Here is a 57671-nt window from a genome sequence, read left to right on the forward strand (position 1 = left end):
ATACTACCTGGTATTTGAATCTTTGGAATGCCAGGTTTTTATTTCTATAGATTAGATCATGCTGATAATGAAGTAATTGGCTTGCTTATTATGTATGAAATAATACTTAGGAATTTAAGTAACCATAGCATAGAAAGTGTTGAGAACTGGGTAATAAATAACGAAATATGTTTTTGGATAACTACGTATTATTGAGTGCTGAGGGTGAAAAGTATGTCGATAGTTCTGAGGAGTTTCTAAACCATAAGAAAATAATAAATTTATTTACGGGGGATATGTAAATAAAAATATGATACGATGATTGTCTTTAGGGGTTATAATTTAACATTAGCATACTATTAACAAAAGGAAAGGATAAGCATACTTTTTAAATTTGAAGCCTTCGCTAATGATATGAATTCAAAAATCTTCGTGCTGCCTTTGTTTTTGAACAGTTCCTTTGTAAAAATTATAATAGCTTTGACTGTTTAGGTCTGATACTATTTCCTAGCACATAGATTAATAAAATCTCACGTTTATAAAAACGAGAGAGAAAGTAGTATCATGGGATTAATTGAGTCTATAATTAAAATATTGTTAGTGAACTTGATTCTAAGTGGTGATAATGCTGTTGTAATAACGTTGGCAAGCAGACGTCTTTCCGATCATTTAAAAAAGGTTGCCGTGATATGGGAGATTTTAAGAGCAATTGTCCGAATGCTCTTTGTTTTTATCGTTCTATATCTCTTAAAATTACCTTTCATTCATTTGATTGGTGGCATTCTTTTACTCATAGTAGCCTATAAGCTACTAGAGGACAAACAGGGGGAGTAAATTATAAGAATAGAAAGTTCCATGTGGGAATCTATTGTACTTATAATTGTTGCTGATTTAATCATGAGCTTAGATAATGTATTGGCAATTGTAGCTATTTCTAATATGGTGATATATTTCTTATCATGATTGGCATCATTGTCAGTAATTCCACTCATTATTATAGCCAGTCAATGTAGGATGGAATTAATGGAGGCGGTTACCAATCATTATGTATGGGAGAGCGGCTCTATTTACATATACAGCAGGAGAATGCTCCAGAGAGAGACTCTTGTGCAAAACATTTTGAAAGCGTTATCTTTATCGGAAGCGTACTTACGCTTAATTATTATTTTAATTGTTCTTAGTATAGGAGAGTACCGAAGAAGTAAGTAAAAAAGAGTTAGTGTTTTAGGAGGTGTCTCCAAAGACAAAACATGAAGGGTGAACTATAAAATTATCCTCCCAGATAAATTAACTGTAGTTGGCTATCATAAAGAATTAAAAAACATCATCCATTAGTAATGAGTCAATGGGCGATAAATGCTTTTGTTCCGAATATGCGCAGATGCACATACTCCGTCCTCAGTGAAGTTACCTAAATCAGGTGAGTGGCCAGTCTTCAATGCAGATGGTGAATTATTTAATTAGCTGGTTTATGAATTTAGCAAATAGTATTTTAGTGGATGCATATCTTTTGAGCAGAAATTAATTATGGACTGAATGGATTAAGAAGGTTGTAGCTTGAAAGGGAGTTGCTTTTCTTGCATACATAGAAAATTAAACATAGTAGATAATCATAGCCGTAAGACAAATAGCAACTTTGGCAAGAAACCTCATTTGGATCCCTCCATACATGTATTATCTATAGCTTTAATTCAAGTATAAAGCAGCATTTTTAAGTATGTATGAAATGATGGTAAACAATGTGTAAAAAATGGATGAAAAATACACGTATTCATGAACATTTATCCCACATATAACTGGCAGTAAAACCCTCACTGATTGAATTTTCACTTTCATTCATAATTTTTTCTGAGCTTGTATAAATATATCCTTAAGGAGAGGTTGTGAATGAAATTAGTAGTCATCGTAGGTGTTCTTGTTTTTATTGGTCTTTTATTTGGAGGTTTCTTAGCATCGATTATGAAAATTATTTTTAACAAACAGACTGCAAATCTCTATCTGTTTGCTTCTGGTATACTTATAGGAATTGTAGTTTTCATGTTAGTTCCTGAGGCTATGGGTCATTATAATCGTTTAGGATTAATAATTGGAATTCTAGGTGGCGTATCCTTTATGTTATTTCTTGAAACCAATGTATTAAAATCTGTTAATAGTGACCAGCTGAGACCACGGATGATTTTAAGTTCGTTTTTTTTAATCATAGGAATTGTATTTCATAATCTGCCAGTTGGACTGATGGTAGGTATGGAATTAGATAGTGCTACCTGGTTGTTAGATGGAACACTATTAGGGCCATTTGTGATTCACCAGATACCTGAAGGAATGGCTTTATTTGTGTCTTTTTTAGCTTGGACAGATACGCTTTCTCCCTTTCTGATTACTGCGTTTTCGTTAGCATTTTTTATGATTTTATTTATAGCAATAGGACATTTTGTAATGGATTTTACATTCAAAACAAAATCTGTTTGCATGGGAATCGCGATAGGCACACTAGGATATGCTAGCATTCATGGTATTCATTATCGCAGGGGCAGTTTTTCAACATCTTATATTCATCTCCTATTAGGGGTACTGTTTATTCTCATTTATACCGTTTTGATTAAAAGTCATTAATGGACATTGGAAAATAAACATACTATTAAATCAATATAGTAGTTTCTACCCGAAAGTTTGGTAATTGTCCCTAGATCATCCAAATTTCTGTTTCTTGTTAATTACTGATAGAAAAGGTTGTTTGCCTATTTAGTAACCGCAGTGTAAGATGGATCTAGCAGAAATGACACACAGTATGTCCCGAGTTGGTAAGTGCATTGATAACGGACCAATGGAATTGTTTTGGAGAACTCAGAAATGTGAGAAGTATTATCTACATAGGTAAGGAACGTTTAAAGAGCTTTCAAAAGCAATTGATGATTATATCGAATGATAGATATCAAGTAAATGAAACGGCCTTAGTCCCTGTTGATAGAGCTAAAGCCGCTTAAATCCATTTTTATTATTAATTATTTCCACTGTTTACTTGACAGGGCGCAGTTCAGATATTGCCCACTAATCTTCGTATGTGTTGAAAGAAACAATCAACAACCAAGGTTAAGCTTATACAAGCCCTAAACCTCTAACGATTTGTGCAATTGTAAACGTTACTGTAATAGCAATTGCGGTTGGCAGCGCAAAAGCAGCAAATGTCCATTTAGGACTTTTAGTTTCTTTCCATATATTTAACATTGTTGTACCACAAGGATAATGTAAAAGGGAAAATAGCATCATGTTTAATGCGGTTAACCAAGTCCATCCATGATCAAGGAAAATTTGCTTTAGATCATTAAGATTATCTACTTCAATCATAGAACCTGTTGAAAGGTATCCCATCAATAAAATTGGTAGGACAATTTCATTTGCAGGAAATCCGAGTATAAAAGCCATTAAAATAAATCCATCTAAACCAATGGCTTGTGCGAATGGATCGAAAAAGCCAGCAACATGCTCAAGTATACTTAAATCACCAATAAATATATTTGCTAAAATCCACGTAATAACTGAAGCTGGTGCCGCAACAATAACAGCCCGTTTTAAAACAAACCAAGATTTATCTAAAGTAGCTCGGACAATCGTGTTCCATATTTTGGGTTTACGGTATGGAGGCAGCTCCAATGTATAGTGGGAGGGGACGCCCCTTAGTAATGTTTTTGAAAGAGCCCATGATACAAATAGTGTCATGATTACACCGAATAATACAATTCCTACAACGACAGCAGCTGATATGAATGTATTCATTCCCCCAGAAAAGCCTGCAGCCATGAATAAACCTGCGAGCAATATTAATAATGGCCAGCGCCCATTACATGGAACAAAATTATTTGTTAAAATGGCCAGCATTCGCTCTCTTGGAGATTCAACAATACGTGAAGACATTACTGCAGCTGCGTTACAGCCAAACCCCATAGCCATCGTTAACGATTGTTTGCCATGTGCACCTGATTTTTTAAAAAAGCGATCTAAATTGAAGGCAACCCTTGGTAAATAACCAAAGTTCTCCAATAGGGCAAACATTGGAAAGAAGATTGCCATTGGTGGGAGCATTACACTAACCACCCATGATGTTCCACGATAAAATCCCTCTATTAGGATACCGTATAGCCAGTCTGGTGCTTGCAACCACTGAAATAATGCCGTTAACCAATCTTCCACAGTGGCAAAGGCTTCCGCAATGACGACACCAGGATAATTTGCACCAGCTATAGTTAAATAAATTACAACACCAAGCATAAGTAGCATAATCGGAAATCCGAAAGCCTTTGACGTGAGAATTTTGTCTAAATTTTCATCTAACCATGAGACTTTTTTATTCGAATATGCTACTGATTTGTTAGTTAGATCCTGAGAAGATGTATATATACGTGAAACAATGTGATCTCGTAAGTCATCTGATTGCATATTTTCTTGTTCATTAAAGAGATTATCTAACTGGTGTAGCTTCTGTTCAACATTATGCTCCATGACAACAATCCCCCTTTACTAATTGTTGCTGAGAATGGACGAAGTTAGGGTCTCGAATATAAGCTTTTAGTGCCTCAAGCAGTTGCTTATCTCCATCCAATAATCGAAGGGATAGCCATCTGGAAGGTAATGAGTCACCAAAAATAGCTTGTATTTTAGGCTGTAATTCATGTATTTTTTGTTCCACCTCGTCTGCGTACTGAACTTGAAACGGATGTGTCTGTATTTTGCCATCAATCATTTGGTCGATCGTTTTAAGTAATTGAATAATACCAATTTTTTCTCGGGCTGATATTAAAATAACCGGAATTCCCAATTGGCGAGATAGCTCTTCCTTATCTATGTGTATTCCTTTTCTTCTTGCTTCATCAATTAAATTGATGCAAAGAATAGCATTGCTGGTCATTTCAAAAACTTGTAATGCTAAATTTAGATTTCGGTCTAATGAAGTTGCATCTACGACAACTAAGGTTATATCTGGCTTTTCAAAAATAATAAAATCTCTTGCGACTTCTTCATCCGCAGAGTTGGAATAAAGGGAATAGGTTCCAGGTAAATCAATAACCTGATAGATATGATTATCCGTTTTAAGTTCTCCTTCCGCACGTACGACTGTTTTACCTGGCCAATTTCCAGTGTGCTGTTTCAATCCAGTTAATAAATTGAACAATGTACTTTTTCCGGTATTCGGGTTACCTGCTAAGGCAATCGTGTGACTCATTTATATCACCTCGCGATTCATTTTTTTTGCATAAATAAGTGAGCTTTCTTCTTTACGCAAAGCGATTGTTGTATGAAACACTTTAAACGCTACAGGGTCACCTAATGGACTTTTTTGTACTACTTCTATAGTCACTCCAGGTACAAAACCTAAATCTAGTAGTCTTCTTCGCATTACATTTTTTAGTTTAATAGATGTAATCTGTAGTTGATCTCCAACTTGATATTGGTAAATTGGCTTACCCTCTATCAATTTTGTCATCTCCTTTTGGTCGTTGTATAAACAGTTGGATTAGGGCAACTTATGAGTACATATAGGTATAAATATGTACGTTAACTTAGAATGTGCCTGTTTTTCTTCATTGAATATATTATGATTATAAACCAAAATTTTTACCGTGTACAACAATGGATCTTGAAAAACATATTTCTGCTTGGCTAATTAGCTTTGGTACTATACTCCTGTTTTTGTCACTTCAGCAATATGTTTAATAGGTCTTAAAAGGGCAAATTAGTACTAGACTTTATTATCAGATTTTTGTTATTATATTGAAATATTATTTAAATAAGGGGGGAGTCCACTTGAAGCTATTAGAAAAAATTAGTACAGTTGCAGGCAACACATTTGCCATCTGGGTTATTCTATTTGGGACTCTAAGTTTTATATTTCCAAGTGGTTTTTCTTGGATAGTTTCATTCATTCCGCTACTTCTAGGAATCATCATGTTTGGTATGGGGTTAACACTTTCCACGGCTGATTTTAAAGGTTTCGTTCAAGCACCAAAAAGTGTCATGCTTGCAGTATTAGCACAATATACCATCATGCCTTTATTGGCTTATGGCTTGGCCATCCTTTTTCAACTTCCATCAGAAGTAGCAGTCGGTGTTATTTTAGTTGGTTGCTGCCCAGGTGGCACAGCATCCAATGTTATGACGTTTCTAGCAAAAGGTAACACCGCACTATCTGTTTCCGTAACAGCAGTATCTACAGTGCTTGCCCCAGTTTTAACTCCAACAATGACTTGGCTATTGGCAAGTGAATGGCTGCCGATTTCGGCTGGTAGTATGTTTTTGACCATTGTAAAGATCGTTTTAATACCAATTATTCTAGGCATTGTTATTCGTATGGTATTTCGAAGACGAGTTGAACAAAGCATAAAAGTTTTACCGCTCGTTTCAGTTATTGGCATTGTTGCAGTTGCAGGTGCTGTTGTATCTGTGAATACAGAAAATATTACTTCATCAGCATTTACTGTCTTTTCAGTTGTAATTTTGCATAATGGATTAGGATTACTACTTGGATTTCTGCTAGCAAAAGTTGTAAAACTTGATATCAAAGATCAAAAGGCGGTGGCAATTGAAGTGGGTATGCAAAATTCTGGACTTGGTTCAACATTGGCACTTGCTTATTTTTCACCGATCGCGGCGGTTCCGAGTGCCTTGTTTAGTGTTTGGCATAATATTTCGGGACCTATTCTAGCAACCATTTGGGCAAAGCAAAGTGAAAATATTGATCCACCACAAGATAATGAAGAAAAATTAGCATAAATATGAAAGGAGAATGTCCTTACATTCAAAACACCATCTTAACAAAATGTTATGTTAAAATGGTGTTTTTTCTGTCAGTCATTAATATCAATGAATCGTCTACTTGAATTCTTCTTAGGAATGGTTATTTGTAATATTCCATTGTTTAAGTCAGCCTTTGTTTCTTTTTCCGATATGGTGAATGGAATCGTAATTGTTCGTTCCGCACGTTGGCCGCGGTAGCTTCTTTCCTGCTCATTGGATGAAAATTCTTCCACTGCAATACGTAATTGATTTCCGATAATCTCTAATTGGATTTGGTCACGTTTATATCCAGGTAATTCTGCTTCAACAATTACATTTGACTTTGTTTCATAGGTATGGACGTTTAAAGGGCGTTTTACCAATGAATTGAAATTCTTTGCAGATTCATTAAAGAATGCATCCATTTGTTCCATTAAGCCATGAAAGGGATTCCGTTCAACTCGCTTTAAACGATTATCGTTATTATCCACAAATAATCACCTCTTTGCTTAAATCTACACTAATAACCTATGCTTTAATGGAATAATAGTAGTGGGCGCAAGTGTAATTAGAAGCGCTATTAATAAGATAGGATAAAAATTTTAAAAACAAAGAATGATAACCAACTAGAAATAACGGTTCGTGCAACGAAGCTGCTCCTGAAAGATACTTTGCTTTTCCTCTGCTGGCTTGTTAGCAGCCTTATGCTAATGTACAGAGGGTTTTATGTTTTCCGTCCGAAACCTTTTCTTCCGTAATAGTTTATCTACGCATCTGAAGATAAAGAGTACGTTGTCCGTCTTTTAAGTAGAGCGTTTTTAGATATAAACGCCACATAAATTTCTATATTCCTTGAAAATCAAAAAAATTTTGTCGAAATTCGTCGTATATGAGCGGGAATTGAAATCATGTATCGATAATAAAGGAACCGTTTTCTTTGCTGATAAATCAATAATTGGGCTAGTTAATTCGAAAAAATTAATTAACTTATACTATTAAAACTGCAATAAATTGTCTGAAAAAACAGTATAGACAAAAATTTAAGCTGGTGATATAGTAATAAAAATTCATTTTGAGGAGGGGTTCTCTTGTTAAGTAATCCACTTATTGCTACTGCACTTATTTTTGCGTTAATTGCCCTAGGAGAATGGCTCTCCATTATTTCTAGAGCTCGGATTCCCATGCTCCTAACAGCCATGGTTGGATTCCTAGTTTGTGTCTGGACAGGAATATTTCCTGAAGACATTTTAGAAAAATCACAATTTGCTGCTTTAGGAGCTATTTTAGTAGGACCAGCTATTTTGCATATGGGGACGATGATCCCACTATCTTTGTTAAGAAGCCAAGTAAAAGCTGTATTGATTGCACTTGGTGGAGTTATTGTATCAGGAATTATTATTCTTGTTATTGTTTCGCTCATGTTTGATTATGGCACGGCTGTTGCTGGAGTTGGACCTCTAAGCGGTGGAATTATTGCTCTCCTCATTACTTCTGAAGAACTTGCATCGATTGGAAGATCAAGCTTAGTTGTTATTCCTGCTTTAATCGTAGCTTTTCAAGGTTTGTTCGGGATGCCTCTTGCACTAAATTTCATGCGCAAGTATGCAGTGAAAATACAAAACCAACTGGATAATGGAACCTTTGTGCCTATGGCAAATGAAGTTGCTGCAACCAAAGAGAAAACAAAAGCTAGTCCACTAAGAGAAAGTGCGGTTCTTAAGTTATTTTATATATTTATCGGTGCAGCTATTGGTACTACGTTAGGTGAAGTAACTCCTATTCATGCTACATTATGGTGTTTGGCGATTGGAATTGCAGGACTTAAAATTGGGATTTTTGAAACGAAGACATTAGAAAAAGCAAATTCATTCACCATTACGATGATTGCGATTGTCTTTGTAGTAATTGGTACAATGGCAGATGTAACACCACAAGAAGTACTAGCCAATTTACCAAGCATTCTATTAATTCTAATTTTGGGAACATTTGGTATTGCGCTGGGTGGGTTTATTGTTTCTAAGCTAGTCAAATGGGATCCATTAAAAGGAATGCCAGTAGCATTAACTGCATTGTTTGGCTTTCCAGGTGACTATCTCCTATGTGAAGAAGTTAGTCGAAGTGCTGCACGAAATGAAGAAGAAGAGAAAATTATCTTTAATGAATTACTAGCTCCAATGCTTATTGGCGGATTCACTACTGTTACTGTTGCATCTGTTGTTATTGCTGGGTTTTTGGTTCAAACACTATAAGGAGGAAGATTAAATGAGTAAAATAATTATTGAAAATGGCTCTGTAATTGACGGTACAGGAAAAGAACCATTAAAAAATTCAATTGTGGTTATTGAAGATCAGAAAATCACCTATGTAGGTAAACAAGAAGGGTATGCGAAATCCGGAGAAGAAGCTGTAATAGATGCTCAAGGAGGCACTATTTTACCTGGATTAATTGATTCTCATGTGCATATGATGATGGAATTTTCGCCAATTGCTGATAGGCTTGCAACACCATTCTCATTTATGTATTATCAAGCAGCTAAGTATTTAAAGACTACGTTACATGCAGGTATTACTTCAGTTCGGGACGCATTGGGGACTGATCTAGGAGTGAAAAAGGCCATTGAAGAAGGGCTTATTTCTGGACCAAGATTACAATTAAGTATTAACGCCTTAACAATTACTGGTGGACATGGAGATGGTTATACAGTTTCCGGAAATGTAGTTGATCTTTTACCTTCTAATTATCCTGGAATGCCAAGTGGAAAGTGTGATGGGGTGGAAGAGGTTCGTAAAAAGACAAGAGAAATGCTACGTGCAGGAGCTGAAGTTATTAAAGTTCATGCAACTGGTGGAGTATTGAGTGCCACAGATCACCCAGAATTTACTCAATTCTCATTAAATGAACTTAAAGCGATCGTAGAGGAAGGACGTTTTCGGAAAAACGTAAAAGTTATGGCACATGCACAAGGTGCTGAAGGGATTAAAAATGCTGTTAAAGCAGGAATTCATTCCATTGAGCATGGAATATTTTTAGATGATGAAGCCATTGAAATGATGCTTGAAAATGGTACGTTTTTAGTACCAACCTTGCTTGCGCCAGTTGCCGTTCTGGAAACAGCAAAGGAAACAGGCATGCCTGATACAGCCGTGCAAAAATCGAAAGAGGTAATTGAACAGCATAAAGCAAGTATTGCTAAAGCACATCAAGCTGGTGTGAAAATAGCAATGGGTACGGATGCTGGCGTAATGAAGCATGGGACGAATCTTCGAGAATTAGGGCTTATGGTAGACGTTGGAATGAGCCCTATGGAAGCTATTGTTGCTTCGACGAAAACGGCTGCTGAATGTTTAGGATGGGAAGAAAAAGTAGGAACAATTGAAACAGGAAAGTTAGCAGATGTTATTGTTGTAAAGGGGAATCCATTGGAGGATATTTACTCACTTGCAACGAATGAAACTGTACAAGTTGTTATTAAAAATGGGGAGATAGAGAAAAATATGCTAATAAAAGAAAAGATAGCGTCGAATTAGTATTTAATAGAAGTGCTATTCCCTTAATAAATAGGGTTATGGTACTTCTTTTATTTATTGTTAAAAAACAGAAATAATTGAATGCTTGTAACATACCAATATGGTCGAGGATTCTTAATGATATATCTGCTAAATGGGCTCATTCCTATATTTTCGACGCTTTTTGGCGAATTTGAAGTTTTTTTGGAATTGCAACTAATTGAATTGGTATAACCATCGTATTTTTTAGAATTTTTGGGCGCTATTCTTAAAGGATTGCCCTTTATTTAACTGTCACCGTAACTCAGCAAGTTTAATCAAGCTATATAAGGTTTAAAGGCTTTTGACGCTTCCCCCTAATTATTTATAAGCTTATATAGTAGATTATTTACCAAAGTCTGGGAGGTGGAAGCATCCAAAGAACCATTAGCACGATTACAAAAACACGTGAAATTGATCAGGAACTTGAGTTTCGTATGCCTACAAAAGATGATGGGGCAGCTGTGTGGGAACTAATCCATGAAATTGGTAACCTTGACCTTAACTCTTCTTATAGCTATATCCTATGGTGTGATATGTTCTCAGAATCATCCATTGTTGTGAAAAGTGAAGGGGAAACGGTCGGATTCATTTCTGGGTTTATTCATCCGAATAAACCGAATACATTATTCATCTGGCAGGTTGCTGTTCGAGAAACTCAACGGGGTAAAGGGTTAGGAACGAAAATGTTGATGAAGTTGTTAGAGCGGGAACAATTATCAGAGATTCGATTTATTGAAGCAACGGTATCACCATCCAATTTACCTTCTCAGTATTTATTTTTAGGTTTAGCAAAAAAGCTAGACACAGAATGTGTGGTTGGAAATTATTATTTATCAATTGATTTTCCACGAACAGGACATGAAGATGAGCAACTGTATAAGATTGGCCCTTTTCAAAAGGGAAATAATGAATAAAAGGATGATTTGGTGACTACAGCAGTATTAAATAATGAAAAAATGAAAACCTTTGAAGAATTGGAATCATCGGTTAGAAGCTATAGCAGAGGCTGGCCAACAATTTTTACAAAGGCTAAAGGATATAAACTATGGGATATAGATGGAAAAGAGTATATTGACTTTTTTGCTGGTGCTGGTGCATTAAATTATGGTCATAACAATGATGTTATGCAGCAAAAGCTGATTGAATATATTCAAAATGACGGAATCATTCATAGTTTGGATATGGGCACAACTCCTAGAAAGAACTTTCTAGATCAGTTCAACGACGTTATACTTAAACCTCGTCAACTAGACTATAAAATAATGTTTCCGGGACCAACTGGAACGAATACTGTAGAAAGCGCCTTGAAAATAGCTAGAAAGGTAACGGGGCGCGACACGGTTATTAGTTTTACAAATGCATTTCATGGAATGACAATAGGTTCATTATCCGTGACTGGTAACTCATTTAAACGTCATGGTGCAGGAATACCTCTTCACCATAGTGTTTCTATGCCATTTGACGAATATGTGGAGGATCAGGACTCAATTGCTTACTTAGAGCGGTTCCTTGAGGATAGTGGAAGCGGTGTAGCATTACCGGCAGCAATTATCTTGGAAACTGTACAAGGAGAAGGCGGAATCAATGCGGCTAGCATGGAATGGCTAAAGAAAGTCGAATCTATCTGTAAGCGTTGGGATATTCTGTTGATTATTGATGATGTTCAAGCTGGATGTGGTAGGACTGGTACATTCTTTAGTTTTGAACCTGCAGGAATTAAACCTGATATTATTTGTCTCTCTAAATCAATAGGGGGTATTGGTCTACCTATGGCTATTACATTAATTAAACCAGAATTTGATCAGTGGGGACCAGGTGAGCATAACGGGACATTCCGTGGGAATAATTTAGCGTTTATTGCAGCTACGGAAGCTTTAACAAATTGGGAAACAGCTGCCTTTAGCAACTCTATTCAGCAAAAGGCTAACCTTATTCGTGAACGTATAGAATCTATTATTAATAAATTCTCCACGTTACAAGGTGAGGCACGAGGTCGTGGGTTTATGCAAGGTATTGTGATACAAGAAGCAGATCTTGCCAATAAGATTTGTGCGGAGGCATTTAATCGCGGATTAATTGTTGAGACATCTGGACCAAATGATGAGGTTGTAAAATTCCTTCCTCCTTTAATAATTGAAGAAGAGGGGATAAATAATGGTTTTGATATTCTTGAAGAAGCAATTAAACAAGTATTGAAGTAAACATTTTATATAAGATAGAAAAGAGGAGATTATTCATGATCGTAAAATCACTTGAAGATATTATTGGAACAGAAGATGAAACATCTGGGGAAAATTGGTCAAGCCGTCGATTTATTTATAAAAAAGATGGTGTAGGTTTTAGCATGAATGATACCATTATTAAAGCGGGTACCAACAACTTCTTCTGGTACAAAAACCATATTGAACTTGTCTATTGTATCGAAGGAGAAGGTGAGATTGAAAAATTAGAAACTGGTGAAGTATATCAATTAAAACCAGGAACTATGTACCTTTTAGATGAACATGATAAGCATGAACTTCGTGCCCGTACACAAATGCGTATGGTATGTGTATTTAACCCACCATTAGTTGGTAGCGAGACGCATACAAAAGAAGGATATTATCCTCTATTAACAGAATAACTAAATGAAATAAATGTACTTCACCCCAAAAGTGAGAGTGAAATCTTTCTTTTGGGGTGTTTCTTTATGGCTAAGTATAGTGATCCATTTAAGTTAATAGTAGTAAGAGTATATCAAAGGGTTATTTAGGATATGACATGTTGGCTAAGAAGCATGGATTGACAAGCAGTTCCCACGTAAACGGTGGGTTGAAGAATTGTATAAGAAATTTGGGAGGGAAGGATTAATAAGGCAACGGGAATAGCAAGTTTATTTTGTTCCATTTACACTGGATGTATGAAGCTTTATGAAGAGAACAGATTCTTCATAAACGAAAACAGTCATTTAATTTGGGGTTACAACCTCCAATAATTAGTTCATGGAAAAAATTGTTAGTGAAGGTGATAATGAGTCCTTGGGAAACCCGAAAGGACGACCACCTATGTCTGATAAGGCTAAGAAAAAAGGAAATAAACAAACAGTTGAAAAAGAAATGACATAGGAACAAAAATTGGAACCACAGAACAAACTTCTTCGCCTAGAGGTAGAACTTACAATCCATTAATTTAAACGAAGTAAAAAAGCTTCAGAACGTATGATATAATTAAAATTCAGAATAATATGAAGTGGGATGTGGAATTAGTTATAAAAGAAGGGGGTTGATTTAATGAATATTCGGTCTATCGAAGGATCTGATTACTATCGTATTTCACCTATCATAAATGAATGGTGGGGTGGGAGACAGATGGCAGATATGGTACCAAAATTGTTCTTTGAGCACTTTAATAATAGTAGCTTTATAGCTGAAGAAAACGGAAAAATCATTGGTTTCTTAATAGGCTTCGTATCTCAATCCCAGACAAACACGGCTTATATTCATTTTATTGGTGTACACCCAAATCACCGAAATATGCAAATCGGAAAACGATTATACCACACGTTTTTTCAGGTTATGAAACGGTTTAACGTTGAAGTAATACGCTGTGTAACTTCGCCAAAGAATAGAAACTCAATAGCATTTCATACCCATATGGGTTTTGATATTGTTGAGGGAGATAACGTTGTAGATGGTATCTCTATTCACACGCAATATGATGGGATAAACCATGATCGAGTTTTGTTTAGGAAGCAAATATAATTTAACTTCAAGTTTAATTATAGAAAAAGATACAACACGATTGGAGAATCCGATATGCATTACTCTTTTAAACCAATGACGCAGGAACAGGCTGAAATTATTGCTTACGAGTGGTATTACGATGGAGAGTATCGCTTCTATAATATGGAAGAAGATCAAGAAGATTTACAAGAATTCCTTAATCCTGAACGACGTCAAGGTTCTCATTTTATTGTACATGATGAAAAGAATGAATTAGTAGGTTTTTTTACCTATCATTGTGGGGATCATAAAGTAGAAATTGGGCTTGGGATGAAGCCAGAATTAACGGGGCTCGGTTTAGGGATAAGTTTTTTGCAAGCGGGTATTCAGTTTGCAGAGAAAAAGTATATTTGTCAGCGTTTAACGTTATCGGTGGCTAGTTTTAACCAGCGAGCTATAAAAGTGTATAAAAAAGCCGGATTTCAGACTGTGGAATCCTTTACGCAGCATACGAATGGATCTAATTATGAATTTATCAAAATGATGAGGAGTAAGGGAAAATGATAGAAGCTGTTATTTTTGATTTGGATGGAACGTTACTTCATAGAGAAGCTTCTATAAAACGGTTTGCCACGAATCAATATGAACGCTTCTATCCTTATTTCAGTCATATACCTAAAAAATGCTATGTCAATCGATTTATAACATTGGATAAAAGGGGATATGTGTGGAAAGACAAAGTATATCAACAAATGGTTAAGGAATTTAATGTGACTGGCATAACCCCTAAACAGTTATTAACTGATTATTTGGTTCAGTTCAAAACTAACTGCATCCTTTTTCCTAAAGTTTTAAAATTGCTGGAAGCACTGCAAGAACGATCATTAAAACTTGGCATAATTACAAATGGACAAGGACCGTTCCAAATGGATGTCATTCGTAAAACAGGGATCTTTCCGTTTATGGATGAGGTTTTGGTATCTGAATACGAGGGAATAAAAAAGCCAGACTTAGAGATTTTTAGAAGCGCTTTAGATCGGTTACAAGTTGCCGCAGCAAGAAGTATATTTGTAGGTGATCATCCCCAAAATGATGTCCATCCTGCTAAAAAGTCGGGGATGATAAGTATTTGGAAAAGAGATGCATATTGGGGAAGTGCTAATGCGGATTTTATCATTGATGATATGATGGAATTACTTGATATAATCGAAGACGAATCATTTCATATCGGGATGTGTAAAGAGCTTTCGTGCTAATTGTATATCGTTTATGATGTGGATATCCATCTATCTAATCATTAGCTTGATGGATGCAAAACTTTATCCTCTTGATTATTTGGCATATTGAGTAAGACAACTCCTCCAATAATGAAAATCAATCCAACCACGGTCAAGAAGCTAAATGGTTCATTCCAAATTAGTATTCCTATTAATGCAGTCAATGCCGTTCCAATTCCAGCCCAAATAGCATATGCCAAGCTTAGGGCTACTGTTTTTAAACAAATAGAGAGGAAATAAAATGCTGAAGCAAAGGAAACTACGACACCAAAAGATGGTAAAGGATTAGAAAAACCATCGGATATTTTAAGCATTGTTGTACCACATACTTCACTTATAATTGAGATGGCTAACATGACATATCCTTTCATAAGAAAAACCTCCAATCTACTATTATACTCCGCTCGATAATTTTAGAGAAATAACGCCACCAATAATAAAAACTAAGCCGATTATTTTTTTAAAATTAAATTTTTCTTTATAAACAAGAACACCAATGAGTGCAGTCAATGCAGTCCCTGCACCAGACCATACTGCATATGCAGTACTAAGTGGTATAGCAGTAAGCGTGAGCGATAGTCCATAAAACGCTATCCCCATTCCAAATATAACTCCTAAGGAAGGGAGGAGCCTTTTGAATCCGTTGGACTGCTTCAACATAGAATTTCCAAACACTTCACCTAAAACAGCAATGATTAAAATTACAAATGGATTGATCATTAGGGGCACCTCCTATGTTGTCATTTGAATTAATTTTTCAATGACCTTCTCACGTAAATTCTCATCTAATGGAGCCATGTCAAGCATTTCCGAATAATAAATACCATCAATGGCAAGTCGGATAATACTAGCAGTAACGGGATCTAGATTGTCTTGCTCAACTTTATTTTGCATATAACGATATCCCTTGCTAAGTCCTTCTGAAATATCAGGATTTAGCATGGATGCTGCCATGATTCCAATATTTAGTTTCGCGTTATTATCCAAGTCCCATTTAGATGTTTCAATTAAGGCTCGTGTCCACTTTCCTTTTTCATTAGGATCGTTTTCTGCATGTTTATTAAATGAGTTGGTAAATTGCTCAAATATATGATCAGATAAACCTTTTAATAAAGCATCTTTATTTGGGAAATGATATAGTAAACCGCCTTTGCTAATTCCAGCATGATTAGCAACAGCGTCCAAGGTTAACGAATTAAAATCATTCTCAAGAATAAACGCTGTACCAGATGTTAATATATGTTCTCGTTTCTTCTCAGCTTTCGTATTCATTACCATTCCTCCAATCAACCAACATAAAAAAGACCAACCGGACGGCTTTTTTAAAATTGTAACAACTAGGTGGTTTTTTGTCAAATGAGTATACAAGAGCAGCGAATATCACTGTTTCATGTAAGGAGAATTGTAGAAGGAGAACTGTAAAATAGAGAAGGGTTATGAAGTAGGTAAATCATTGTTTTTTTGTAGTCTAGGGAAATTATAAAATTTGCCAATGTTAATAAATATCGTTTGAGCCGCGTCCAGCTCCAGCGCCCAGAAGCTAGATGACTTTACGAATTGCCCTACGATAAGTCATCATCGGCTCGCAAGCTCACCGTGATTCCTTTATCTCTGTAGACTTGCTCCAGTCGCTACGTTTCTAATCGGGCGCTTGCGCTTTTGTGCAACGGTGAAAATTACAACCTACTAGGAATGCTCTATTATATCCATATATTACAAGTGAACAAATGATGATCACCCTTTATAATAGAGTACAGGGGTGATTTCTACATGTATATAAGTATTGGAATTATAGCATTATTGAGTTATTTTATATATATAGGCTATAGAAATACGCATTCTGTGGTTGTTAATCAAATTGATATAGAAAAAGATATAGAAACAAATAAAGGGAAAATACTAAAAATATTGCATATCTCAGACTTGCATATTGAAAATATATCGATAACTCCACAAAATATAATGCAACAATTAGATTCTCAATCGCTAGATTTAATTGCGTTAACAGGAGATTTCTTAGATCGTAAGAAAAGTATTCCCAAGCTTATACCTTATTTAGAGGAATTGAGTAAATTAAATCCTAAGTATGGTGCTTATGCGGTTTTTGGTAATCATGATTATGTGTTAAAGGATAGAGACTTTCAGCAATTAAAAGATATACTGAATCAGTATGGATTCAAAACGCTTCAGAATGAAAATGCGGTAATTACAGTAGATGGTGAGGCTGTTAATGTTATTGGCATTGATAATTTTAGTACAAATCATAGTAATCTAGTTAAATCGTTTGCAGGTTTGCAACAAGGAAGTAATCTTGTGTTAACACATGATCCAAATGTAGTTTTAGAAATGGACAAGTATCATTTTGATTATCTGCTTTCAGGTCATTTTCATGGCGGGCAAATTCATTGGCCAAAACCTTACCACCTTCGGAAAATGGGGAAACTGGTCAAGTTGAATATGGTTAAAGGACTTCATAAATTAGAAGGTCGTCCCTTTTATATTAGTGAAGGGCTTGGTCAAACAGGAATTAATATTCGAGTTGGAAGTCGTCCGGAAATCACCATTCATCATTTGCGCATAGGTAATCGGATCAAAGAAGTCATTTAGCCAGTGTTGGAAGTACAGCGTTGCGAAAATACTTCGTTGTCTCGCTATATAGGGGTTATTAAAACCAAACAACTAATTTAGAATTAGCCAAAGCACAACTAACATTCAAAAAGTTGGTACCGATCCCCAGAAGTTAGATTTTTTACTCTAACTTCTGAGGGTCGGTATCTTATTGTTCTGCTTTATTTTACTGAAAATTATTGATCTCAATCTCTTGATCTATGTCAAGACAAGGAGTCTGTGTATTTGTCATGATGTTTCCACCATTCATATCTTGGGGTTTTCCTGACCCAAGTAGGTGAGTTTTCCCAATCCTCTTGCCTGCCCATCGGGGTGATATCAAGATAGCTCCAATTACTACCTAAGTATTCAACACCACGTGCTCCTGTTGAATACGTATGATAAACCTTGTTGTTATCTTGTAAGAATACGCTGTATCCGTGCGTTTCTTCTCCTTGCTTCGTAGTTGCTCCAAAGTCATAATTGAAGTCACTGTTAAAGGAAGAGTACCATGGCAAGGTCCATTCCATTCGCTTTTTAAAGGGATGTATTTTTTCCATAGGAGCTCTAGAAATTAAGACCAACGTCGTGTCACGTGCACGTAAATGAGCTTGGTGTCCAATGTTATCTACCATCATAGAACAGCCATCGCAGCCTTCAACCCAACTGGGGTCAAACATGAAGTGATAAACAATAAGCTGTTTTTTTCCGGCGAATAAATCAAGAAGGCTATATTGCTCCTTTAATCCGTTAAATGTATAGTTTTTTGTTATTTCTACCATAGGTAAGTGACGACGTTCTGCATTTAATTTATCGCGCTCTCGAGTATGTTCCTTTTCCTTCTTTAAAAAGGCCTGATGTGCTTTATTCCAATCTTCTTTTGTTACAATCATCGCTTGATTTACATGAGTTTTGCGAAGCTGTTCATTATCAGCTGTATTATTTTTGCTACAGCAATGCTTCATTGATTCTGACATAAATAATCATTCCTTTCTCAAGTATATTCTTTCGGTAAGCAAAGAATAGCATATAGAAGAAGGAAGGGTTTCTCTTTTATTGCTATATGATCTACATAAAAGGAGTTATTTCCTCTTGACAATAATTAGAAAATTCTATATTATAATTAGTATTTTTATGATAGACGAACTAGGGGTATTAACTATCAACAATTAAAGGGGGGTTGGCATGATTACATCAATTATAAGTTCAGAAGATACATGGTTGTTATGGGCCTTTATGGCAGGTTGGGCTGCTGTAAGCATATGCTTAGAACAAAAATATAAGTGGGCCTCCAAGGTGACGGGTGCTATTATCGCTCTTGTTGGTGCGATGGTTCTCGTAAATATAAATGTGATTCCAAGTCAAGCACCTGCTTACGATGCTGTTTGGTCATATGTTGTCCCACTTGCTATTCCGCTGTTATTATTCCAGGCAAATCTTAAGAAAATATGGAATGAAAGCGGCAGAATGTTATTGCTGTTTCTTATTAGTTCAATAGGTACTGTAATCGGGGGCTTTGTTGCTTATATGTCTATGCATCAATGGATTCCAAATGCTACAAAGATTACAGGATTAGAAACAGGTTCCTATACAGGTGGAGGCGTGAACTTTGCTGCTTTGTCAGCTAAGCTTGAGGTACCAGGCGAATTGGCTTCTTCTGCTATAGTGGCTGATAATATTCTTATGGCGCTTTACTTTTTTACTCTAATTATGCTGCCAGCAATAACATTCATTCGTAACAGGTTCCATACACCTTACCTCGATGAATTGGAACAAAACAATAATGATTCTCAAGAGAATGGAGTTCGTACCTATTGGAAACGAAAAGAAGTTTCATTAAAAGATATTGCTTTTGCTATTGGTATAGCATTTGCACTAGTAGCAATCTCGTTTAAACTTGCTGAAGTTATTGACCAATGGATTCCATCAGGAGAAGGTGTTGGTTTCTTTTACAATGTATTAAATGGTTTATTCGGCGATGGTTATTTAATGCTAACGAGTATTACCGTTTTTGTCGTCACTGTCTTCCATCGTTTCTTTGAAAATATTCATGGTGCTCAAGAAATAGGTACGTATTTAATTTATATTTTCTTTGTAGTAATTGGAGTCCCGGCATCACTTCCACTACTTATTAGTAACGCACCTTTATTATTGTTGTTTTTAGCTATTATGGTTCTATTCAACATGCTAGTAACATTTACAGTTGGCAAGCTGTTTAAATTCAGTCTTGAAGAAATGATAGTTGCTAGTAATGCTAATATTGGTGGCCCTACAACCGCTGCTGCTTTTGCAATTGCTAAAGGTTGGACGAAATTAATTGTTCCGATTATGTTAGTTGGTACATTAGGTTATGTGATTGGGAATTATTTAGGAAGTATGGTTTATTATCTTCTTCCATAAAAGTGAACTAGTATATAAAAGAGTGCCCTATGTTATCAATATTGTATGGAAAACCTTTTATATTGTAAATGAAAGGGCACATGTTTGCTAAGTAGCATAGTCAAGGCTAGATTATTAGGTAGTTTCGTTTTCCTACATATTTTATTTTCATTATAGTAATCTGTCTCTATATGCTATGATGGATTAAATAAGAACAATACGCGGAGTGGCACCACTGCACGTAAATAATGTTTCATGGAGAATAAAAATGGAATCGGTTAAAGAAAAGATTTTAGATAATTTATATAAACAACTAAAAACTAAAAATCATATCATTGGTGTAGCTACTGGATCTGGTTTAACAGCAAAATATGCGGAACAAGGTGGTGCAGATTTTATACTGGCGTTAAGTTCGGGTCGATTTCGTCAAATGGGTGTTAGCTCACTTGCTGGGTTTATGCCATATGCAAATAGTAATAGCGTCGTTATGGATTTTGCTCTAAAGGAATTATTGCCTGTAATTAAAAAAATACCCACCATTTTTGGTTTGTTTGCAACTGATCCAACGATTAATTTAGAGGCTTACATAAAAAAGATTCAGGATCATGGTTTTGCTGGAATAAATAACTATCCAACACTAGGATTAATTGATGGTGATTTTCGCGAAGCACTCGAGGAGCAAGGAATATCGTATCAAAGGGAAGTTGAGGCAATTCGTATTGCAAGTCAACGTGGCCTGTTTACTGTTGCCTTTGTCTTTAATGAAAGCCAAGCAAAAGCCATGCTACAAGCTGGCGCAGATATCATATGTGTCCACCTTGGTTTAACAACAGGTGGGATACTAGGCGCAAAACAAATACAATCCTTGCAATCAGCCAAACGAATAGCAATAGCCATATTTAGTGTATGTAATCAATTTAATCGGCCTGTCATTAAGATGGTTTACGGGGGGCCAGTTAACAAGCCAATTGATGTACAGTTTATGTATGATGGAACGGATATAAATGGTTATATCGGTGGTTCTGTCTTTGAAAGGATACCAGCAGAGCAACTTATTATGAAAATAACCAAGTCATTTAAGCAAACGTATGATGTGAAGTATGAAGAATTTATGCAAAAAATTATAAACGGCTTTAGTAGTAAACAAGATTATATTGCGTTTATTAAAGATTATATAAGTACACATTATATGGAGCAAATTACCTTGAATGATCTTGCGAGTATCTTAAACCTATCTAGGACTTATTTAAGCACATTGTTTAAAGGAGAGATGGGGATTTCATTCGTTAACTATTTAATTAACTTTCGATTAAATAGGGCCATTGAAATTATGTACGAAAAAGATCTTCCTTTTTCGACAATTTCAGAAATGGTTGGTTATCCAAACTATACGCAATTTAGTAAGATATTTAAAAAAAGATATGGATTATCACCCAAGCAATATAAAAAACAAACATTAGGACAAAATAAACGAACATAAATACATTAATTTTCCGCGAAGAAAGCGATATCATTGGGATAGAGGGATAAATTGAAATTGCAAAAAGATAGAGATTACCCCGCACTGAAGCAATGGGTCATTGCTAATGTCATCACATCCTTGAAAAGATATCGCTTTTTTCGTGCGAAGTTTTCTGGAGCAATTTTAACTTTTCCTCCAGCTACCTTTAAAGCAGGACAGGACATTGTAGACTAAATAACAGATTTAACCTAACCAAAATTGAATGTGTAGCCAGCTAGCAAAGGTAGATGTTACGTTTTTAAATTATTAAAAGAAAAGGGGAGTTGGAAATGTCGAAAACAATTGCATTAGCAGGTACTTTTGATTCAAAGGGTAAAGAGTTTCAATACGTTAAAGAGTTGATTGAATCACTTGGGTTTCAAACATTGACTATTCATACAGGTGTTTTCGACCCTGTTTTTCCTCCAGATGTATCTAATACAGAGGTATTTGTTGCGGCTGGGGAAGATAAACAACAAATCGTAGCGGCAAAGGATCGAGCTCATGCTACGCTCGTCCTCTCTAAAGGTATGGAACTACTACTGCCAAAACTATATGATGAAGGAAAATTTGACGGCATTCTATCTTTTGGTGGAACAGGAGGTACTTCTATCGTTACACCTGGCATGAGAGCACTGCCTATCGGTGTACCAAAAGTTATGGTATCAACAGTTGCATCCGGAAATACGGAGCCATATGTTGGGACAAGTGATATTATGATGTACCCTTCTATTGTTGATGTAGCTGGATTAAACTCTATTTCTACCAAAATCTTCACAAATGCAGTCTTTGCAATTGCTGGAATGCTGACATATGAAAACAAAACAACGATTGAAAAAAAACCTTTAATCGCTGCGACAATGTTTGGGTTAACGACTCCCTGTATTAACTATGCAAAAGCATATTTGGAAAAACAGGGATATGAAACATTAATTTTCCATGCTACAGGAGTTGGTGGCCGTACAATGGAAAACCTTATTGAGAATGGTTTTATTAAGGGTGTGCTTGATTTAACAACAACAGAATGGGCAGATGAGCTATTTGGTGGTGTATTAGCAGCTGGCCCACATCGATTAGAAGCAGCGGCGAAACATCGTATTCCTCAGGTTGTATCTGTTGGTGCAATGGACATGGTGAACTTCGGACCGTATGATACTGTTCCAAAGCATTACGCGGGTCGAAATTTTTATAGGCATAACCCTACCGTTACATTAATGCGTACGAGCGTTGAAGAAAATAAGCAAATCGGTGAAGCTATCGCAGCCAAATTAAATAAGGCTGAGGGAGATACTGCTCTTATATTACCGCTAAAAGGGCTTTCTGGACTAGATGTAAAGGGACAGGACTTTTATGGTCCTGAAGAGGATACGATGTTATTTGATACGTTAAAGGAAAAAGTAGATCGTTCAAAAGTACAATTGATAGAGCTTGATAATGTTATTAATGACAAAGCTTTTGCTGAAGCGGCAGCTGAAAAGTTAATTCAATTAATGGAAGCTAAAAAAGGAGAGAACTAAATTGTATTCACGCGAAGAAATTTTAAATCGATTTAAAGAAGAGGTCAATGAAGGGAAAATATTATTAGGTGTGGGAGCTGGCACAGGTATAACTGCTAAAAGTAGTGAAGCTGGTGGTGCGGATATGCTAATTGTTTATAATTCTGGTCGATATCGGATGGCTGGTCGTGGATCATTAGCAGGATTACTTTCGTATGGTGATGCAAACCAAATTGTTGTAGAAATGGGGAGCGAAGTGTTACCAGTTGTTCATCACACACCTGTACTTGCAGGGGTGAATGGTACAGATCCATTTAGAGTGATGGATGTATTTCTAAAGCAATTAAAGTCACAAGGCTTTAGTGGTGTACAGAATTTCCCTACGGTTGGTTTGATTGATGGGGTGTTCAGACAAAATCTAGAGGAAACGGGCATGGGATATGATCTTGAGGTTGATATGATTAAAAAAGCGCATGAATTAGATATGCTCACAACTCCGTATGTGTTTGATGAGGAGCAAGCGAGAAAAATGGCGGAAGCTGGAGCAGACATATTGGTTGCGCATATGGGACTCACAACAAAAGGAACGATTGGAGCTAAAACTGCGTTAACTTTAGATGACTGTGTAGAAAGAATTCAAAAAATCATCGATGCTGGGAAGTCCGTAAATCCAGATATTACAGCTATTTGTCATGGTGGACCGATAGCCGAACCGGAAGATGCAGCATATGTAATCGAAAGAGTAGATGGTATTGTAGGATTCTTTGGAGCATCAAGTATTGAAAGGTTTGCTGCTGAAAAAGGTATCAAAGAGCAAGCAGAAGCTTTTAAAGATATTCGAAACTAACGTAATTAATTTAGCTATAATGGGAAGAAATGTTTAAACAAGGGGGAGTACAAATGGTTATCGATTGGTCAGTAACGCAGGTGTATAATACGATTATGGCGGTAGCAACTGGTGTAGGTTTATTATTAATTCTGCGATTTGCATCACATGTGAACAGAGGGCGCGTTGGACAGCTGGAGGGGTGGGCCATTGGCTTTGCTATCCCTGGTTTTATCCTTACAATAACTGGTACGCATATGAGCTTAACATGGCCGTTGTCTAAAATTGGATTTCCCTTCGATGATATCATCTTTGGAGAACCATCCTTAGCTTTTGGGGTAATGTTGTTGGCAGCTGCTATTTTATTATGGAGAAAGTCAAACGTATATATGGCTGAAGGTATAAATATGAACCATAATAAGACGGTTTCTGAAAAGTTACAACAGGAGCTACCTTATTTGTTAAAACCATTAGCTTATTTTGCTGCAGCAATGGGGCTAGCACTTTTTTCAGTGGCGATTGCTGGAGTAACTTATCAGTTATTTGCTGCTCCACCAGAAGAACCGATTTCGGGTGCATTTGCAGATTATCCGCTAATCGAGGCAATGTTTATTTCAGGATTATACGCGATTACAGGGCTGGGGGCAGTGTTATTTCCATTTATCCTAAAGCCAAAGCCTAATAAAAGCTTATTAATCATTATTAAAATGGCTTGGACTATTGCAGGATGGGTTTTTGTTTTATTTGGTGTGATGAATTATTTTACCCATATCGGACTAATTGTTAACACGATGTGATTCATTTGTTCTTGGCTGTTATACAGTTTAAAAAGGTGAACGAGTTTACCGTAACTTGTTTACCTTTTTACTATTTTAGCGTTTTGATGGGTAACATATTCTAGCTGGACATATGGTATGAAGCTTACTTGTTTTGGTATGATGCAGTATTTTGTCTTGTCTCAAGCACATTTATCGTTAGTTCCGATATATCAGTGTATAATAATATATAGTAACTAAATAATTATAAATAACTAAAAGATAGGAGTTGTATATGTTTGAAGGTTCAAGCAGCTGTTACACATAGTCAAGGTGATGATTTTAAACTAGAAGAGGTGGAGCTTTCTGAACCTAAACCCAATGAGGTTGTTATTAAAATTGTAGCTTCTGGTGTATGTCATACCGATGCAGTAGCCAGAGATGCGGGCCTTGCACCATTCCCCGCCGTACTGGGTCATGAGGGGTCAGGTGTTGTTCAAGAGGTTGGAGATGCAGTCACTACAATTGAGCCTGGCGACCATGTCGTCATTGCATTTGCTTCATGCGGGCATTGTGAAAACTGTTTAACAGGGCATCCATCTGTTTGTCTAGCATTCAATGATTTGAATTTCGGAGGAAAGATGGAGGATGGAACATATAGAATTCATCAGAATGGACAAGCATTATCCACTTTCTTTGGACAATCTTCTTTTGGAACATTTGCTGTTGCTAATGAGAAAAATGTTGTGAAAGTCGATAAAGATGTTGACTTAGCATTATTAGGACCACTTGGATGTGGAATCCAAACTGGCAGCGGTACCGTTTTAAATAAATTAAAACCCGAATTTGGTTCATCAATTGCAATATACGGTAGTGGTGCTGTTGGATTAAGCGCAGTTATGGCTGCTAAGATTCAAGGATGTAAGCAAATTATAGCTGTAGATATTCAGGAGAGTCGTCTAGAATTGGCAAAAGAATTAGGTGCAACTCATGCTATAAATAGTAAAACGACAGAGGATGTTGTGAAAGAAATAAAAGAAATAACCAATGGGGGAACGCACTATGCCATTGATACAACTGGAGTTCCTCCTGTGGTAAAACAATCCATACATGCGCTTCGCCCTTTAGGACAATGTGCAATTGTTGGTGTTACACCAGAAATAACGTTTGATGTGCATAATGATATCATGGCAGAAGGCAAAACGATTATGGGAGTAATTGAAGGGGACGCCATACCTAAAGTATTTATTCCTCAGCTAGTTGAGTATTATAAAAATGGACAATTTCCGTTTGATAAATTAGTTAAGTTTTATGAGTTCGAGCAAATTAATGAAGCCTTTGCAGATTCAAAGAATGGTGTGACGATTAAGCCTATTGTAAAAATGGCTGAATAGTATTTTCCATAACTATAAATAAAAATGAAGCGAATAGCTTGTTCGCTTCATTTTTATTTATATATATAGCGTATAGCGCAAAGTATAGCAAATTAATACGATTGTTAGTTTTAAATCAATGGTGATTGCACATAATAAGGATAATAATTGTAGAAGTTTGGTGATTAGATGGAGATTAATAATATGTATCAACCTGGTGAAGTAGTTTATGTTATCATTCGCAATCCGCACGCACAGGATGTTGCCCAGGTTCAACAGGCGGCGGTGGTAGAAAATCCTGAACTGCCACAAGAATTAGCCCTGTTTATATATGAAACCTATTATCCATTAACGGACGAGATTGCCGTATATAAGTCTGCTAATGAAGCCGAAGAGGCATATCAGGCAGCTTTTGGCTTACCAGAACAAGGAGACTACTATGGTTAAACCATTTGTTCCACAGCTTGTCTATGTTGAACCTAATGCATTGACATATCCACTAGGTAAAAAATTAATCACGAAGTTTGAGGATATGGGTATTGAGATTAGAGAAACAACATCTCATAATCAAGTTAGAAATTTGCCGGGGGATAATCATTTTCAAAGATATCGAGTAGCTAAGTCTACACTAGTTGTTGGACTGCGTAAGACCTTAAAGTTCGATACCTCAAAGCCATCAGCTGAATATGCTATTCCTTTTGCTACTGGATGTATGGGGCATTGTCATTATTGCTATTTACAAACAACGATGGGAAGTAAACCGTATATTCGGACCTACGTCAATGTAGATGAGATATTCGAAGCCGCAGAGCAATATATGGACGAAAGAGCGCCTGAAACAACACGATTTGAGGCATCATGTACGTCAGATATAGTTGGAGTAGACCACCTAACACATACTTTAAAACGGGCCATTGAATACTTTGGCCAATCGGAATATGGCCAATTACGGTTTGTGACCAAATTTGCACATGTTGATCATTTATTAGATGCAAAACATAATGGTCGAACTCGATTTCGTTTTAGTATAAATGATGACTACATCATTAAATATTTTGAACCTGGCACATCTCGGTTGAATGAACGTATTGAAGCTGCTGTAAAGGTAGCAGAGGCTGGATACCCATTAGGGTTTATCGTTGCCCCGATTTATCTACATGATGGTTGGAAGCAAGGGTATCATGAAATGTTTGAAAAATTAGAAGCAGCTTTATCAACGAAAGCGAAAAAGGATCTAACGTTTGAAATGATTCAGCATCGATTTACCAAGCCAGCTAAACGAGTCATTCAAGAAAATTATCCAATGACAAAATTGGAATTAGATGAATCGAAACGGAAGTGGAAGTGGGGAAGGTACGGAATAGGAAAATACGTTTATATGGATGAGGAGCAAGAAGATATGAAGGATACGTTAGGTGGATATATTCATAAATATTTTCCAGAGTCTAACATAGAATATTTTACGTAATGTTAGACCGTGACAACATATGTGAATGCCAAGCCTATTCGAAACGCTTTAGCTTGTCTTTGAATTGGCTCGGCTTTATTTGATGTTAGATTATCTAAACTAAGTAGCGTAGGTAAAATACAATGGCTCTCCTAGCGAGAGTGGGCCCCAATAATGCCCCTGAAGGGATCCAAAAGTTTGACAGTGAAGTAATCTCCCACAATGCAGTACAAAATCTCAACATTCCGTAATAGACCATTCTTTTTTAGAGGATAGGGTATAGTATTGCCAAGCTTTTTGATCAACGGTTACTAAGAATAACCCCTTTTTCCCTTAAGTTATCGATACATTCCTGCAAATATGAATTATTATGCTCGGGGTATATGGGATGATCGATGTTACGATTTGCATCCATACCGTAAAAACTTTCGGCATCATGTGGTTCTGAATTTTTCCCCCGGTAATATGGATCTTCCCATGATGGATCAATATTATATTCTCTCTTCTTCATTTCAATCATAATGCGTTTATGATATAAAAAAAGTAGATATGGGGAGTAGTGGAACACATAATTTACCGTAGCATGTTTTTTCCCCCATCCCTTGCCTCGTAACGCACAGCATTCACGGTGTTGTCCTAGTAATTGTTGACGTGGCAAAGCTTTAATTAGGGATTCGTGCCAAAGACGCATTGAAAAAACCTCCTTACTATATCTATCTCATAAATAAACGATATCGTTGCACATCGTATCTTCTCATTGTAATATAGATAAATGTACAAATGAAGGGGAGCTTAATTATGAGTAAGCGATCAAAGGCAAGAATTATCTTTTTCCTTTATATTTTAGTGTTATTATGTTTTGATACAACCTATTCGTTTATGATTTTTAATTTATTTCTTGCTTTTGCTGCATTAGAGCTTTCTTTTTTACTTCCTCTATTTCGAATAAGAAATAATAAAGAAATAGTGATGAGTATGTTTTTTGTTGTTACTTTTATTTTGCTATCTCCAAATGCTATTTATGTAGTAACAGATTTAATTCACCTAACTTTTTTTGATTTTGATTTTATGGAAGGACTAGAGTTGAAGGAATGGTGGAATTTTACGATATTAGTTAGTGGCGTATTTTTGGCTTTATTTTATTATGTGCTAATGATGGACCAAGTCCGAGCCTTTTTAGGAAGGTCAAAGTGGATGAATTTGATATTACTATTAATGATTATATTATCAAGTATTGGTGTATATATTGGTAGGTTTTTACGCTTCCATTCTATTCACATTTTTACAGAGCCATTAACTGTAGTTTTTCAAATTGTTCATTCACTAGACTATTCTTCTGTTCTATTTATAGGTTGGATGACGATATTGCAGATAATTATATGCTGGTTGTTTTTAGATGAAGTAGGTGTTAAAAATGGTACATAATCTATGGACAGAATTATATATTGTTCTATTACTACTAGCAGCAGTTGTGATTATTTCGCAATGCTACATTACATATCTATTTCATAAGTATGAGCAAGCAAAAATTTGGAAAGTTATTGGCATTCTTTTCCCATTAGGTCTAAATATATATATCTATCAAATTATTAAACTTGAAAAACGACTTAACAATTTTCTGCAAATAGCCTCAATGGAACGAAGGGATTGGCGGACTGCTTATTTACTTGTTTTGGCTCAATACCTACTGCTTTTTGCTGTCTTCGGCTTATTTGCTTCTCCATAATAAATAAAATACCTCCTTGACATTATACCTATAGGGGTATAATATGGATGTAGATTACAGGAAACAAGGAGGGAAATATGACTGTCTTACTATTAGTTATGATTAGTTTATTATTGCTTGTCCTTTATCGACGATATATACCCGTTTGGGGTATTGGAAAAATAAATATTGATCGTGTCTCCTCATGTAATGATAAGATAACCATTGTAGATACGAGAGACTACCAAATATCATCACAGGACATGATTGATAATGCGTGTTGTTTACCAATGCCGTACCTTCATCGTTATTATAATGAATTACCAAATCATAAACTCATCATTGTAGCAAAGGATCGGGTTGATAAAAATTTAAGCTCTCGTTTTTTACGAAAAAAAGGAAAGCACGTTGTAGGCTATCATGTAGCTGCTAATGAATAAAGGAAAGGAGGGCTGGAGAAATGAAGTACAATTCGAATGTGAAAAATAGAATGAAGCGGGTTGAGGGGCAGATTAGAGGCTTGTTAAAGATGATGGAAGACGAAAAAGATTGCCGTGATATTGTTACGCAAATGTCTGCTGTAAGAAGTGCAATTGATCGTACGGCTGCACTGATTGTAAGTACAAACTTAGAACAGTGTATTCGAGAAGAAAAAGAAAATGGTGAAAGCTCAGAGGAAATTATACAGGAAGCAGTACAATTACTGGTTAAGAGCAGGTAACACATTGACAAACTAGCAGCAAACTACTACCATGTAGGAGGGGTTAACTTAACCCTATTTTTTATAAACGATATAATACCCGTGCGGGTATTAGTAAAATCCGAAAGAAGGTGCTGTGAAGATGACTGAAAAAAAGAAAACAACAATTGTATTATTTAGCGGGGACTATGATAAAGCAATGGCCGCTTATATTATTGCTAACGGTGCTGCTGCATATGACCATGAGGTGACTATTTTTCATACCTTTTGGGGGTTAAATGCATTACGTAAAGAAAATCAAGTTCCAGTAAAAAAAGGTTTTATGGAAATGATGTTTGGGAAAATGATGCCAAAAGGTACTGATAAAATGGGATTATCTAAAATGAACTATTTAGGGATGGGTCCCAAAATGATAAAAAGTGTTATGAAAAAGCATAATGCTATACCACTTCCTCAGTTAGTAGAAATGGCTCAAGAACAAGATGTAAAATTAATTGCCTGTACAATGACAATGGATCTACTTGGATTACAAAAAGAGGAATTATTAGATGAAATTGAGTATGGTGGTGTTGCTGCTTATATTGGTGATGCTCAGGATGGGAATGTAAATCTATTTATCTAATTTTTTTTGGGTTTATATACCTGTACCAGTATATGTGTTTTACCAACTGTGAATGAATAGGAGGAAAGTGTAATGAAGGAGATTACTACCAAGGAATTAGCTCAAAAGGTTTTGGCGGGAGAAAAACTATATATTATAGATGTCCGCGAAGATAATGAAGTAGCTCAAGGAAAAATACCTGGAGCTAATCACATTAAATTGGGTGATATTCCTGATAAATTAGGAGAATTAGATCAAAAGAGACACTATTATATGGTGTGTCGATCCGGTGGTAGAAGTGGAAAAGCAGCTACATTTTTAGAAGATAAAGGATTTGATGTTACGAATGTTGCTGGCGGCATGCTCAATTGGGAAGAAGAACTAGAAAAATAGGAGGGATTACATGAGTATACAAGCAAATGATGTCTTGGATGCAAAAGGATTGGCTTGTCCAATGCCAATTGTAAAAACAAAAAAAGCTATTAAAGAATTAGATCCAGGTCAGGTAATGGAGGTGCAGGCAACTGACAAAGGTTCGACAGCTGATTTAAAAGCATGGGCAGAAAGTACAGGTCATCAATATTTAGGCACTGTTGAAGAAGATGATATATTAAAGCACTATGTACGCAAAGCAAGTGTTGCTGAAGCTAAAGAAGAAAAGAAATATGAGAAAATAGCTGAACTATCTACCTTGCAAGCTAAATACAAAGAGGGTGCAACTATTACTGTTTTAGATGTACGTGAGCCAGCCGAATTTGCCTTTGGCCATATACCTGGGGCAGTAAATATTCCGTTTGGTGAATTGGTAGAACGCTTCGAAGAACTAGATAAGAAAAAAGAATTATATATTATTTGCCGTACCGGGAGCAGAAGTGATTTAGCTGCCCAAAAGTTAACAGAAGCAGGATTCACCAATATATGGAATGTTGTACCAGGTATGTCCAAATGGGATGGTCCATTAGCAAATGAACGTTAAGGAGGAAGTAAAATGTCAAATACAAAAGTAGCAATTATCGCAGCAAATGGGACGTTATTTGATGCATATAAAGTTTTTAATATAGCAACAGCAGCAGCTGCGTCTAATGCTGAGGTAGGGATATTCTTTACGTTTGAGGGATTGAACCTCATTCATCAAGATAAGTATAAAAATTTGCCACTTCCAGAAGGAAAAGAGGATTTTAAAACAGGCTTTGAACAAGCGAATGTTCCATCCATTAAGGAGCTTGTAGCTATTGCTCAAGAAATGGGAGTGAAAATGATAGCTTGCCAGATGACAATGGATGTTATGAAGTTAGAAAAGAAAGCCTTTGTTGAAGGTATAGAAGTTGGTGGAGCAGCTACCTTTATTGAATATGCCAAAGATGCCAATATTTCATTATCATTTTAGTTAGGAGGAAGAGTAATGGCAAAAACAATTTCAACTAAAGAATTGGCTCAGAAAATTATTAATCATACGAAAATTATTATTTTAGATGTGCGAAATACAGATGAATTTGATAATTGGAAAATAGAAGGGGGACAAGTTGAAGTTATTAATGAACCATACTTCAACTTATTAGATAGTGTTGATCCTGTGGCTAATAAGCTATCAAAAGACCAAGAAATAATTGTTGTTTGTGCTAAAGGTGGTTCATCTGAGATGGTAGCCGATCTCCTAGAGGAAGAAGGATATATTACTGTGTATAGCTTAGAAGGAGGTATGAAGGCCTGGAGCGAGCACTTAGAGCCTATTAAAATCGGTGATCTAAAAGAGGGTGGGTCATTATACCAATTCGTACGTTTAGGAAAAGGCTGTCTTTCTTACTTTGTCCAATCAAATGGAGAAGCCGCAATTATCGATACTGCACGTATGACAGATGTTTATGAGGAGTTTGCAAACGAAAAGGAAGTACGAATAAAACACTTACTTGATACTCACCTTCATGCAGATCATATTTCTGGTGGTCGAAAACTCGCTGAAAAAGTTGGAGGTACGTATTACCTTCCTCCAAAGGATGCAGAAGAGGTAACATTTGATTTTACACCTTTACAAGAAGGTAACGATATCATCGTTGGGAATACGGAGGTAAAGGTACAGCCTATCTATTCACCTGGCCATACCATTGGAAGTACGTCATTCATTATTGACGATACCTATCTATTAACTGGTGATATTCTATTTGTTCGATCAATTGGTCGTCCAGATTTAGCGGGTTTAGCGGAAGATTGGGTAGGTGATCTACGTGAAACACTTTATTCTCGCTATAAAGAGCTTTCTAATAATTTAATTGTTCTCCCAGCTCACTACTCTTTTGCTGAGGAATTAGGAGAAGGTGGAGAAGTATCAGCACGATTAGGTGATCTTTATGCAAGAAATGAAGGATTACAGGTAGAGGGTGAACAAGAGTTCCGTAAAATGGTGACGGAAAATTTACCACCACAACCAAATGATTATCAGGATATTCGGAGAACCAACATGGGTAAAATTGACCCAGATCAAGAGAAACAAAAAGAAATGGAAACTGGCCCTAACCGTTGTGCGGTTGAAGGTTAATTTTAAAGGAGGAAGTTATGATGAAATCAACAAAAGTATTAGATGCAAAAGGGTTGGCTTGTCCAATGCCAATTGTACGTACAAAGAAAGCAATGGAAGAATTGAATTCTGGAGATATACTGGAGGTTCATACAACTGATCAGGGCTCAAAGAGTGATCTTACGGCATGGGCTAAGGCAGGGGGACATGAATTGCTGAAGGATACAGAAGAGGATAATATATTAAAATTTTGGGTTAAAAAAGGATAAAGGAGGCTCACTTAGGTGAGCCCTCTCTATTTAGGGGGATTTAGATATGGAATATAGTCTATTGTTTATCGTTACCATTTTCTTAATCGGATTTATTGGGTCATTTATTTCTGGTATGGTTGGTATTGGTGGATCTATTATAAAGTATCCAATGCTTTTATATATACCATCATTGGTCGGATTAACGGCGTTTACTGCCCACGAAGTATCAGGAATAAGTGCGGTACAAGTATTATTTGCCACTATAGGTGGTGTTTGGGCCTATCATAAAGGTGGGTATTTAAATGTAACCTTAATCATCTATATGGGTATTAGCATCTTACTTGGTAGTTTTATTGGTGGCTATGGATCGCAATTTATGAGTAATGGCGGAGTAAACCTTGTTTACGGTATTCTTGCTACCATAGCAGCTGTCATGATGTTCGTACCTAAAAAGGGAATTGATGATATTCCGATGGATCAAGTGAAATTTAATAAATGGCTTGCAGCATTTCTCGCCTTTTTAGTAGGTATCGGTGCTGGTATCGTTGGTGCTGCTGGAGCATTTATCTTGGTCCCGATTATGCTACTTGTATTAAAGATACCGACAAGAATGACAATTGCTACTTCCTTAGCTATCACCTTCATTTCTTCTATTGGTGCAACGACAGGAAAGTTGTTGACAGGACAAGTTTTATTCATTCCAGCAATTCTTATGATTGTGGCAAGCTTGATTGCTTCACCATTGGGAGCTAATTTTGGGAAAAAGGTAAATACAAAGCTTTTACAGTGGATATTAGCAATTCTTATCTTAGGAACAGCCATTAAAATTTGGTTGGATATTCTCGGATCATAAATTAGTTTACGCGATACGTTATTGAATCGATATAATTACTGATTTATCCCACATATAATTGGCAGTATAGACCCATTTCCAGCAAAAAAGTGAAACCAATATGGATAAGTGGGAGATAAACAAAATCTCCCAACTGATTGAAGTCTCACTTTATTTGGTTAGTCTTTCAATTTGATGAGAAGTCTGCTCTCCTAATTCCGATGCAGCATTATATAAATATTTTAAAACAATGCTACGTATTTCAGGAGAAATTCCAGTGAGATCCCTAGCGAGATTAGTTACTAAATGTTTTTGTTGTTGCACTGGGAGAGAGTTATAATACGCTCCAGCCTGTGCAAAGTCATCTTGCTTGGGGGTTCCCGACCTGGCAAGCCTACCTTCCACATACCTGTCACTGCCACTCGTAACAAGGTCGCCTGGCCACCAATTTTCTTGATGGTTGATCGGAATTTTACGGAAATCGGGTCCGATTCGTCTGCGCTGTGAATCCCAGTAAATATTGGCTCGACCCTGTAGCATTTTATCGTCCGATAACTCCGCACCTTCTAAAAGGTTAGAAGGTGAAAAAGCGATCTTTTCCACTTGCTCCATATAGTTATCAGGATTTCGATTTAATACCATTTTTCCAACAGGCAACATTGGATATTGCTGCTCATCCCAGACCTTTGTATCATCTAACGGATCGAAGGGAAGCTTATCTGTATCAGCAGGGTCCATTAGCTGCACGTATAGACCATATTCTACAGTCTTTCCAGCAGCGATTGTATCATATAAATCTTGACCAGCGATATCCGGGTTTTCACCCGCAAGCTTTGTTGCTTCACAGCTATCTATATATTCTACTCCCTCAAAAGGAATCCAATGGTATTTTATGTAATGTCTTACTCCTTTAGCGTTTTTCCACACATAAGTGTTCACACTATGTCCCGGTAGATGGCGAAGACTTTTTACCGTTCCTGCGTCAGAATAAATTCTAACAACAAAATGGGTGGACTCAGGTGCTCGAGCTACAAAGCTCCAGAATCTTTCAGGATCAAGTAGATTATTTTTGGGCGATGGCAAAAAAGCTTTGATGGATTCTGGAAAACGAATCGCATCCCGGACAGAGAAGACCGGAATATGATTACAAATTAAATCAAAAATGCCGTTCGTTGTATAGAATTTCGTAGAAAATCCGCGAACGTTTCGGGATGTATCTGGTGTGCCTTTTGTGCTTACAGCAAGCGAAAACCTTACTGCAACGGGAACTTTATGACCAGGGGATTGTAAAAAGGAGAGTTTTGTATACTCAGACATTGCATTTATTGTCTCAAAATAGCCAAATGCTCCGAAGCCTTTTACATGTACTGGTCGCTCTATCATTTTTTCATGTACAAATGATTCAAGGGTTTCATGAACAATATTATCTTGTTCTAGAACAGGACCTCTTTTACCAACAGTCTGTGAGTGTAGCTTTGCAGGTAAATCCTCTGCCCACTTTTGAGCTTTGTGAGATGTTTTAGAATGTTTATCCTGCTGATTCGATTTCTGTTTATGGACAGGTGATTGATTCGAATTAGACTTATTTAGAGAATTATTATGTTCTTGATTAAACCAACCATTATTACGATCCATTGTCGTACCTCCCGTGTTTGCATGTTCATTCTCGATGTTACATTATTATGTATGTAGATTTTTAGATAATTATGATTTCATTCCCTAGGAATAAAAAAATCTCGGACAACATAAATCCATAAGCTTAAAACAGCTTACTTGAATAACCAGAATGAAAAGGAGTAAGCTATTCACGTAGTAATTTTAAAAATATATGTTGTTAATTAAACGTATGCTATAAGAGGAATTGTAATAATATTTGTTTATGTTGCTGTTGAGAAAGGGGAGTTGAATGTGATGGATTACTTTTTATCGTTACATCCAGTAGTACAAGCTACAATTGCGACATTATTTACTTGGGGAATGACAGCACTTGGTGCGGCGCTAGTCTTCACTACAAAGAACTTTAATCAACGACTGATGGATGCTATGCTCGGATTTGCAGGAGGAGTAATGATAGCGGCTAGTTTTTGGTCCCTTCTTTCGCCTGCATTGGATATGGCAGAAGCTAGCGGAACAATTGCATGGATTCCAGCAGCTGTTGGATTTATGCTAGGAGGGCTATTTCTTTGGAGCATTGATAAAGTACTGCCACATTTACATCCAACCTCTCCAATGAAGGATGCGGAAGGCATACATCCCACTAGAAAAAAGCGAAGTACGCTTTTAGTTTTGGCAATTACGTTGCATAATATTCCAGAAGGCTTAGCAGTAGGGGTTGCATTTGGGGCAATTGCAGCAGATTTATCAACATCGACTATCACAGGTGCAATTGCTCTAGCAATAGGTATTGGTATTCAAAACTTCCCGGAAGGTTTAGCTGTTTCTATGCCACTTCGCAGAGAAGGTATGTCAAGAAGGAAGAGCTTTATGTACGGGCAATTTTCAGGTATGGTGGAACCGATTGCAGGAATAATTGGTGCAGTTGCTGTTACCTTTATTCAACCATTGTTACCATATGCTCTGAGCTTTGCAGCCGGGGCAATGATATTTGTGGTAGCAGAAGAAGTAATTCCTGGTTCGCAGGAGGAAGGGAACAAAGACCTTGCTTCCATGAGTTTAATGATTGGTTTTACTATAATGATGATTTTAGATGTGGCCCTTGGTTAATTCCAAATCAAAACCACCAGAGTAGTTAGAACTGGTGGTTTGCTCTGTGGCTGAAAGCCTCTATTATCGGCGCCTCAGCCTTAACTAAATGGCTAGCAGGTTCTTTTTTTAGCCATACTATATCTACCATATTTGCCTTGTTTGTGCATGTCCACTAATCCTTTATGTGAACCACAACTGGTACCCATTTACGTATACTATTAATCAACCATATATTTGCGCAATTTTTAATTTCTTCTATTCTAATTTTTCGTTCTGAAATAATGTTATCATCTAAAAGTTTTTGACGAAATGTCCCCGGTAATAAGCCACATTCAAGGGGGGGTGTATAAAGACCACCATTTATTTCAACAACTAAATTTCCGATTGTAAATTCAGTTAACTCGCGCTGTTCATTCCACAAAAGCACATCAAAAGCTTCAGGGAATTCATTAAGGAAAACCTGATATATGGATCGATGGGTTGTCTTATGATAATAAAAGACATCCTTCTTGTTAATTGGGTATTTCGCAAGCTCCACCTTAGCAGGAGAAGCAGGCAACGTCGTTACATCCTTCTCAGCAGATATGGTTATATCTCCTAGGTTAGAAATAACCAATCGTACTCTAAAGGAACCGATACTATGTTGATTGGCGGTTTCTACCAGTAGTTTATAAAGCTTGTCCCGATGAAGTGGTATTGAAAAGTATGCTGCAGATTTTTCTAATCTGTTCATATGGTAATCGATTAGATAATATTCACTATCTATAAGGGAAATAGTTTCTAAAAGTTCCACTGATGATTGAGCCTTACTAAGAAATAATGCTTTCGTTAAAATCTCGGTATATTCTTCATCATCAGTCGAATCCCAAGTAATACCACCGCCTACCCCGTATAGTGCATTACCGGTTGTATTATTTACTAGGACAGTACGTATCGGTACATTAAAAATTGCCTCTTTTTCCGGGGTAATATAACCTACTGTTCCACAGTATACCTCTCTTGCCGAATCTTCTAGCTGATTAATTATTTTCATCGTGTTAATCTTAGGTGCTCCAGTAATCGAGCCGCAAGGGAATAATGCTCTAAAAATGGTAGTAATATCACTATCAACTTCAGCTTCTACGGTAGATGTCATCTGAAAAACGGTTGGATAACGTTCAATTGCAAAAAGCTTCGGAACCTTAACAGTACCAGGTTTTGCAATTAACCCTAAATCATTTCGTAATAAATCTACGATCATTACATTCTCTGCTCTGTTTTTATCAGAATGGTAAAGCCAATCTGCAAGTTGCTTATCCTCCTGCTGTGAATTGCCTCGTTTAACGGTACCTTTCATTGGTTTTGTCGTTATCTTGCCATCCCTTAAATGGAAAAATAATTCAGGGGATGCAGACAGAATCGAATGGTCTCCAATGTCCAGATAGGCTGCATAATTAGCTGATTGCGCTTGTGCCAATTGTTGAAAATAACTTCGAGTATCACCGTTAAATTGGCTCTGTAGCCGGACTGTGTAATTAACCTGATAGGTGTCTCCGTTCTCGATATGTTGCTTTATCATTTTCAAATTTTGTTGATAATCTTCAAGGGAAGTTGTAGGTTTCCACTCTGTTAAATGAAAGGCTTTAGTATCAGCCATTATTTCATCTGATGGCTGAGCGAAAATACCGAACCACAATAGTGGCAAGGTACTACAGTTGTTTACTTGCTGAGCCGGATCAAAGGCAGGCGCTGCTTCATATGCAAGGTATCCAGCTGCATAGTAACCAGCTTCGATATACTGTTGAATAGATTGCATACAAGGTATTACTTCTTCTAACTTTGTAGTGGTTATAATAGTAATGGGATCTTTAAAGGTCATGGGCTGTTTATTACCTAAATGATTGGCAAAGTCAAAGAATAGGAGTGGTTTTTTTGGCGAATGCATCTATTTGTCCAACCTTTCGTGTGAAAAAGTTCTCTAATAACTGTAGCCCTTGTTCGGATAGTATTGCTTCAGGATGAGCTTGAATTCCTTCTATTGGATAAGTTTTATGGCGAATTGCCATAATCTCACCTGTAACTGATTTTGCGCTTATTTCAAAGCAAGAAGGTAGGGTAGCCTCCTGAACAATAAGTGAATGATACCTTGTGACAGCTAACGGATTTTTAAGCTTTTTGAATATACCTTTATGATCATGGGTAATCATTGAAACCTTACCATGCATTGGTTGTTTGGCTTTTACAATACTAGCACCAAAGGCTTGAGCAATCGTTTGATGCCCTAAACAAATTCCAATTATTGGATATAGCGTATACAGTTTTCTTACAATCTCTAGACATATACCTGCAGAAGCCGGGTTTCCAGGTCCAGGAGAGAGCAATATGCTAGATGGGTTTAATCGTTTAATGTCTGCTATTGAGATTTCATCATTGCGAGCGACATATACTTGCTGGTTTAGCTGCTTCATATATTGTACAAGATTAAATGTGAATGAATCATAATTATCGATGACTAATATCATGTAGTTACCTACTCTCTTATAAACACTTCATGCGTTATTATAGCAAATGTAGGTTAATAAGCATATGTATCCACTTCAATTAATGCTTGTTTTAAATCCTCTATTAATTCATTTGGTTGTTCAATTCCAACTGAAAACCGTAGCAGTTGGTCGTCAACACCACGCTTTATTCTTTCATCTCTAGGTATGTCAGCGTGAGTTTGTGTTGCTGGATAAGTAATAAAACTTTCCACCCCTCCTAAACTTTCAGCAAAAATGATAAGCTTCAAACTTTGAAGGAAAGGATCTATCCATTTACTTTTTCGTAAGCGAAAAGATAACATACCACCTCTTCCTGGATATAGAACATTATCAACCATTGGATGCTCTTGCAAAAAGGATACGATAAGCTTTGCATTGGCTTCATGTTTTTCCACCCGAAGCGCAAGTGTTTTTAATCCTCGAATTAATAGCCAAGAGTCAAAAGGTGATAGCACAGCACCTGAAGCATTGTGGTAATTGGCTAATTTTTCAGACAAGGATTTACCTTTTGCCACTACTAATCCAGCGAGTACATCGTTATGACCACCAATGTATTTCGTGCCACTATGAATGACGATATCAGCCCCTGACTCAATTGGCCGTTGAAGTAGCGGGGTCAGAAAAGTATTGTCAACAATTAATAGTACATTATATTGGTGCGCTAATTCCGCAACTTTTACAATATCTATCTCTTGCATTAGGGGATTTGTAGGTGTTTCAATAAAGATTGCTCTTGTTTTCGAGGATATCAGTCGCCGCGTTTCTCCGTCATTCTTGAAATCTGTATATGTTGTCTGAATTTGATATGCAGCGGCGTAATGCTCTAATAATCGGTACGTTCCTCCGTATACATCACTCGTTACAATGAGTTCATCCCCAGCATTAAAAAGAGAGAATACTAATTGAATGGCTGCCATTCCAGAACTGCAAGCATACCCACTGTCAGCGGATTCCAATTTAGCGATTCCTTCCTCTAGTAAGGTTCTTGTAGGATTTTTCGTTCTTGAGTAATCATAGCCTGATGATTGTCCCAGTCCGTGGTGCTGGTAGGCAGTTGACAAATAAATAGGTGCGCTAACTGCTCCAGTAGCTTTATCACTCTTATTTCCTAATTGTACTAATTCTGTTTCAATGCTTCTTCGTGACATAATATCCATCCCTTCATTCGATGAAAAAAGCCTCTTCTAATTAAATAAGAAGAGGCTTACATCATTCGGTTACTCTTCCTATCTGCATGCTTTCGAGCATCTGGAATTGGCACAGTTCTCTTTATAAGTCTGTTGCCGAGGCTTCAAAGGGCCAGTCCCTCCACCTCTCTGGATAAGAAAATAGTTTATGTAATTTTTAAAATAGATTACAGTTGTTTTTGCTATTTGTCAAGGGAAACTTAGGGATTTACTCCAATGTACAGTTTACAGCATTTAGATAACATGGTTTCATCTGAAGATAAGTGGAAAATAAAAGCAGATACGAAATATCGCAAGAAATAAATTAGTTAAAACATTCTAAAAATTAGTTGACTAATTTTTCTCGCTAATCTATACTATTAATAACTTCACAGGAGAAACTATTTGGTTAAATACTGGAAAAATATAATAAATAGTAAAAAATCAATGGAAAAAGCCATTTAATTCTGGTTATTAATTACATGATGTTAATAGGTGATCAAATGAAAATTAAGAATCAAGATTTTTTAAAAAAAGAAAATAGAAGTTTAGTCTTAGAAATAATTCTTAATCAAGGTCCGATCTCACGTGCCGAAATTGCCAAACAAACGTCGATGAGTCCTACTTCTGCTTCTCGAATTGTTGCATCATTACAAGAAAATAAGCTAATAAGAGAGATGAATATGTCTAGCGAAGGAATTGGCAGGAAGGCCACTTATTTTATTCCAAATGAACATTCTGTATTCTCAATTGGTGTTGAAATTGACCAGAAAGTTATTCGGATCGGTTTAATGAATTTTATAGGAAAGTTAACCATTCTGAAGTACTTTGACTATCAATCAATAGATCCAGTGGCAACAGTTCAATTTATAGCAGACCATATATTACAAATGATTGACGACGAAAATCTTACATCGGATCAAATTGCTGGAGTTTGTATTGGCTTACCAGGACTTATTGAGAATGACAAAGGTGAGGTGAAATTATCTGCGCAATTTGATTGGAAAAATATCCCTTTACAAGAGATGGTTGAAGAGAAAGTAGGCTTTACCGTATTCGTGGACAATGAATTAAAATTGAAAGCGCTTGCTGAGTATATTAGTGATCCTGAACCAAAAAAAGCGTATATGGCAATGATTGGTTTTGGTAGTGGGGTAGGTTCTGCGTTAATAAAGAAAGGAGAAATCTATCGAGGTGAAGGAAACTTCTCAGGAGAAATCGGACATACTATCGTTGATCCTTATGGAATTTATTGTCCATGTGGGAATTTTGGCTGTCTCCAAACGTATATTGCTGAAAAGTTTTTGTTAGATGAAGCATCTAAAACAAAAGAGATTGAAAATATTCAGGCCTTAATCATTGAATATGAAAATGGAGAAAAGTGGGCAAGAAATATAGTTGATAAAGCAATTACCTATGCAGCAATTACGATTAATAATGTTGTTTGCGTATACAATCCAGATTCCGTCGTTCTTGCTGGTAGTTTAATTGAAAGGTTTCCGCAAATTAAAGATCAAATTATTGAAAAGTGTGAGAATCAGATGTGGGCACCTGTCATGAAGACATTTCAATTACGCACTACAAAAACGGGAGAAGATGGCGTTGTGATAGGAGCTGCCATGATTGTACTACAGCATTTTATAAAAAATATTCATGAAAAGAGTGGGGTTTAACCTATGATATCAACACCTATTATTGCTGAAGAATATAGAGGAGGAACATTAGAAAATGTTCATCAGGGATTGATTTGTGTTTTAAATGAAAAGAAGGAAATACTTTATGAATACGGTGATGTAAAGCAGTCCGTTTTTTATCGGTCAGCGATGAAACCATTACAAGCAATTCCCTTATTCACCACAGATATTATGGAAAAGTATGATTTAACAACCGAAGAAGCAGCTTTATTTACGGCATCTCAAAGAGGTGAATCCTATCATCAAGAGGCTTTAGAACGTTTAATGAATAAACTGCAATTGTCAGAAGACATGCTGGTCTGCCAACAGAGCTATCCCTTAAATGAACAACCAAAGATTTCCTATATCTGGGAGCATTTACCTAAACGTAAACTTTTGCATAATTGTTCCGGTAAGCATTTGGGGTTTCTTGCTTATTCCAGAGAGAAAAACTATGATCTATCAAACTATGAATGGTTGGGTCATCCGCTTCAACAAGAAGTTTTAAACTATGTAGCAGATTTGTCGGAAACCCCGAAGAAAGAAATGAAAACCGCAATTGATGGTTGTGGAGTTCCTGTTCATAGCGTTCCGCTAAAAAACATGGCTATTTCATTCTTAAAGTTCATTCAGCCTTCGATGATACATGATAGTCGGGTTGCAACGGCTGTAAAAAGAATAGGAGAAGTTATGAACAAACACCCTAGAATTGTCGCTTCACATAACTTTATTTGTACAGCTCTGCTTGAGGATGAAAATATTATTGCAAAAGGAGGAGCTCAAGGAGTCTATTGCTTGGCGTTAAAGAGAGAAAAAATAAGCATTTCCTTAAAGGTGTTAACTGGTTCTGAATTAATTTGGCCACTATTAGTAGCTAAGCTACTACAAAAGTTAAATTATCATAATAAAGAAACGATTGATCGTTTGCTTAATATTCGATCAAACGAAATCTTCAATGATAATGGGAAAGTGGTTGGAGAAACAAAAATTCGATTATAAGAGGGGGAGCAATCGATGACAAATAAATGGATACGTCTAATGATATTACTAGGAATAATAGTAGTTGTATCAGCGTGTTCTTCAGATGCAAATAGTGATAATGATCAAGGAAATAAAGGTGAAGGTGATAAGGAATTAACCATTGCAATTGATCAAAATTTTGTTACATTGGATCCGCAAAATGCTGGAGATACCGTTTCAATTTTTGGTACAAGAGCAATGTATGAAGGGCTAGTAGGTTTTAATGAACATATGGAGATTGAACCTGTTCTAGCTGAAGATTATCAAGTGAGTGATGATGCTTTAACCTATACATTTCAGTTAAGAAAAGACGTGACATTTCATGATGGAGAACCTTTTAATGCTGACGCAGTAAAAGCTAATTATGAGCGTATTATAGATGAGGATAATGATTTACGTGCTAAAAGAAACCTTCAGTATGTGGAAAAACTTGAAGTTATAAATGAGTATGAAGTTGCGTTTATATTAAATCAACCATTCAGTGCCATGTTAAATAAATTTGCAATGGTGCCTTTTATAAGTCCAAAAGCACTTGAGGATGATGAAAAAGACATCGCGTTACATCCTGTTGGGACAGGGCCCTTTAAATTTATTGAATGGAATCAAGGAGACTCACTTGTTTTAGAAAAATATAATGATTATTGGAATGCTGCCAATTCCGATGCAGAGAAGGTTACATTTAAGCCGGTCCCGGAAAACGGCTCTAGAGCTGCTATGTTAAAAACAGGAGAGGCGGATTTTGTTTATCCTGTTCCTCAACAAGATATAAAAGAATTAGAATCGAATAGCGACGTTGTGATTGAAAAAACACCATCTACAATAGCCAGATACGTTTCTATTAATACATTTAAGGAACCATTTAATAATGAAAAAGTGCGAAAAGCAATGAATTATGCAGTGAATAAGGATGCATATATAAAAGTAGTAAAGAATGGGTATGGCAATATATTAGACTCAACCATGTCAACGGAAACACAATACTATACAAAGCAAGAACCATATGAATTCAATTTAGAAAAAGCGAAGGACTTATTGACTGAAGCAGGCTATGAGAATGGGTTTGAGGCAGAGATCTGGGGGAATACAAGCTCAGAAACACTTCAAGGCATGGAATTTATTAAACAACAGCTGGCCGAGATTGGCATTGATGTAACGATTAAGTCAATGGAAGAGGGGACGCTATCTGATGAAATATACACGCCAGAAACACCAAAGGATGCAAAGGTACAAATGTGGTATGTAAGCTGGTCTCCTTCATCTGGAGATGCTGATGGAGCAACTCGCTCGTTGTTTAGTAGTGAATACTTCCCACCAAATGGCGCAAATACAGCATATTACAACAACAGCGATGTAAATACATGGATTCATGTAGCAAATGAAACTTCCAATATTGATGAACAGGAGGAAATTTATGCCAATATTCAAAGTACTGTTTATCGTGAAGCACCTTGGATCTTTTTAGCAACAGATACGATTCTATCAGGTCACCGTAAAAACCTTGAAGGTGTTTATGTTTTACCTGACGGTTCTGTGAGCATTAAAAACGCGCAATTCAAATAAATAGGCTGCGGGAGCTGGTTGTTATCAGCTCCCTTTATTGGAGGTGTTAAAGCATATGTGGCAATACATAATTAAACGAGTGCTTGGACTAATACCACTTGTCCTTGTCGTCTCATTTGTTATCTTTATGTTTATTCATTTAATACCTGGTGATCCAGCTCGATTAATTGCTGGTAAAGAAGCAACATATGAAGAGGTACAGCAGATTCGTGAAAGTTTGGGCTTAGAAAAACCTCTATTCGTTCAATATTTTGATTATCTTAAAAGTCTTTTATCTGGTGATTTAGGTTATTCAATCCAGTCTGGTGCTCCAGTCAGTGAATTAATAGGAGAAAGAATTATGCCTACGCTTGGTTTGACCTTTCTGAGTATTGGATGGGCACTTGTCGTCGGAATTTTATTAGGGATTATTTCTGCTGTTTTTCGAAATAAGTGGCCGGATTATTTAGGGATGCTTACAGCAGTATCTGGTATTTCCCTTCCTAACTTTTGGGTGGGGCTAGTTCTTATTCAACTATTCTCTGTACAATTGGGGCTGCTTCCGACAGGGGGGGCTGATGGCTGGCAAAGTTATCTCATGCCATCGTTTGCGTTAGGTGCAGGAATTATGGCTATGATTGCTAGATTTACGCGGTCTTCATTGGTAAATACCTTGAAACAAGATTATATCCGAACAGGTAGAGCAAAAGGGCTAGGCGGTAATGCAATTATATTTGGGCATGCGTTAAAAAATTCTCTGATTCCTGTGGTAACAATTGCTGGTCTACAGTTTGGATTTTTATTAGGCGGTTCAGTAGTAGTAGAAACCGTTTTTAGTTTTCCTGGACTAGGTAGATTACTAATCGATTCCATCCAAATACGAGATTACCCAGTAGTACAAGCGGAAATTTTACTTTTTTCCTTACAGTTTATTTTGGTGAATCTGCTTGTTGATATCATTTATAGCTTTTTGAATCCGAAAATTCGATATGAGTAAGTGATTGGAGGGATATGGTACGTATGATACAAACAGAAGCTATAACACAGGAACAGTTAGATAAGCAAAGGCAAGGACGTCTATACAGCTTTTGGAAAGAATTTCGTAAAAAGAAGCCAGCGCTGTTTTCCCTATTTTTTATTGGATTTTTAGTTATTGTTATGATAATTGGTCCCTATGTTGTCCCCTATGATCCTGCTGCTCCAGATTATAATAAATTACTAGAATCACCATCATTACAGCATCTATTTGGAACGGATGCATTTGGGAGAGATATCTTAAGCAGACTTGCGGTAGGAGCAAGAATTTCGTTAACAGTAAGTATTTCTGCAGTTTTATTAGGAGCCATAGTAGGGACAGTGCTTGGCTTAATAAGTGGTTATTTTGGTAAATGGATGGATCGTTTAATTATGCGAATATGTGATGTATTATTTGCTTTTCCAGATCTGATTTTGGCAATTGGGATTGTAGCCATTTTAGGACCAGGTTTAAAAAATGTTGTTATAGCCGTGTCCTTTTTTAGTATCCCATCGTTTGCTCGAATCGTAAGAAGTGCAACGTTGGAGTCGAAGGAAATGCTGTTTGTAGAAGCTACAAGATCTATTGGAGCCAGCAATCGCCGTATTATATGGAAGCATATTTTTCCGGAAACTATTCCAACAATTATTGTTTATTTCACGATGAAGGTAGGTACCGCTATTCTAGCAGCAGCTAGCTTAAGTTTTCTAGGACTGGGTGCAGAGCCATCATCACCTGATTGGGGTGCAATGCTGAGTAAATCTCGAGATTATATTGATTCAGCATTTCATTTAGTCTTCTTTCCTGGGTTGATTATTTTTCTTACCGTACTTGCATTCAACGTATTGGGTGACGGACTTCGTGATGTATTGGATCCAAAGACAAAGGATTAATGAAAGGAGGGGTATAATGGAACGCCTACTTCAAGTGAATAATTTACAAACAGCTTTTCAAAATGAAGGCAGGCTGCAAACTGTTGTTCATGGAATTAGTTTTCATGTGAATAAAGGTGAAATAGTTGGAATAGTGGGAGAATCAGGGTGCGGAAAGAGCGTTACATCCTTATCCATTATGCGACTATTACATGATACGCCAGGTGAAATAATTAACGGAGAAATTATATATAAAGGGGAAAATTTGACGCAATTGCCGGAAAAGCAAATGAAAAAGTATCGTGGAAAGGAGTTATCCATGATTTTTCAGGAACCGATGACTTCGTTAAATCCGGTATTGAAAATTGGTAAACAATTAAGAGAATCTATTCAATTACATCTAAAGCTATCAAAGCAACAAGCACATGAACATGCAATAAATATATTAAAATCTGTCGGCATACCGCGTGCAAGTGACCTGATGACTGAGTATCCGCATCAATTGTCTGGAGGCATGAGGCAGCGCGTGATGATTGCGATGGCCATCTCATGTGAACCGTCCTTACTGATAGCAGATGAACCAACAACGGCATTAGACGTAACCATTCAGGCTCAAATATTGAATCTAATGAAAGATATTCAGCAAAAAAGCGATATGGGGATACTAATGATTACACATGATTTGGGGGTTGTCGCGGAAGTATGTGATCGAGTGATTGTCATGTATGCTGGAAGAGTTGTAGAGGATTCGACAGTTGAGGCGTTATTTGCTAGCCCCAAGCATCCTTATACAAAGGGATTAATCGACTCTGTTCCTAAAATTGGCAGTGGAAATCAACGCTTGTATTCTATTCCAGGTACGGTACCTAATCCAAAAAATATGCCAATAGGCTGCAAATTTGCTGCAAGGTGTAATGATGTTATGGACATTTGTACAAGGGAGGAACCAAATTTATTAGAGGAAAAAGGACATTCTTGTCGATGCTGGCTCTATCATGACCAGCAGAAAGAGGTGAACATATAATGAATAACGAGATTTTATTAAATGTAAAGCATGTTAAGAAATACTTTCCTCTTTCTAAGAAATGGTTTGTTGAAAAAAAGTATGTCAAGGCAGTAGATGATGTATCGTTTTTTATTAAAAAGGGGGAAACATTTGGGTTGGTAGGTGAATCTGGTTGTGGTAAATCTACGACTGGCCGACTTATTAATGGATTGATAAAAGCTGATACCGGAGAAATAAATTTTCAGGGAACGAACGTAGCAAATATATCGGAAAAATTATGGAAGCGATATCGAAAACCGATGCAAATGGTCTTTCAGGATCCGTACGCTTCCCTTAGTCCAAGAATGAAGGTTAAAGATATATTAATGGAACCTTTAACGATTCATTATCCAAAAATGTCAAAGCAAGAAAAAGAAATACTAGTAAAAGATTTACTTGAAAAGTGTGGAATTAGTGAATTTCATTTGTCAAAATATCCACATGAATTCAGTGGCGGGCAACGTCAAAGAATAGGCATAGCTCGTTCTCTCATTCTGAAACCAGAGCTAATTATTGCGGATGAGCCTGTGTCAGCACTAGATGTCTCCATTCAATCGCAAATTCTTAATCTGATGAAAGATCTACAGGAGGAGTTTGGGCTTACGTATTTATTTATCTCACACGATTTAGGTGTTGTAGAGCATATCAGCGATCGAGTTGGTGTTATGTATTTAGGAAGCTTAGTAGAGATTGCCACGAAGAAGCAAATATTTGCAGACCCCAAGCATCCCTATACCCAAGCATTATTGTCATCCATACCAAAGCCAGATCCAAAAGAAAAAAGGGAACCTATCATGTTGGAGGGAGAAATTCCAAGCGCCTCCAATCCTCCAGTAGGCTGCAAATTTCATACAAGATGTCCGTTGGCGATGGATATTTGTAAACAAAAAGTGCCTGAATTAAAACAAATTGAACAAGAGCAGCAAGTTGCTTGTCATCTATTTGATTAAACGGAATGGAGCAGGAAAATGGAAGGTAAATTTATTGTGGAGTAAAAGGAGTTTTTGTGTTGAATATAAATGTTGTTATGATCGAAAATCTGGATGAAAAAGCCCCATTCATTATTCAAAAACAAATGATTTTTTATGGACGAACGCATTTAATTCAAGTGAATAATACGTTTTATTTAACTGTAGGTATGAACAAGACGGAGAAAACTATGGAAGACATCCGTTTTTTAGGGGGAGAAACTAGAAAGGCAATTGACACCTATGATATTACAAGTGTATCCATAAACTTTGATAGGCTGTTTAAGCATTATACCTCATATTCGAATAAAGACATTGTCGTCTCATTTATGGAGGGGTGGTATTTAGCTGGGTATTCGTTCCTCACCTATCAAATGCGTGAACCAGAGCACGAAGTCTCTCTGCAACTGGGAACACAAGCTTACGAGTATTACGCTGAAGTTGCAAGAGTACGTGCCAATGCCGTCTGTATTGCTAGAGATTTATGTAATGAACCTGCGAATAAATTAACCCCAAATACATATGTTAAGAAAATTAGATCGATCTTTCATGATTCACCCGTCCATGTGGAAATATTAGAATCAGAAGAGGATTTATTAAAGCATGGATTAGAGGCAACTGCAATAGTAGGTAAAGGAAGTTCTCGTTCGCCGAAGTTTGCTGTTCTCACTTTAAAGAATAGTAACGTATCACATATAGGGTTAGTTGGAAAGGGAGTTACTTTTGATTCTGGGGGAACAAATAGTAAGATTGCAAGTGATATTGGGGAAATGAAAATGGATATGGGGGGGGCAGCTGCTGTCATTGGAGCAATGAAACTATTAGCTGATATGGAGAGCCCTGTTCATGTAACTGCTGCAGTACCGATCGTGGAAAATGTTTGTGGTAAAGATGCTTTTTTACCTTCTGATGTGATAAAGTACAGAAATGGGCTTACTGTTGAAGTAGGAAATACAGATGCAGAAGGAAGACTAATAGTAGCAGATGGAATCTTATATGTTCAAGACTTAGGTGCAGATACAATCATTGATATTGCTACACTTACTGGTACCATCGGCCAAGCGCTTGGGCTAAAGGTAGCAGGTATATTTAGTAATCGAGAAAATGAGCTTTGGAAGTATAAAGAATTAGGTGACAAAACTGGTGATCACGTGTGGCCAATGCCGGTTATTAATGATTATCAGTATTATTTACAAAGCAATACTGCTGATTTTTCGAATATGAGCACTTCGAAATTCGGCGGTGCGATTACTGCAGCGTTGTACCTGAACAACTTTATTCAAGAGGAGAAAAAATGGATTCATATAGATATGGCAAATACAGTTAGACCATGGAGAGAAATAGGTTATTATGTTTCTGGAGCATCTGGCTTTGGCGTACGCCTGTTAACAGAATTAATTCTAGAAGAGGTTGGTAATAAGACATGAAACTTGAAGTAATAGTAAATAACGGTATAGAAGCAATCCAAGCAGAAGCATTAGGTGCTGATCGATTAGAGTTAGTATCAGCTATAAATGAAGGAGGACTGACTCCCAGCTACGGTACGATCAAACAGGTGTTAAACAGTGTATCCATCCCTGTCCAAGTAATGATACGTCCGCATAGCTATCATTTTTGTTATTCAAACAATGATATGGAAATAATTTGTGCTGATATTGAACAATTACTGGATTTAGGAGGAAATAGAATAGTGTTCGGTGCGTTAACGGAAGATAACAAAGTGGATACGACTATACTTGAGAAAGTAATTACCATTGATTCTAGTTTGGATATTACATTTCATAGAGCCTTTGATGAAACAGCTTCGTTAACCGATGCATACCGCACGCTGAACAATTATAAGAATGTGAAAAGGGTATTAACGTCAGGTGGAGCAGCTAATTGCGATAACGGTAAAGAAATGCTAAAAAAATTGGTTGAAATGGAAGCAGATTTGAATGGACCAAAAATTATGCCTGGTTCAGGTTTAACGCCATATAATATCAAAGAGATACATGATGCCGTACAGGCTGATAATTATCATTTTGGTAAAGCTGTAAGAATAGACAATGATTTTAAGTATGGATTTGATAAAGCAAGTATGGAGCAAATAAAACAAATAGTAAAAGGGTAGGGAGGAAAATGAATGACATCTACGTTGGATTGGCCAGACAGATACGGGGATCCATCATGGTTTCTTCAGGATCGTTTTGGTATGTTTATACATTGGGGATTATATGCACTAAAAGCAAAAGACGAATGGGTAATGACACAAGATAAAATAGCAAAAAAAGAATATGAAAAGCTTGCAAATCAATTTAATCCAGATTTAGCGGATCCATATGAGTGGGTTGCTCAGGCAAAACAAAGTGGGATGAAGTACATTGTATTAACAACGAAGCATCACGATGGCTTTTGTTTATGGGATAGCGCGTATACAGATTATAAAATTACGAATACAGCCTATGGGAAAGATATCGTAGCTGAATTTGTAGCGGCATGTCGTAACGAAAATATAAAAATTGGTTTTTATCATTCACTTATTGATTGGCATCATGAACATTATACAATTGATGGACTACATCCACAACGTGATGATGAGGCTGAGCGATCGAGAGAAAGAGATATGGTTGTATATCAAACGTATTTATATAATCAAATAGAAGAGCTTGTTACTAAGTATGGTAGAATTGATTATTTTTGGTTTGATTTTTCCTACGATGATCGAGATTGGGGTTGGTCAAAGGGCAAAGGACCAGCTGATTGGCAAGCTGAAAAATTGGAGAATATGATTCTTAACTATCAGCCTCATATTCTATTTAATAATCGATTAGGGCTAGATCGAGGAGTGTATACACCAGAGCAATATCAACCAACAGAACCATTATATACAGATAATGGGAAGAAACGTATTTGGGAAGCATGTCAAACGTTAAATGGCACCTGGTGTTACAATCCAACTAATTTACATTATAAATCCGCAGAAATGCTCATAAAGCTTTTGATCGATACCGTCTCGAAGGATGGTAATTTACTGTTAAATTTTGGACCTACAGCAAGGGGGAATTTTGACTCAGCCTCCACGGATATTTTGAATGCGTTGCAAACATGGATGAATGATCATCACGATGCTATTTATGGTACAGGTGCAAGCTATATGGAATGTCCGCAGGATTGTAGACTTACTCAAAAGGGGAATCGTTTGTTTATTCATATATTCTCGTGGCCGTTTCGTACGATTCATCTGAAAAATTTAGGCAATGTGAAATATGCTAGATTTCTTCATGATCATAGTGAGGTACCTGTAGTAGTTTATCAAGATTCGAACATATTCCATCATGATATGCCTGTAGTTGCTAAAAACGAGACAGTGTTGGAGTTACCTGTTATAAAACCTAAAGTAACTGTACCGGTAATCGAGGTTTGTCTAGGTGAATAGGAGAATTCGCTCTTTCTATATAAAAACCTGTTGCTTTTTGCAAACAGGTTTTTATTTTGTGAATTATTTTTTCAATAATTAAAATTTTGTTCTCGCAATCTTTCGTTACCTATTAAAAAGTTGTTGGAAATGATAATATGTGTTTAATTGTTCCTCACTGGTGGTGTAGGGAACAAATGTCCACCCCATATTCTTTAAAAAATCTTCATAGTTTTCTTGTATTTTTAACTGTTGTAAAGCCATTTCTACATGAATATCTCTTACATGTTGGTCTTGCATCATCAGAGCAGATATAAAATTATCATTTGCCATACTTTTTGCTGAAGTATGGGCTTCAGTGGCAATCCATTTATCATTTTTAGTGGCTGTACTATGTTTTACATTTTGATCAGAATGGGTATTATCCATTGATGGTAATTTAACTGGCTGCTGGTGATAAGGATTTATTAATGCAAGCATTACTAAAACATGAGCATACATCACATTTGATTGTAGCTTAAGAATATTTTTTAACTGGCTACTATTAGCGATGGCAAAGTACATGTTTAATTTACAAAGTTCCCCTTCGTGTGCAGCTAAATGTTCAGACATTAATCCAAGATCAATAGCTGGTAAACGTTCCATTGCATACCTCCATCCATATCGTCTTTATGCTATACCATATGATAGGGAACGAGATTATGTACAATGTCCCATTTTCATAGCTATAGATATTCCATATTTACAAAGGGATCTTTGGCATCGAGTTCTCCTTTAATTCGCTTTGCGTTTAGGTCTTTTCCATACAGCCATTTTTGAAAATCTATAATAAGCGGTTTTCTGTCTCCGCCAAGCGCAAACCATGCTTTTAAATCATTAGAAAAATAAGCAGCGGTATGTAATGTTCCTGCCCATGCTCCATATTTCTTAGAAAACACGCCTTTATCAGTATCATTTAACATTCGAAAGGCATGATAAGGATCAACAGCATGCTGCTGCTGTGAATAGATTGCTTCATAACGTTGATATGAGTCATCCATTCGATAACGGTTCTCTTCTACTAAGTGCTCAAAGTGGTTTGTACAAATATTGGATTGTCGTATTGCGACTGCTCGCGGAGATGCTTCAACAATGCTGGACTTCCCGAGCCCATCCATTAAAACATAACTAAAGGAGTGGCGGTGCGGTATTTCTTTTAGTAATGTTATTGCCTCTTCCAGATTAGCGCAGCTTTCTAACACAATTCTGCCAATCATATTACAAAGAAAACCATCTGCAGATTTTTTTCGATTAATGAAATTATAACCCATAGCAAGACCTTTCTCATTAATTCCATCTGTGCGCCCAGTAATTTGCATAGTTGGTCCTATGGTAGCGTAGCCATTATCATTTGGCTGATACATAACATAACGCCCCTCATAAGTAGAAGGGTCATTATCATAGTTGCGAATCATATAATGTGATCCTGTGAAAATAGAACAGCCACTTCTAATAAATTCCAAATAGTAGCCACCAAAATCTTGGACGGCTTCCTTGATCGTCAGTTGTAACGCATCGGCTAAACCTTGTAGCTCATCCCATATTCTAGGTGCAAAATAAAGGAGCATTTCTTTCACTGTATCAAGTTGAATAATGAAATGGCGTCGCTTCTGTGATTCCCACTGTTTTTTTCGATTAACTAAAATAGGTGTTTGTTTAAGAATTTCACCTTGATAATACCCGAAGTCATAATGGCTACCGCGGTATTCTACAACGTCACTAAAGACGGTCTTCATTTTCGTATCTCCTTTACTGGATAAATAGCGCATTAATCATGCATGTTGAGTGTACTTTATATCTTATAAAATAGATATAAATATGCACCGTATTTAAACTGGAGATGGACAAAAGGATATGCTGTAATTTCAGCCTAAAATATTCATTTCGTAAGTAAATTAGTTCTATTGACGTATTACAGGATGATACAAACAGAAGTAGGCTGGGACGAAACTAAAATAGCTAAACCAAAAGCCGAACGATAAAAAATGTTCATACGATGCGCAGTCAAAATACGTAGACTCCTTGAAAAAGAAGAGCGCTTTTCTGCCTGCGATGTATCGCTTCTGAAGGCTTCCTTATCTTACGGCAAAAGTACGACTGAAGATCCTACAGGAAAGCGAAGCATTTTGACTAAGCGATGAATAAACTACCGAGATCCAAAACAAAAACCCAACCTTATCTAAAATATTCAGATGAAGTTTGGGTTATTCATCGCTTAAAAATTCTTGCGTCACAGCCACAGATAGCGATTTTTCTATTTACTTTCGTTTTTTCTGTTCAATTGTATTAAATTCATTCTCACTTGCAAATTCTACGTGATCCTGTTGTTTATTATGTTTGTTTCTGTTATTTTGCTTATTCTTATCTTTATTGCGATTTTTGTTTTCCTCAGACATGTAAAAACCTCCTTATTCGTTTAGATAGTTTAGCGATGCCCAAAGCATAAAAAATTATGTATCACTATACGAAATAACGATAACGATAACGTAATAACGCTTTATTATACTATGTTGAATTAATTTTTAAGCTTTTTCCTCTAGTCAAAGCTAGTGAATCTCTTCGTGTGATATAAACGTTTTGCCATTTGAGAAGCTGTTACTACATGGAGGTTCATTATTTCGATCGTACCAATAAATAGGTCTATTATCCAGATCTTCTCCGTTAAATTCGGACCAATATGCATAGCGAATTATTGACAGTAATCTGCATAGCAGTTATCATAATGAAATAAATCTGACTAATTTCATCAGAAAAGGGTGTTTTGGATGTCGACAAAGATTCAACCAATCAGAGAAGTAAAAGATCCAATTCCTAAAAATACAACGAAGTTAAATAAACCACAAATTTCTTTAATTATTGGGGGGATACTGGTAGGAGCGATTCTGCTAATCTACTTATTCGCTAAGCAACCTATTACTCAGCCGTTACTGTTAATAATCGGGCTATTGCTTGGTTATACGTTATTCCATGCGCGTTTTGGCTTTACTTCCGCTTTTAGAAGATTTATGTCAGTAGGTAATGGGCAAGCACTACGTTCACATATGCTCATGCTAGCAATTGCAGTGACATTATTTGCACCTATTTTAGCGTTTGGTCATTCCTTCTTTGGTGGAGAAGTCGCTGGCTACGTATCACCAGTAGGTATAAGTCTATTAGTAGGCGCCTTCATGTTTGGAATAGGGATGCAACTTGGTGGTGGTTGTGCTTCAGGAACATTATATGCTGTTGGTGGGGGACGATCCGTCATGTTTGTAACCTTACTTTTCTTTATTATCGGTTCCACCATTGGAGCGAAGCATCTCCTGTTTTGGACAGAAGAATTACCAGCTTTTGAACCTATTTCATTAGCAACCTCAACAGGACTTGGGTATGGTGGTGCTTGGATTGTATCCATTGCATTATTTGGATTAATCGCTTGGATTACGTTTAAAGTGGAAAGAAAAAGAAAAGCACCTAAGATGGCACCTGTTCCTTCAACAAACGGTTGGAAACGTATCTTACGAGGTTCTTGGCCATTATTTGTAGCAGCTAGCATATTAGCTATATTAAATGCTCTTACACTACTTACGCGTGGAGCTCCATGGGGAATTACATCAGCATTTGCGCTATGGGGTTCTAAGGTAGCACAATTCTTTGGTGTCGACGTTGCTAGTTGGCGCTATTGGCAGGGAGCAAATGCTCAGGTACTAAAATCGTCTATATTCACAGACTCTACCACTGTACTAAATTTAGGTGTTATTCTTGGTGCGTTTCTTGCCTCAGCAGCTGGTGGGTTATTTAAATTTACAAAATTAAACTTCAAAAACGTAGTAGCTTCTATGCTTGGAGGGCTATTAATGGGCTATGGAGCTCGCCTTGCATTTGGCTGTAATATTGGCGCTTATTTTGGAGGGATAGCTTCTTTTAGCCTACACGGTTATGTCTGGGGGATCTTAGCATTAGCTGGTACATTTTTAGCCCTATACCTTCGACCATTATTTGGATTATCAGTCCCAAAATCAAAGGATTCCTTTTGCTAAATGAATGGTGTAAAAGTTAAAAACTGTCGCTTGATAGGATATCACTACAAGCGGCAGTTTGTTGTTTTCTGAAGAGAACTTAGAAGAAAACTTAAAGTGATGTGGCTTTTTGACCAGGAATTTTTTCCCTTTTATTTTTACTCTATTCTTATATACTCTTAACCATAGATTAATAGTTTCTCTGTAAAATCTGTAATGGAGTCCAAATACAAATGAGGAGGAATTGTTTTGATCAACAAAAGGTGTGGGAAAAGATTACTAACCTTAACAGTTATCACTTCTTTAGTACTTGGTAGTTTTATAGCTGCAGGTCAAGAGGTGGAAGCGAAGAGGCATTATCCTAGTCAAGCAAAAGTCAAAAATGTCATCTTTATGATAGGAGACGGCATGGGGCCAACATACAATACAGCATATCGGTCATTTAAGAATAATCCATCGCCTTATCTGGAGGAAACTGCTTTTGATCAGCATTTAGTGGGAATGCAGCAAACCTATTCTTGGGATTCAGAAGAGAGTATTACAGATTCAGCAGCAGCTGCAACTTCGTTATCCTCTGGGATTAAAACATATAATGGTGCAATTGCCGTTAATATGAAAAAGAATGAAGTAAAGACAGTATTAGAAGAAGCAAAAGATAGAGGAAAAAGAACAGGACTTGTTTCTACATCACAAGTAAATCATGCTACTCCAGCCTCTTTTGGAGCTCATGATAAGTCACGTCATAATTATAATGATATTGCTGATGATTATATAGATGAAAAAGTAGATGGTAAGCATAAAGTGGATGTTATTTTAGGAGGGGGTATCTCCTATTTTGAAAGAAAGGATCGCAATCTAGCAGAAGAATTTCAAGATGCCGGATATAGCTATGTAAATACAAGAGAAGAATTAGTAGCTGATACGAATAAGCAAATCTTAGGTTTGTTTGCTCCGGTTGGGCTAGATAAAGCAATTGATCGACCACAAGAGCAGCCATCTCTAGAAGAAATGACGGATACAGCAATAGATCGCTTGAGCACAAACAAAGATGGTTTCTTTTTAATGGTAGAAGGCAGTCAAATAGATTGGGCGGGTCATGATAATGATATCGTTGGTGCGATGAGTGAAATGAAAGACTTTGAGAAAGCTTATGAAAGAGCGATTGATTTTGCAGAAAAAGACAAGCAGACGTTAGTAATCACTACTGCTGACCATTCTACTGGTGGTTTAGTGATGGGGGTCGATGGAGAATATAAATGGGATCCAACACCCTTGAGAGCAGCTAAACGTACTCCTGATTTTATGGCAGCTGAGATTAGTGACGGCAAGGATGTTAAAGAGGTTTTGGATCAATATATTGACTTGGATCTAACAGCGGAAGAAATAGAATCTGTAAAAAAAGCGGTTGAAACTGACGATACAACAGAAATTGATAATGCGATTGAACGAATT

Annotated in this window: 60 protein-coding genes, 1 pseudogene and 1 riboswitch (1 of these 62 only partly in view); of the genes and pseudogenes, 45 read left to right on the top strand and 16 right to left on the bottom strand. The window is 36.7% G+C overall.

The window, feature by feature from the left end:
* The first annotated feature begins 543 nt into the window (after nucleotides 1–543).
* Both RVS70_RS02540 and RVS70_RS02545 read left to right on the top strand, forming a co-directional pair.
* Nucleotides 544–942: pseudogene (locus tag RVS70_RS02540) on the top strand (TerC family protein).
* A 924-nt stretch (nucleotides 943–1866) separates the two neighbouring features.
* Nucleotides 1867–2592 carry a hypothetical protein gene (locus RVS70_RS02545; protein ID WP_121604954.1) on the top strand — a complete coding sequence of 242 codons (726 nt, stop codon included), beginning with the start codon at nucleotides 1867–1869 and terminating at the stop codon, nucleotides 2590–2592.
* A gap of 483 nt (nucleotides 2593–3075) precedes the next feature.
* On the opposite strand, the gene RVS70_RS02550 is transcribed toward RVS70_RS02545, so the two are convergent.
* The 3 genes from RVS70_RS02550 to RVS70_RS02560 are packed head-to-tail and all read right to left on the bottom strand — an operon-like array spanning nucleotide 3076 to nucleotide 5449.
* Nucleotides 3076–4476: a nucleoside recognition domain-containing protein gene (locus tag RVS70_RS02550; protein ID WP_026682251.1), complete on the bottom strand. Its 1401-nt coding sequence runs from the start codon at nucleotides 4474–4476 to the stop codon at nucleotides 3076–3078.
* Nucleotides 4466–5197 (bottom strand): FeoB small GTPase domain-containing protein, encoded by a 732-nt coding sequence (locus tag RVS70_RS02555; protein ID WP_205388452.1) that lies wholly within the window; start codon nucleotides 5195–5197, stop codon nucleotides 4466–4468. The genes RVS70_RS02550 and RVS70_RS02555 overlap by 11 nt, the downstream gene beginning before the upstream one ends.
* Entirely contained in the window at nucleotides 5198–5449 is a 252-nt protein-coding gene (locus tag RVS70_RS02560) for a FeoA family protein (RefSeq protein WP_318279949.1), read from the bottom strand.
* A 329-nt stretch (nucleotides 5450–5778) separates the two neighbouring features.
* Between RVS70_RS02560 and RVS70_RS02565 the strand changes: the two genes are divergently transcribed.
* Complete coding sequence (locus RVS70_RS02565; protein WP_321132475.1) at nucleotides 5779–6744, top strand: bile acid:sodium symporter family protein; 966 nt, start codon at nucleotides 5779–5781, stop codon at nucleotides 6742–6744.
* 74 nt (nucleotides 6745–6818) lie between these two features.
* Here RVS70_RS02565 and RVS70_RS02570 read toward each other — a convergent pair whose 3' ends face one another.
* Entirely contained in the window at nucleotides 6819–7238 is a 420-nt protein-coding gene (locus RVS70_RS02570) for an Hsp20/alpha crystallin family protein (protein WP_051388387.1), read from the bottom strand.
* A gap of 597 nt (nucleotides 7239–7835) precedes the next feature.
* On the opposite strand from RVS70_RS02570, the gene RVS70_RS02575 reads away from it, so the two are divergent.
* From RVS70_RS02575 to RVS70_RS02610, 8 genes are all read left to right on the top strand, one after another.
* On the top strand, nucleotides 7836–8996 hold the full coding sequence (locus tag RVS70_RS02575; protein ID WP_026682247.1) for a hypothetical protein: 1161 nt from the start codon (nucleotides 7836–7838) through the stop codon (nucleotides 8994–8996).
* 13 nt (nucleotides 8997–9009) lie between these two features.
* Nucleotides 9010–10275: a metal-dependent hydrolase family protein gene (locus tag RVS70_RS02580; RefSeq protein ID WP_121604956.1), complete on the top strand. Its 1266-nt coding sequence runs from the start codon at nucleotides 9010–9012 to the stop codon at nucleotides 10273–10275.
* Between the two features lie 455 nt (nucleotides 10276–10730).
* Nucleotides 10731–11210 (top strand): diaminobutyrate acetyltransferase, encoded by a 480-nt coding sequence (gene ectA / locus RVS70_RS02585; protein WP_121604957.1) that lies wholly within the window; start codon nucleotides 10731–10733, stop codon nucleotides 11208–11210.
* Nucleotides 11211–11219: 9 nt separating this feature from the next.
* On the top strand, nucleotides 11220–12497 hold the full coding sequence (ectB, locus tag RVS70_RS02590) for a diaminobutyrate--2-oxoglutarate transaminase (protein ID WP_371413951.1): 1278 nt from the start codon (nucleotides 11220–11222) through the stop codon (nucleotides 12495–12497).
* A gap of 35 nt (nucleotides 12498–12532) precedes the next feature.
* Nucleotides 12533–12919: an ectoine synthase gene (locus tag RVS70_RS02595; RefSeq protein WP_026682243.1), complete on the top strand. Its 387-nt coding sequence runs from the start codon at nucleotides 12533–12535 to the stop codon at nucleotides 12917–12919.
* A 646-nt stretch (nucleotides 12920–13565) separates the two neighbouring features.
* Nucleotides 13566–14036, top strand: a complete 471-nt coding sequence (locus tag RVS70_RS02600) for a GNAT family N-acetyltransferase (protein WP_121604958.1) — start codon at nucleotides 13566–13568, stop codon at nucleotides 14034–14036.
* Between the two features lie 54 nt (nucleotides 14037–14090).
* Nucleotides 14091–14561 (top strand): GNAT family N-acetyltransferase, encoded by a 471-nt coding sequence (locus RVS70_RS02605; RefSeq protein ID WP_321132476.1) that lies wholly within the window; start codon nucleotides 14091–14093, stop codon nucleotides 14559–14561.
* On the top strand, nucleotides 14558–15253 hold the full coding sequence (locus tag RVS70_RS02610; protein WP_121604960.1) for an HAD family hydrolase: 696 nt from the start codon (nucleotides 14558–14560) through the stop codon (nucleotides 15251–15253). The genes RVS70_RS02605 and RVS70_RS02610 overlap by 4 nt, the downstream gene beginning before the upstream one ends.
* 41 nt (nucleotides 15254–15294) lie before the next feature.
* Here the strand turns inward: RVS70_RS02610 and RVS70_RS02615 are convergent, their stop codons facing one another.
* From RVS70_RS02615 to RVS70_RS02625, 3 genes are read right to left on the bottom strand one after another with little or no spacing between them, the layout of a single operon-like run.
* A complete protein-coding gene (locus RVS70_RS02615; RefSeq protein ID WP_026682239.1) occupies nucleotides 15295–15645 on the bottom strand; it encodes a DMT family transporter in 351 nt (116 codons plus the stop codon).
* Nucleotides 15646–15667: 22 nt separating this feature from the next.
* Complete coding sequence (locus RVS70_RS02620; protein ID WP_026682238.1) at nucleotides 15668–15991, bottom strand: DMT family transporter; 324 nt, start codon at nucleotides 15989–15991, stop codon at nucleotides 15668–15670.
* 15 nt (nucleotides 15992–16006) lie between these two features.
* On the bottom strand, nucleotides 16007–16546 hold the full coding sequence (locus RVS70_RS02625; protein WP_121604961.1) for a TetR/AcrR family transcriptional regulator: 540 nt from the start codon (nucleotides 16544–16546) through the stop codon (nucleotides 16007–16009).
* Nucleotides 16547–17044: 498 nt separating this feature from the next.
* Between RVS70_RS02625 and RVS70_RS02630 the strand changes: the two genes are divergently transcribed.
* Entirely contained in the window at nucleotides 17045–17881 is an 837-nt protein-coding gene (locus tag RVS70_RS02630; protein ID WP_121604962.1) for a metallophosphoesterase, read from the top strand.
* A 224-nt stretch (nucleotides 17882–18105) separates the two neighbouring features.
* Here the strand turns inward: RVS70_RS02630 and RVS70_RS02635 are convergent, their stop codons facing one another.
* Nucleotides 18106–18858: a DUF899 domain-containing protein gene (locus RVS70_RS02635; protein WP_226983503.1), complete on the bottom strand. Its 753-nt coding sequence runs from the start codon at nucleotides 18856–18858 to the stop codon at nucleotides 18106–18108.
* A gap of 208 nt (nucleotides 18859–19066) precedes the next feature.
* Here RVS70_RS02635 and RVS70_RS02640 point away from each other — a divergent pair, with 208 nt between their 5' ends.
* The 9 genes from RVS70_RS02640 to splB all read left to right on the top strand — a co-directional run bounded on the left by RVS70_RS02640 (nucleotide 19067) and on the right by splB (nucleotide 27679).
* The gene (locus RVS70_RS02640; RefSeq protein ID WP_121604963.1) at nucleotides 19067–20281 is read left to right on the top strand and encodes a DUF819 domain-containing protein; all 1215 of its coding nucleotides are present in this window, start codon (nucleotides 19067–19069) and stop codon (nucleotides 20279–20281) included.
* 247 nt (nucleotides 20282–20528) lie between these two features.
* Nucleotides 20529–21740 carry a phosphoenolpyruvate hydrolase family protein gene (locus tag RVS70_RS02645; RefSeq protein ID WP_026682233.1) on the top strand — a complete coding sequence of 404 codons (1212 nt, stop codon included), beginning with the start codon at nucleotides 20529–20531 and terminating at the stop codon, nucleotides 21738–21740.
* A 51-nt stretch (nucleotides 21741–21791) separates the two neighbouring features.
* Nucleotides 21792–21956, top strand: a complete 165-nt coding sequence (locus RVS70_RS02650; protein ID WP_161629282.1) for a hypothetical protein — start codon at nucleotides 21792–21794, stop codon at nucleotides 21954–21956.
* A gap of 95 nt (nucleotides 21957–22051) precedes the next feature.
* Nucleotides 22052–23278 carry a Tm-1-like ATP-binding domain-containing protein gene (locus RVS70_RS02655; RefSeq protein WP_121604964.1) on the top strand — a complete coding sequence of 409 codons (1227 nt, stop codon included), beginning with the start codon at nucleotides 22052–22054 and terminating at the stop codon, nucleotides 23276–23278.
* Nucleotide 23279: 1 nt separating this feature from the next.
* Nucleotides 23280–24104: a phosphoenolpyruvate hydrolase family protein gene (locus tag RVS70_RS02660; RefSeq protein WP_026682231.1), complete on the top strand. Its 825-nt coding sequence runs from the start codon at nucleotides 23280–23282 to the stop codon at nucleotides 24102–24104.
* 53 nt (nucleotides 24105–24157) lie between these two features.
* Nucleotides 24158–24880: a DUF981 family protein gene (locus RVS70_RS02665; protein WP_121604965.1), complete on the top strand. Its 723-nt coding sequence runs from the start codon at nucleotides 24158–24160 to the stop codon at nucleotides 24878–24880.
* Between the two features lie 257 nt (nucleotides 24881–25137).
* Nucleotides 25138–26232, top strand: coding sequence for an NAD(P)-dependent alcohol dehydrogenase (locus tag RVS70_RS02670; protein WP_121604966.1), 1095 nt, complete (start codon nucleotides 25138–25140; stop codon nucleotides 26230–26232).
* 183 nt (nucleotides 26233–26415) lie between these two features.
* Nucleotides 26416–26658, top strand: a complete 243-nt coding sequence (locus RVS70_RS02675) for a transcriptional regulator SplA domain-containing protein (protein WP_371413952.1) — start codon at nucleotides 26416–26418, stop codon at nucleotides 26656–26658.
* The gene (gene splB / locus RVS70_RS02680) at nucleotides 26651–27679 is read left to right on the top strand and encodes a spore photoproduct lyase (RefSeq protein WP_121604968.1); all 1029 of its coding nucleotides are present in this window, start codon (nucleotides 26651–26653) and stop codon (nucleotides 27677–27679) included. The genes RVS70_RS02675 and splB overlap by 8 nt, the downstream gene beginning before the upstream one ends.
* Nucleotides 27680–27959: 280 nt before the next feature.
* Here the strand turns inward: splB and RVS70_RS02685 are convergent, their stop codons facing one another.
* Nucleotides 27960–28349 (bottom strand): TIGR02328 family protein, encoded by a 390-nt coding sequence (locus RVS70_RS02685; protein WP_121604969.1) that lies wholly within the window; start codon nucleotides 28347–28349, stop codon nucleotides 27960–27962.
* A gap of 107 nt (nucleotides 28350–28456) precedes the next feature.
* Between RVS70_RS02685 and RVS70_RS02690 the strand changes: the two genes are divergently transcribed.
* The 11 genes from RVS70_RS02690 to RVS70_RS02740 all read left to right on the top strand — a co-directional run bounded on the left by RVS70_RS02690 (nucleotide 28457) and on the right by RVS70_RS02740 (nucleotide 34280).
* The gene (locus RVS70_RS02690) at nucleotides 28457–29083 is read left to right on the top strand and encodes a DUF1361 domain-containing protein (protein WP_026682225.1); all 627 of its coding nucleotides are present in this window, start codon (nucleotides 28457–28459) and stop codon (nucleotides 29081–29083) included.
* A complete protein-coding gene (locus RVS70_RS02695) occupies nucleotides 29073–29384 on the top strand; it encodes a hypothetical protein (protein WP_034679386.1) in 312 nt (103 codons plus the stop codon). The genes RVS70_RS02690 and RVS70_RS02695 overlap by 11 nt, the downstream gene beginning before the upstream one ends.
* Before the next feature lie 77 nt (nucleotides 29385–29461).
* On the top strand, nucleotides 29462–29803 hold the full coding sequence (locus RVS70_RS02700; protein WP_121604971.1) for a sulfurtransferase: 342 nt from the start codon (nucleotides 29462–29464) through the stop codon (nucleotides 29801–29803).
* Between the two features lie 20 nt (nucleotides 29804–29823).
* A complete protein-coding gene (locus RVS70_RS02705; protein ID WP_026682222.1) occupies nucleotides 29824–30084 on the top strand; it encodes a metal-sensitive transcriptional regulator in 261 nt (86 codons plus the stop codon).
* A 121-nt stretch (nucleotides 30085–30205) separates the two neighbouring features.
* On the top strand, nucleotides 30206–30685 hold the full coding sequence (locus tag RVS70_RS02710; RefSeq protein ID WP_026682221.1) for a DsrE/DsrF/DrsH-like family protein: 480 nt from the start codon (nucleotides 30206–30208) through the stop codon (nucleotides 30683–30685).
* A 72-nt stretch (nucleotides 30686–30757) separates the two neighbouring features.
* Nucleotides 30758–31057 (top strand): rhodanese-like domain-containing protein, encoded by a 300-nt coding sequence (locus RVS70_RS02715; RefSeq protein ID WP_026682220.1) that lies wholly within the window; start codon nucleotides 30758–30760, stop codon nucleotides 31055–31057.
* Nucleotides 31058–31067: 10 nt separating this feature from the next.
* A complete protein-coding gene (locus RVS70_RS02720; protein WP_121604972.1) occupies nucleotides 31068–31640 on the top strand; it encodes a sulfurtransferase TusA family protein in 573 nt (190 codons plus the stop codon).
* 12 nt (nucleotides 31641–31652) lie between these two features.
* Nucleotides 31653–32051, top strand: coding sequence for a DsrE/DsrF/DrsH-like family protein (locus tag RVS70_RS02725; protein ID WP_121604973.1), 399 nt, complete (start codon nucleotides 31653–31655; stop codon nucleotides 32049–32051).
* Nucleotides 32052–32066: 15 nt separating this feature from the next.
* Nucleotides 32067–33197: an MBL fold metallo-hydrolase gene (locus RVS70_RS02730; RefSeq protein ID WP_205388463.1), complete on the top strand. Its 1131-nt coding sequence runs from the start codon at nucleotides 32067–32069 to the stop codon at nucleotides 33195–33197.
* Nucleotides 33198–33217: 20 nt separating this feature from the next.
* A complete protein-coding gene (locus tag RVS70_RS02735; protein WP_026682216.1) occupies nucleotides 33218–33445 on the top strand; it encodes a sulfurtransferase TusA family protein in 228 nt (75 codons plus the stop codon).
* A gap of 46 nt (nucleotides 33446–33491) precedes the next feature.
* Nucleotides 33492–34280 (top strand): sulfite exporter TauE/SafE family protein, encoded by a 789-nt coding sequence (locus tag RVS70_RS02740; RefSeq protein ID WP_321132477.1) that lies wholly within the window; start codon nucleotides 33492–33494, stop codon nucleotides 34278–34280.
* A gap of 150 nt (nucleotides 34281–34430) precedes the next feature.
* Here the strand turns inward: RVS70_RS02740 and RVS70_RS02745 are convergent, their stop codons facing one another.
* Nucleotides 34431–35894 (bottom strand): catalase, encoded by a 1464-nt coding sequence (locus tag RVS70_RS02745; RefSeq protein WP_051388385.1) that lies wholly within the window; start codon nucleotides 35892–35894, stop codon nucleotides 34431–34433.
* Nucleotides 35895–36170: 276 nt separating this feature from the next.
* On the opposite strand from RVS70_RS02745, the gene RVS70_RS02750 reads away from it, so the two are divergent.
* Nucleotides 36171–36983 (top strand): ZIP family metal transporter, encoded by an 813-nt coding sequence (locus RVS70_RS02750; RefSeq protein ID WP_246484555.1) that lies wholly within the window; start codon nucleotides 36171–36173, stop codon nucleotides 36981–36983.
* 154 nt (nucleotides 36984–37137) lie between these two features.
* On the opposite strand, the gene pabB is transcribed toward RVS70_RS02750, so the two are convergent.
* The 3 genes from pabB to RVS70_RS02765 are packed head-to-tail and all read right to left on the bottom strand — an operon-like array spanning nucleotide 37138 to nucleotide 40635.
* Nucleotides 37138–38889, bottom strand: a complete 1752-nt coding sequence (pabB, locus tag RVS70_RS02755) for an aminodeoxychorismate synthase component I (RefSeq protein ID WP_026682213.1) — start codon at nucleotides 38887–38889, stop codon at nucleotides 37138–37140.
* A complete protein-coding gene (locus tag RVS70_RS02760; RefSeq protein WP_026682212.1) occupies nucleotides 38855–39466 on the bottom strand; it encodes an anthranilate synthase component II in 612 nt (203 codons plus the stop codon). The genes pabB and RVS70_RS02760 overlap by 35 nt, the downstream gene beginning before the upstream one ends.
* Nucleotides 39467–39519: 53 nt before the next feature.
* Entirely contained in the window at nucleotides 39520–40635 is a 1116-nt protein-coding gene (locus RVS70_RS02765; RefSeq protein WP_026682211.1) for a methionine biosynthesis PLP-dependent protein, read from the bottom strand.
* Between the two features lie 75 nt (nucleotides 40636–40710).
* A riboswitch (SAM riboswitch) is annotated at nucleotides 40711–40814 on the bottom strand.
* Between the two features lie 342 nt (nucleotides 40815–41156).
* On the opposite strand from RVS70_RS02765, the gene RVS70_RS02770 reads away from it, so the two are divergent.
* From RVS70_RS02770 to RVS70_RS02815, 10 genes are read left to right on the top strand one after another with little or no spacing between them, the layout of a single operon-like run.
* On the top strand, nucleotides 41157–42326 hold the full coding sequence (locus RVS70_RS02770; protein WP_026682210.1) for an ROK family transcriptional regulator: 1170 nt from the start codon (nucleotides 41157–41159) through the stop codon (nucleotides 42324–42326).
* A gap of 3 nt (nucleotides 42327–42329) precedes the next feature.
* The gene (locus RVS70_RS02775) at nucleotides 42330–43325 is read left to right on the top strand and encodes an asparaginase (RefSeq protein ID WP_034679381.1); all 996 of its coding nucleotides are present in this window, start codon (nucleotides 42330–42332) and stop codon (nucleotides 43323–43325) included.
* Between the two features lie 15 nt (nucleotides 43326–43340).
* Complete coding sequence (locus RVS70_RS02780) at nucleotides 43341–44906, top strand: glutathione ABC transporter substrate-binding protein (protein WP_121604977.1); 1566 nt, start codon at nucleotides 43341–43343, stop codon at nucleotides 44904–44906.
* 55 nt (nucleotides 44907–44961) lie between these two features.
* On the top strand, nucleotides 44962–45882 hold the full coding sequence (locus RVS70_RS02785; protein WP_166529947.1) for an ABC transporter permease subunit: 921 nt from the start codon (nucleotides 44962–44964) through the stop codon (nucleotides 45880–45882).
* 23 nt (nucleotides 45883–45905) lie between these two features.
* Entirely contained in the window at nucleotides 45906–46793 is an 888-nt protein-coding gene (locus RVS70_RS02790) for an ABC transporter permease (protein WP_034679379.1), read from the top strand.
* A 16-nt stretch (nucleotides 46794–46809) separates the two neighbouring features.
* A complete protein-coding gene (locus RVS70_RS02795; protein WP_200862567.1) occupies nucleotides 46810–47796 on the top strand; it encodes an ABC transporter ATP-binding protein in 987 nt (328 codons plus the stop codon).
* Nucleotides 47796–48767 (top strand): ABC transporter ATP-binding protein, encoded by a 972-nt coding sequence (locus RVS70_RS02800; RefSeq protein ID WP_026682204.1) that lies wholly within the window; start codon nucleotides 47796–47798, stop codon nucleotides 48765–48767. Before RVS70_RS02795 ends, RVS70_RS02800 begins: the two co-directional genes overlap by 1 nt.
* Before the next feature lie 59 nt (nucleotides 48768–48826).
* Nucleotides 48827–50212 (top strand): leucyl aminopeptidase family protein, encoded by a 1386-nt coding sequence (locus RVS70_RS02805; RefSeq protein WP_166529948.1) that lies wholly within the window; start codon nucleotides 48827–48829, stop codon nucleotides 50210–50212.
* Nucleotides 50209–50898, top strand: coding sequence for a copper homeostasis protein CutC (locus tag RVS70_RS02810; RefSeq protein WP_026682203.1), 690 nt, complete (start codon nucleotides 50209–50211; stop codon nucleotides 50896–50898). The genes RVS70_RS02805 and RVS70_RS02810 overlap by 4 nt, the downstream gene beginning before the upstream one ends.
* Before the next feature lie 12 nt (nucleotides 50899–50910).
* A complete protein-coding gene (locus tag RVS70_RS02815; protein WP_121604981.1) occupies nucleotides 50911–52203 on the top strand; it encodes an alpha-L-fucosidase in 1293 nt (430 codons plus the stop codon).
* Between the two features lie 105 nt (nucleotides 52204–52308).
* Here RVS70_RS02815 and RVS70_RS02820 read toward each other — a convergent pair whose 3' ends face one another.
* The 3 genes from RVS70_RS02820 to RVS70_RS02830 all read right to left on the bottom strand — a co-directional run bounded on the left by RVS70_RS02820 (nucleotide 52309) and on the right by RVS70_RS02830 (nucleotide 54617).
* Nucleotides 52309–52827 carry a spore coat protein gene (locus RVS70_RS02820; protein WP_026682201.1) on the bottom strand — a complete coding sequence of 173 codons (519 nt, stop codon included), beginning with the start codon at nucleotides 52825–52827 and terminating at the stop codon, nucleotides 52309–52311.
* A gap of 80 nt (nucleotides 52828–52907) precedes the next feature.
* Entirely contained in the window at nucleotides 52908–53957 is a 1050-nt protein-coding gene (locus RVS70_RS02825; RefSeq protein ID WP_166529949.1) for a C45 family autoproteolytic acyltransferase/hydolase, read from the bottom strand.
* A gap of 522 nt (nucleotides 53958–54479) precedes the next feature.
* Nucleotides 54480–54617, bottom strand: a complete 138-nt coding sequence (locus RVS70_RS02830; protein WP_162986396.1) for a hypothetical protein — start codon at nucleotides 54615–54617, stop codon at nucleotides 54480–54482.
* A 369-nt stretch (nucleotides 54618–54986) separates the two neighbouring features.
* On the opposite strand from RVS70_RS02830, the gene RVS70_RS02835 reads away from it, so the two are divergent.
* Together RVS70_RS02835 and RVS70_RS02840 are read left to right on the top strand one after the other, a co-directional pair.
* Nucleotides 54987–56240 carry a YeeE/YedE family protein gene (locus RVS70_RS02835; protein ID WP_321132478.1) on the top strand — a complete coding sequence of 418 codons (1254 nt, stop codon included), beginning with the start codon at nucleotides 54987–54989 and terminating at the stop codon, nucleotides 56238–56240.
* A 228-nt stretch (nucleotides 56241–56468) separates the two neighbouring features.
* Nucleotides 56469–57671, top strand: the 5' portion of a protein-coding gene (locus RVS70_RS02840; protein WP_240455738.1) for an alkaline phosphatase. Its footprint extends 171 nt past the window's final position; 1203 of the gene's 1374 nt are visible here — the first part of the coding sequence; it begins with the start codon at nucleotides 56469–56471; its stop codon lies beyond the right edge, outside the window.

Origin of the sequence: Virgibacillus sp. M23 (assembly GCF_034190895.1) — a bacterium.
Lineage (GTDB): Bacteria > Bacillota > Bacilli > Bacillales > Amphibacillaceae > Virgibacillus > Virgibacillus salarius.

Coding starts and splice junctions, on each gene's coding strand:
- RVS70_RS02635 (WP_226983503.1), bottom strand. CDS start 18,858: ATGTCAGAATCAATGAAGCATTGCTGTAGCAAAAATAATACAGCTGAT.
- RVS70_RS02655 (WP_121604964.1), top strand. CDS start 22,052: ATGTCGAAAACAATTGCATTAGCAGGTACTTTTGATTCAAAGGGTAAA.
- ectA (WP_121604957.1), top strand. CDS start 10,731: ATGCCTACAAAAGATGATGGGGCAGCTGTGTGGGAACTAATCCATGAA.
- RVS70_RS02665 (WP_121604965.1), top strand. CDS start 24,158: ATGGTTATCGATTGGTCAGTAACGCAGGTGTATAATACGATTATGGCG.
- RVS70_RS02615 (WP_026682239.1), bottom strand. CDS start 15,645: ATGAAAGGATATGTCATGTTAGCCATCTCAATTATAAGTGAAGTATGT.
- RVS70_RS02695 (WP_034679386.1), top strand. CDS start 29,073: ATGGTACATAATCTATGGACAGAATTATATATTGTTCTATTACTACTA.
- RVS70_RS02790 (WP_034679379.1), top strand. CDS start 45,906: ATGATACAAACAGAAGCTATAACACAGGAACAGTTAGATAAGCAAAGG.
- pabB (WP_026682213.1), bottom strand. CDS start 38,889: ATGCATTCGCCAAAAAAACCACTCCTATTCTTTGACTTTGCCAATCAT.
- RVS70_RS02625 (WP_121604961.1), bottom strand. CDS start 16,546: ATGAATACGAAAGCTGAGAAGAAACGAGAACATATATTAACATCTGGT.
- RVS70_RS02815 (WP_121604981.1), top strand. CDS start 50,911: ATGACATCTACGTTGGATTGGCCAGACAGATACGGGGATCCATCATGG.
- RVS70_RS02675 (WP_371413952.1), top strand. CDS start 26,416: ATGTATCAACCTGGTGAAGTAGTTTATGTTATCATTCGCAATCCGCAC.
- RVS70_RS02785 (WP_166529947.1), top strand. CDS start 44,962: ATGTGGCAATACATAATTAAACGAGTGCTTGGACTAATACCACTTGTC.
- RVS70_RS02835 (WP_321132478.1), top strand. CDS start 54,987: ATGTCGACAAAGATTCAACCAATCAGAGAAGTAAAAGATCCAATTCCT.
- RVS70_RS02595 (WP_026682243.1), top strand. CDS start 12,533: ATGATCGTAAAATCACTTGAAGATATTATTGGAACAGAAGATGAAACA.
- RVS70_RS02640 (WP_121604963.1), top strand. CDS start 19,067: ATGATTACATCAATTATAAGTTCAGAAGATACATGGTTGTTATGGGCC.
- RVS70_RS02820 (WP_026682201.1), bottom strand. CDS start 52,827: ATGGAACGTTTACCAGCTATTGATCTTGGATTAATGTCTGAACATTTA.
- RVS70_RS02685 (WP_121604969.1), bottom strand. CDS start 28,349: ATGCGTCTTTGGCACGAATCCCTAATTAAAGCTTTGCCACGTCAACAA.
- RVS70_RS02715 (WP_026682220.1), top strand. CDS start 30,758: ATGAAGGAGATTACTACCAAGGAATTAGCTCAAAAGGTTTTGGCGGGA.
- RVS70_RS02690 (WP_026682225.1), top strand. CDS start 28,457: ATGAGTAAGCGATCAAAGGCAAGAATTATCTTTTTCCTTTATATTTTA.
- RVS70_RS02600 (WP_121604958.1), top strand. CDS start 13,566: ATGAATATTCGGTCTATCGAAGGATCTGATTACTATCGTATTTCACCT.
- RVS70_RS02745 (WP_051388385.1), bottom strand. CDS start 35,894: ATGGATCGTAATAATGGTTGGTTTAATCAAGAACATAATAATTCTCTA.
- RVS70_RS02725 (WP_121604973.1), top strand. CDS start 31,653: ATGTCAAATACAAAAGTAGCAATTATCGCAGCAAATGGGACGTTATTT.
- RVS70_RS02580 (WP_121604956.1), top strand. CDS start 9,010: ATGAGTAAAATAATTATTGAAAATGGCTCTGTAATTGACGGTACAGGA.
- RVS70_RS02750 (WP_246484555.1), top strand. CDS start 36,171: ATGGATTACTTTTTATCGTTACATCCAGTAGTACAAGCTACAATTGCG.
- RVS70_RS02770 (WP_026682210.1), top strand. CDS start 41,157: ATGAAAATTAAGAATCAAGATTTTTTAAAAAAAGAAAATAGAAGTTTA.
- RVS70_RS02830 (WP_162986396.1), bottom strand. CDS start 54,617: ATGTCTGAGGAAAACAAAAATCGCAATAAAGATAAGAATAAGCAAAAT.
- RVS70_RS02780 (WP_121604977.1), top strand. CDS start 43,341: ATGACAAATAAATGGATACGTCTAATGATATTACTAGGAATAATAGTA.
- RVS70_RS02545 (WP_121604954.1), top strand. CDS start 1,867: ATGAAATTAGTAGTCATCGTAGGTGTTCTTGTTTTTATTGGTCTTTTA.
- RVS70_RS02740 (WP_321132477.1), top strand. CDS start 33,492: ATGGAATATAGTCTATTGTTTATCGTTACCATTTTCTTAATCGGATTT.
- RVS70_RS02605 (WP_321132476.1), top strand. CDS start 14,091: ATGCATTACTCTTTTAAACCAATGACGCAGGAACAGGCTGAAATTATT.
- RVS70_RS02645 (WP_026682233.1), top strand. CDS start 20,529: ATGGAATCGGTTAAAGAAAAGATTTTAGATAATTTATATAAACAACTA.
- RVS70_RS02610 (WP_121604960.1), top strand. CDS start 14,558: ATGATAGAAGCTGTTATTTTTGATTTGGATGGAACGTTACTTCATAGA.
- RVS70_RS02800 (WP_026682204.1), top strand. CDS start 47,796: ATGAATAACGAGATTTTATTAAATGTAAAGCATGTTAAGAAATACTTT.
- RVS70_RS02795 (WP_200862567.1), top strand. CDS start 46,810: ATGGAACGCCTACTTCAAGTGAATAATTTACAAACAGCTTTTCAAAAT.
- RVS70_RS02735 (WP_026682216.1), top strand. CDS start 33,218: ATGAAATCAACAAAAGTATTAGATGCAAAAGGGTTGGCTTGTCCAATG.
- RVS70_RS02550 (WP_026682251.1), bottom strand. CDS start 4,476: ATGGAGCATAATGTTGAACAGAAGCTACACCAGTTAGATAATCTCTTT.
- RVS70_RS02810 (WP_026682203.1), top strand. CDS start 50,209: ATGAAACTTGAAGTAATAGTAAATAACGGTATAGAAGCAATCCAAGCA.
- RVS70_RS02765 (WP_026682211.1), bottom strand. CDS start 40,635: ATGTCACGAAGAAGCATTGAAACAGAATTAGTACAATTAGGAAATAAG.
- RVS70_RS02705 (WP_026682222.1), top strand. CDS start 29,824: ATGAAGTACAATTCGAATGTGAAAAATAGAATGAAGCGGGTTGAGGGG.
- RVS70_RS02825 (WP_166529949.1), bottom strand. CDS start 53,957: ATGAAGACCGTCTTTAGTGACGTTGTAGAATACCGCGGTAGCCATTAT.
- RVS70_RS02700 (WP_121604971.1), top strand. CDS start 29,462: ATGACTGTCTTACTATTAGTTATGATTAGTTTATTATTGCTTGTCCTT.
- RVS70_RS02720 (WP_121604972.1), top strand. CDS start 31,068: ATGAGTATACAAGCAAATGATGTCTTGGATGCAAAAGGATTGGCTTGT.
- RVS70_RS02710 (WP_026682221.1), top strand. CDS start 30,206: ATGACTGAAAAAAAGAAAACAACAATTGTATTATTTAGCGGGGACTAT.
- RVS70_RS02630 (WP_121604962.1), top strand. CDS start 17,045: ATGTATATAAGTATTGGAATTATAGCATTATTGAGTTATTTTATATAT.
- RVS70_RS02760 (WP_026682212.1), bottom strand. CDS start 39,466: ATGATATTAGTCATCGATAATTATGATTCATTCACATTTAATCTTGTA.
- splB (WP_121604968.1), top strand. CDS start 26,651: ATGGTTAAACCATTTGTTCCACAGCTTGTCTATGTTGAACCTAATGCA.
- RVS70_RS02730 (WP_205388463.1), top strand. CDS start 32,067: ATGGCAAAAACAATTTCAACTAAAGAATTGGCTCAGAAAATTATTAAT.
- RVS70_RS02775 (WP_034679381.1), top strand. CDS start 42,330: ATGATATCAACACCTATTATTGCTGAAGAATATAGAGGAGGAACATTA.
- RVS70_RS02555 (WP_205388452.1), bottom strand. CDS start 5,197: ATGAGTCACACGATTGCCTTAGCAGGTAACCCGAATACCGGAAAAAGT.